This window comes from Streptosporangiales bacterium (assembly GCA_009379825.1).
Taxonomy (GTDB): Bacteria; Actinomycetota; Actinomycetes; order Streptosporangiales; family WHST01; genus WHST01.
In genome coordinates this window covers 1-56,585 of sequence record WHTA01000003.1, presented here as the reverse complement: position 1 = coordinate 56,585, position 56,585 = coordinate 1, and the positions used below count along the sequence as shown (strand labels likewise).

Annotated in this window: 54 protein-coding genes and 4 pseudogenes (1 of these 58 running past the window's edge); 21 read left to right on the top strand and 37 right to left on the bottom strand. The window is 71.4% G+C overall.

Going from position 1 to position 56,585, the window contains the following annotated elements:
• On the bottom strand, positions 1-180 hold the 5' portion of the coding sequence (locus tag GEV07_02470; GenBank protein ID MQA01628.1) for a GNAT family N-acetyltransferase. Its footprint begins 1,053 nt before the window's first position; 180 of the gene's 1,233 nt are visible here — the first part of the coding sequence; its start codon is at positions 178-180; the stop codon falls past the left edge of the window.
• Between the two features lie 161 nt (positions 181-341).
• Between GEV07_02470 and valS the strand changes: the two genes are divergently transcribed.
• Positions 342-2,900 carry a valine--tRNA ligase gene (gene valS / locus GEV07_02465; GenBank protein ID MQA01627.1) on the top strand — a complete coding sequence of 853 codons (2,559 nt, stop codon included), beginning with the start codon at positions 342-344 and terminating at the stop codon, positions 2,898-2,900.
• Positions 2,901-2,964: 64 nt separating this feature from the next.
• Here the strand turns inward: valS and GEV07_02460 are convergent, their stop codons facing one another.
• Positions 2,965-3,918, bottom strand: coding sequence for a hypothetical protein (locus GEV07_02460; protein MQA01626.1), 954 nt, complete (start codon positions 3,916-3,918; stop codon positions 2,965-2,967).
• Positions 3,919-4,272: 354 nt separating this feature from the next.
• On the opposite strand from GEV07_02460, the gene GEV07_02455 reads away from it, so the two are divergent.
• Genes GEV07_02455 through GEV07_02445 form a run of 3 tightly spaced genes read left to right on the top strand, consistent with a single transcriptional unit; the run spans position 4,273 to position 6,955 of the window.
• Positions 4,273-5,358: an S-(hydroxymethyl)mycothiol dehydrogenase gene (locus tag GEV07_02455; protein MQA01625.1), complete on the top strand. Its 1,086-nt coding sequence runs from the start codon at positions 4,273-4,275 to the stop codon at positions 5,356-5,358.
• 16 nt (positions 5,359-5,374) lie between these two features.
• Positions 5,375-6,040: an MBL fold metallo-hydrolase gene (locus GEV07_02450; protein MQA01624.1), complete on the top strand. Its 666-nt coding sequence runs from the start codon at positions 5,375-5,377 to the stop codon at positions 6,038-6,040.
• 60 nt (positions 6,041-6,100) lie between these two features.
• Complete coding sequence (locus GEV07_02445; protein ID MQA01623.1) at positions 6,101-6,955, top strand: recombinase RecB; 855 nt, start codon at positions 6,101-6,103, stop codon at positions 6,953-6,955.
• An 11-nt stretch (positions 6,956-6,966) separates the two neighbouring features.
• Here GEV07_02445 and GEV07_02440 read toward each other — a convergent pair whose 3' ends face one another.
• Positions 6,967-7,341 carry a DUF2203 family protein gene (locus GEV07_02440; protein ID MQA01622.1) on the bottom strand — a complete coding sequence of 125 codons (375 nt, stop codon included), beginning with the start codon at positions 7,339-7,341 and terminating at the stop codon, positions 6,967-6,969.
• A 39-nt stretch (positions 7,342-7,380) separates the two neighbouring features.
• Between GEV07_02440 and GEV07_02435 the strand changes: the two are divergent.
• Positions 7,381-7,924: pseudogene (locus tag GEV07_02435) on the top strand (GNAT family N-acetyltransferase).
• Here GEV07_02435 and recQ read toward each other — a convergent pair.
• Entirely contained in the window at positions 7,921-9,756 is a 1,836-nt protein-coding gene (gene recQ, locus GEV07_02430; GenBank protein ID MQA01621.1) for a DNA helicase RecQ, read from the bottom strand. The pseudogene GEV07_02435 and the gene recQ overlap by 4 nt on opposite strands.
• A gap of 160 nt (positions 9,757-9,916) precedes the next feature.
• Between recQ and GEV07_02425 the strand changes: the two are divergent.
• Positions 9,917-10,083 (top strand): annotated as a pseudogene (locus GEV07_02425) (SAM-dependent methyltransferase).
• Positions 10,084-10,098: 15 nt separating this feature from the next.
• Here the strand turns inward: GEV07_02425 and GEV07_02420 are convergent.
• The 3 genes from GEV07_02420 to GEV07_02410 are packed head-to-tail and all read right to left on the bottom strand — an operon-like array spanning position 10,099 to position 13,381.
• Positions 10,099-11,748 carry an ABC transporter permease gene (locus GEV07_02420; GenBank protein ID MQA01620.1) on the bottom strand — a complete coding sequence of 550 codons (1,650 nt, stop codon included), beginning with the start codon at positions 11,746-11,748 and terminating at the stop codon, positions 10,099-10,101.
• Positions 11,745-12,668, bottom strand: coding sequence for an ATP-binding cassette domain-containing protein (locus GEV07_02415; protein ID MQA01619.1), 924 nt, complete (start codon positions 12,666-12,668; stop codon positions 11,745-11,747). Before GEV07_02415 ends, GEV07_02420 begins: the two co-directional genes overlap by 4 nt.
• Positions 12,665-13,381 (bottom strand): TetR family transcriptional regulator, encoded by a 717-nt coding sequence (locus tag GEV07_02410; GenBank protein MQA01618.1) that lies wholly within the window; start codon positions 13,379-13,381, stop codon positions 12,665-12,667. The genes GEV07_02415 and GEV07_02410 overlap by 4 nt, the downstream gene beginning before the upstream one ends.
• A 216-nt stretch (positions 13,382-13,597) precedes the next feature.
• On the opposite strand from GEV07_02410, the pseudogene GEV07_02405 reads away from it, so the two are divergent.
• A pseudogene (locus tag GEV07_02405) lies at positions 13,598-15,206 on the top strand (amidohydrolase family protein).
• Positions 15,207-15,507: 301 nt separating this feature from the next.
• Here the strand turns inward: GEV07_02405 and GEV07_02400 are convergent.
• The 8 genes from GEV07_02400 to GEV07_02365 all read right to left on the bottom strand — a co-directional run bounded on the left by GEV07_02400 (position 15,508) and on the right by GEV07_02365 (position 23,083).
• Positions 15,508-16,515 carry an ABC transporter permease gene (locus tag GEV07_02400; GenBank protein MQA01617.1) on the bottom strand — a complete coding sequence of 336 codons (1,008 nt, stop codon included), beginning with the start codon at positions 16,513-16,515 and terminating at the stop codon, positions 15,508-15,510.
• On the bottom strand, positions 16,515-18,047 hold the full coding sequence (locus GEV07_02395) for an ATP-binding cassette domain-containing protein (GenBank protein ID MQA01616.1): 1,533 nt from the start codon (positions 18,045-18,047) through the stop codon (positions 16,515-16,517). Before GEV07_02395 ends, GEV07_02400 begins: the two co-directional genes overlap by 1 nt.
• Positions 18,048-18,053: 6 nt before the next feature.
• Complete coding sequence (locus GEV07_02390; GenBank protein MQA01615.1) at positions 18,054-19,019, bottom strand: substrate-binding domain-containing protein; 966 nt, start codon at positions 19,017-19,019, stop codon at positions 18,054-18,056.
• Positions 19,020-19,043: 24 nt separating this feature from the next.
• Positions 19,044-19,433, bottom strand: a complete 390-nt coding sequence (gene rbsD, locus GEV07_02385) for a D-ribose pyranase (GenBank protein MQA01614.1) — start codon at positions 19,431-19,433, stop codon at positions 19,044-19,046.
• Between the two features lie 2 nt (positions 19,434-19,435).
• Entirely contained in the window at positions 19,436-20,470 is a 1,035-nt protein-coding gene (locus GEV07_02380; protein ID MQA01613.1) for a substrate-binding domain-containing protein, read from the bottom strand.
• Positions 20,471-20,623: 153 nt separating this feature from the next.
• The gene (locus tag GEV07_02375) at positions 20,624-22,174 is read right to left on the bottom strand and encodes a PH domain-containing protein (GenBank protein MQA01612.1); all 1,551 of its coding nucleotides are present in this window, start codon (positions 22,172-22,174) and stop codon (positions 20,624-20,626) included.
• Positions 22,171-22,608: a PH domain-containing protein gene (locus GEV07_02370; GenBank protein ID MQA01611.1), complete on the bottom strand. Its 438-nt coding sequence runs from the start codon at positions 22,606-22,608 to the stop codon at positions 22,171-22,173. The genes GEV07_02375 and GEV07_02370 overlap by 4 nt, the downstream gene beginning before the upstream one ends.
• Positions 22,609-22,885: 277 nt before the next feature.
• Complete coding sequence (locus GEV07_02365) at positions 22,886-23,083, bottom strand: hypothetical protein (protein ID MQA01610.1); 198 nt, start codon at positions 23,081-23,083, stop codon at positions 22,886-22,888.
• Here GEV07_02365 and GEV07_02360 point away from each other — a divergent pair.
• The 3 genes from GEV07_02360 to GEV07_02350 all read left to right on the top strand — a co-directional run bounded on the left by GEV07_02360 (position 23,074) and on the right by GEV07_02350 (position 26,205).
• A complete protein-coding gene (locus GEV07_02360) occupies positions 23,074-24,114 on the top strand; it encodes a two-component sensor histidine kinase (GenBank protein MQA01609.1) in 1,041 nt (346 codons plus the stop codon). The genes GEV07_02365 and GEV07_02360 overlap by 10 nt on opposite strands.
• Positions 24,023-24,712, top strand: a complete 690-nt coding sequence (locus tag GEV07_02355) for a response regulator (GenBank protein MQA01608.1) — start codon at positions 24,023-24,025, stop codon at positions 24,710-24,712. Before GEV07_02360 ends, GEV07_02355 begins: the two co-directional genes overlap by 92 nt.
• An 869-nt stretch (positions 24,713-25,581) precedes the next feature.
• Positions 25,582-26,205, top strand: a complete 624-nt coding sequence (locus GEV07_02350; protein ID MQA01607.1) for a superoxide dismutase — start codon at positions 25,582-25,584, stop codon at positions 26,203-26,205.
• A gap of 167 nt (positions 26,206-26,372) precedes the next feature.
• On the opposite strand, the gene GEV07_02345 is transcribed toward GEV07_02350, so the two are convergent.
• The 13 genes from GEV07_02345 to GEV07_02285 form a co-directional block, all read right to left on the bottom strand.
• Positions 26,373-27,248, bottom strand: coding sequence for a sugar kinase (locus GEV07_02345; protein ID MQA01606.1), 876 nt, complete (start codon positions 27,246-27,248; stop codon positions 26,373-26,375).
• Positions 27,249-27,250: 2 nt separating this feature from the next.
• Complete coding sequence (locus GEV07_02340; GenBank protein MQA01605.1) at positions 27,251-28,156, bottom strand: pseudouridine-5-phosphate glycosidase; 906 nt, start codon at positions 28,154-28,156, stop codon at positions 27,251-27,253.
• Positions 28,156-29,142, bottom strand: coding sequence for a nucleoside hydrolase (locus GEV07_02335; GenBank protein ID MQA01604.1), 987 nt, complete (start codon positions 29,140-29,142; stop codon positions 28,156-28,158). The genes GEV07_02340 and GEV07_02335 overlap by 1 nt, the downstream gene beginning before the upstream one ends.
• A gap of 4 nt (positions 29,143-29,146) precedes the next feature.
• A complete protein-coding gene (locus GEV07_02330; protein ID MQA01603.1) occupies positions 29,147-29,905 on the bottom strand; it encodes a UTRA domain-containing protein in 759 nt (252 codons plus the stop codon).
• 7 nt (positions 29,906-29,912) lie between these two features.
• On the bottom strand, positions 29,913-30,188 hold the full coding sequence (locus GEV07_02325; GenBank protein MQA01602.1) for a hypothetical protein: 276 nt from the start codon (positions 30,186-30,188) through the stop codon (positions 29,913-29,915).
• Positions 30,189-30,212: 24 nt separating this feature from the next.
• On the bottom strand, positions 30,213-31,481 hold the full coding sequence (locus GEV07_02320) for a sulfatase-like hydrolase/transferase (GenBank protein MQA01601.1): 1,269 nt from the start codon (positions 31,479-31,481) through the stop codon (positions 30,213-30,215).
• Complete coding sequence (locus tag GEV07_02315) at positions 31,478-32,824, bottom strand: MFS transporter (protein MQA01600.1); 1,347 nt, start codon at positions 32,822-32,824, stop codon at positions 31,478-31,480. The genes GEV07_02320 and GEV07_02315 overlap by 4 nt, the downstream gene beginning before the upstream one ends.
• A gap of 84 nt (positions 32,825-32,908) precedes the next feature.
• The gene (locus GEV07_02310; protein ID MQA01599.1) at positions 32,909-33,877 is read right to left on the bottom strand and encodes an ATP-binding cassette domain-containing protein; all 969 of its coding nucleotides are present in this window, start codon (positions 33,875-33,877) and stop codon (positions 32,909-32,911) included.
• Between the two features lie 6 nt (positions 33,878-33,883).
• Entirely contained in the window at positions 33,884-34,648 is a 765-nt protein-coding gene (locus GEV07_02305; protein ID MQA01598.1) for a transporter, read from the bottom strand.
• Between the two features lie 43 nt (positions 34,649-34,691).
• On the bottom strand, positions 34,692-35,486 hold the full coding sequence (locus GEV07_02300; protein ID MQA01597.1) for an ABC transporter permease: 795 nt from the start codon (positions 35,484-35,486) through the stop codon (positions 34,692-34,694).
• 146 nt (positions 35,487-35,632) lie between these two features.
• The gene (locus tag GEV07_02295) at positions 35,633-36,658 is read right to left on the bottom strand and encodes a DUF21 domain-containing protein (GenBank protein ID MQA01596.1); all 1,026 of its coding nucleotides are present in this window, start codon (positions 36,656-36,658) and stop codon (positions 35,633-35,635) included.
• Complete coding sequence (locus GEV07_02290; GenBank protein ID MQA01595.1) at positions 36,655-37,992, bottom strand: DUF21 domain-containing protein; 1,338 nt, start codon at positions 37,990-37,992, stop codon at positions 36,655-36,657. Before GEV07_02290 ends, GEV07_02295 begins: the two co-directional genes overlap by 4 nt.
• Before the next feature lie 185 nt (positions 37,993-38,177).
• Positions 38,178-38,408 (bottom strand): DUF4287 domain-containing protein, encoded by a 231-nt coding sequence (locus GEV07_02285; protein MQA01594.1) that lies wholly within the window; start codon positions 38,406-38,408, stop codon positions 38,178-38,180.
• A 90-nt stretch (positions 38,409-38,498) separates the two neighbouring features.
• Between GEV07_02285 and GEV07_02280 the strand changes: the two genes are divergently transcribed.
• The gene (locus GEV07_02280) at positions 38,499-38,897 is read left to right on the top strand and encodes a hypothetical protein (protein MQA01593.1); all 399 of its coding nucleotides are present in this window, start codon (positions 38,499-38,501) and stop codon (positions 38,895-38,897) included.
• Positions 38,898-38,937: 40 nt separating this feature from the next.
• On the opposite strand, the gene GEV07_02275 is transcribed toward GEV07_02280, so the two are convergent.
• Positions 38,938-39,891 (bottom strand): SGNH/GDSL hydrolase family protein, encoded by a 954-nt coding sequence (locus GEV07_02275; protein ID MQA01592.1) that lies wholly within the window; start codon positions 39,889-39,891, stop codon positions 38,938-38,940.
• A 260-nt stretch (positions 39,892-40,151) separates the two neighbouring features.
• Here GEV07_02275 and GEV07_02270 point away from each other — a divergent pair, with 260 nt between their 5' ends.
• On the top strand, positions 40,152-41,519 hold the full coding sequence (locus GEV07_02270) for a cystathionine beta-synthase (GenBank protein MQA01591.1): 1,368 nt from the start codon (positions 40,152-40,154) through the stop codon (positions 41,517-41,519).
• Here GEV07_02270 and GEV07_02265 read toward each other — a convergent pair.
• Both GEV07_02265 and GEV07_02260 read right to left on the bottom strand, forming a co-directional pair.
• On the bottom strand, positions 41,509-42,078 hold the full coding sequence (locus tag GEV07_02265; protein ID MQA01590.1) for a hypothetical protein: 570 nt from the start codon (positions 42,076-42,078) through the stop codon (positions 41,509-41,511). The genes GEV07_02270 and GEV07_02265 overlap by 11 nt on opposite strands.
• A gap of 7 nt (positions 42,079-42,085) precedes the next feature.
• A complete protein-coding gene (locus GEV07_02260; protein ID MQA01589.1) occupies positions 42,086-42,724 on the bottom strand; it encodes a hypothetical protein in 639 nt (212 codons plus the stop codon).
• Positions 42,725-42,819: 95 nt separating this feature from the next.
• On the opposite strand from GEV07_02260, the gene GEV07_02255 reads away from it, so the two are divergent.
• The gene (locus GEV07_02255) at positions 42,820-43,965 is read left to right on the top strand and encodes a cystathionine gamma-synthase (GenBank protein ID MQA01588.1); all 1,146 of its coding nucleotides are present in this window, start codon (positions 42,820-42,822) and stop codon (positions 43,963-43,965) included.
• Positions 43,966-43,974: 9 nt separating this feature from the next.
• On the opposite strand, the gene GEV07_02250 is transcribed toward GEV07_02255, so the two are convergent.
• Positions 43,975-44,514, bottom strand: a complete 540-nt coding sequence (locus GEV07_02250) for a DUF2269 family protein (protein ID MQA01587.1) — start codon at positions 44,512-44,514, stop codon at positions 43,975-43,977.
• A 290-nt stretch (positions 44,515-44,804) separates the two neighbouring features.
• On the opposite strand from GEV07_02250, the gene GEV07_02245 reads away from it, so the two are divergent.
• A complete protein-coding gene (locus tag GEV07_02245; protein MQA01586.1) occupies positions 44,805-45,836 on the top strand; it encodes a carbohydrate kinase in 1,032 nt (343 codons plus the stop codon).
• Positions 45,829-46,788 (top strand): ROK family protein, encoded by a 960-nt coding sequence (locus GEV07_02240; protein MQA01585.1) that lies wholly within the window; start codon positions 45,829-45,831, stop codon positions 46,786-46,788. The genes GEV07_02245 and GEV07_02240 overlap by 8 nt, the downstream gene beginning before the upstream one ends.
• Positions 46,789-46,802: 14 nt before the next feature.
• Here GEV07_02240 and GEV07_02235 read toward each other — a convergent pair.
• Positions 46,803-47,290 (bottom strand): annotated as a pseudogene (locus GEV07_02235) (hypothetical protein).
• Between the two features lie 54 nt (positions 47,291-47,344).
• Positions 47,345-48,208 carry an acyl-CoA thioesterase II gene (locus GEV07_02230; GenBank protein MQA01584.1) on the bottom strand — a complete coding sequence of 288 codons (864 nt, stop codon included), beginning with the start codon at positions 48,206-48,208 and terminating at the stop codon, positions 47,345-47,347.
• A 123-nt stretch (positions 48,209-48,331) separates the two neighbouring features.
• Between GEV07_02230 and GEV07_02225 the strand changes: the two genes are divergently transcribed.
• Together GEV07_02225 and GEV07_02220 are read left to right on the top strand one after the other, a co-directional pair.
• Positions 48,332-48,697 (top strand): VOC family protein, encoded by a 366-nt coding sequence (locus GEV07_02225; GenBank protein MQA01583.1) that lies wholly within the window; start codon positions 48,332-48,334, stop codon positions 48,695-48,697.
• Positions 48,698-48,700: 3 nt separating this feature from the next.
• Positions 48,701-49,441: an SDR family oxidoreductase gene (locus GEV07_02220; GenBank protein ID MQA01582.1), complete on the top strand. Its 741-nt coding sequence runs from the start codon at positions 48,701-48,703 to the stop codon at positions 49,439-49,441.
• Positions 49,442-49,595: 154 nt separating this feature from the next.
• On the opposite strand, the gene GEV07_02215 is transcribed toward GEV07_02220, so the two are convergent.
• Positions 49,596-50,897 carry a DUF21 domain-containing protein gene (locus GEV07_02215; GenBank protein ID MQA01581.1) on the bottom strand — a complete coding sequence of 434 codons (1,302 nt, stop codon included), beginning with the start codon at positions 50,895-50,897 and terminating at the stop codon, positions 49,596-49,598.
• A 139-nt stretch (positions 50,898-51,036) separates the two neighbouring features.
• Between GEV07_02215 and GEV07_02210 the strand changes: the two genes are divergently transcribed.
• Complete coding sequence (locus GEV07_02210) at positions 51,037-52,044, top strand: pyridoxal-phosphate dependent enzyme (protein MQA01580.1); 1,008 nt, start codon at positions 51,037-51,039, stop codon at positions 52,042-52,044.
• Here the strand turns inward: GEV07_02210 and GEV07_02205 are convergent.
• Entirely contained in the window at positions 52,004-52,438 is a 435-nt protein-coding gene (locus tag GEV07_02205; GenBank protein ID MQA01579.1) for a VOC family protein, read from the bottom strand. The genes GEV07_02210 and GEV07_02205 overlap by 41 nt on opposite strands.
• A gap of 72 nt (positions 52,439-52,510) precedes the next feature.
• Here GEV07_02205 and GEV07_02200 point away from each other — a divergent pair, with 72 nt between their 5' ends.
• Positions 52,511-52,735 (top strand): hypothetical protein, encoded by a 225-nt coding sequence (locus GEV07_02200; GenBank protein MQA01578.1) that lies wholly within the window; start codon positions 52,511-52,513, stop codon positions 52,733-52,735.
• Between the two features lie 85 nt (positions 52,736-52,820).
• A complete protein-coding gene (locus GEV07_02195; GenBank protein MQA01577.1) occupies positions 52,821-54,224 on the top strand; it encodes an MFS transporter in 1,404 nt (467 codons plus the stop codon).
• 137 nt (positions 54,225-54,361) lie between these two features.
• On the opposite strand, the gene GEV07_02190 is transcribed toward GEV07_02195, so the two are convergent.
• Positions 54,362-55,333 carry an ArsR family transcriptional regulator gene (locus GEV07_02190; protein MQA01576.1) on the bottom strand — a complete coding sequence of 324 codons (972 nt, stop codon included), beginning with the start codon at positions 55,331-55,333 and terminating at the stop codon, positions 54,362-54,364.
• A 49-nt stretch (positions 55,334-55,382) separates the two neighbouring features.
• On the opposite strand from GEV07_02190, the gene GEV07_02185 reads away from it, so the two are divergent.
• The coding region (locus tag GEV07_02185; GenBank protein ID MQA01575.1) for an MFS transporter at positions 55,383-56,585 on the top strand (1,203 nt) is incomplete at its 3' end.

Genomic DNA, 56,585 nt, shown 5'->3' with positions numbered 1-56,585 from the left:
GCCCGCGGTGGCGACCGGCCGGTCACCGTCGAACGCGGCGAGGCCGCGGTCGAGCTCCAGGGTGCGCTGCAGCACCGCGATGTCTTCCTCGCGGTACGACTCGAGGAACGCGCCGGCGATGACCCGACCGACTCGTGGGAACTCGTCGGCGGTGAACGGGCGGATGGGGTATGGCGTCACTACGACGTTCTACCGCATCCGTGCGGGCAGCCGCGACCGAATTTCGCTACCATGGCCGACATGCTGCTCAAGGTGGGTCAGGCCCGGGCGCGAGTACGTTAGGCGCTTCTCGCGCCTGCTTCGCGTTCCTCGCACGCCTACCCACACTTTGAGGTTCCCCTATGGCCGTGCCTGATCGGCCGTCGCTTTCCGGTCTCGAAGAGAAGTGGTCCCGGATCTGGGACGAGCAACGTACGTACGCCTTCGACCGCACGCGCCACCGCGCCGAGGTCTACTCGATCGACACGCCGCCGCCGACGGTGAGCGGCACGCTGCACGTGGGCTCGATGTTCTCGTACACGCACACCGACCTCGTCGCGCGGTACAAGCGCATGCGCGGCTACCGGGTGTTCTACCCGATCGGTTGGGACGACAACGGGCTGCCGACCGAACGCCGCGTGCAGAACTACTTCGGCGTGCGCTGCGACCCGACGCTGCCGAAGGACCCCGACTTCACGCCGCCGGCGAACCCGCGGGGTGAACCCGTGGCCGTCAGCCGGCCGGACTTCATCGCGCTGTGCCTGACGCTGACCGCCGCGGACGAGCAGGAGTTCGAGCGCACCTTCCGTACGCTCGGGCTGTCCGTCGACTGGACGCACACCTACACCACCATCGGCGACCGCGCCCGTCGTGTCGCGCAGGCGTCGTTCCTGCGCGAGGTGCGGCGCGGCGACGCCTACCAGGCGGAGGGGCCGACGCTGTGGGACGTCGACTTCGGCACGGCGGTCGCCCAGGCGGAGGTGGAGGACCGCGAGATCGCCGGCGCGTACCACGCGCTGCCGTTCCACACGGCCGACGGCGGCGACGTGCTGGTGGAGACGACCAGACCCGAGCTGCTGCCGGCATGCGTGGCGCTCGTCTGCCATCCCGACGACGAGCGCTACGCCGGGCTGGTCGGCACCCGGGTCGATACGCCGCTGTTCGGCGCCTCGGTGCCGGTGTACGCACACCGGCTCGCGGATCCCGCCAAGGGCACGGGGATCGCCATGGTGTGCACGTTCGGCGACCTCACCGACGTGGTCTGGTGGCGGGAGCTCGACCTGCCGGTCCGTGCGGTCGTCGGGCGCGACGGCCGGTTCCTCGCCACCCCGCCGGCCGGCGTCGCGACCGCGCCGTACGCCGAGCTCGCTGGCCTGACCGTCCGCCGCGCGCGGGAGCGGCTGGTCGAGCTGTTACGCGATGCGGGGGAGCTGCGCGGCGAACCGCGGTCGGTCACGCACGCGGTCAACTTCTACGAGAAGGGCGACCGGCCGCTGGAGATCGTGTCGACCAGGCAGTGGTACCTCCGCAACGGCGGCCGCGACGAGTCGTTGCGTTCGGCGCTGCTCGCCCGTGGTCGCCAGCTGCGGTGGCACCCCGCGCACATGGCGGCGCGCTACGAGGATTGGGTGCGCGGCCTGGCCGGCGACTGGCTGGTGAGCCGGCAGCGGTACTTCGGCGTGCCCATCCCGGCCTGGTACCCGGTCGGCGACGACGGCGTCGTCGACCACCAGCGGCCCCTGCTGCCCGCCGAGGACACCCTGCCGGTCGACCCGAGCACCGACCCCGCCCCCGGCTACCGGGAGGAGCAGCGGGGCCGGCCGGGTGGCTTCGTCGCCGACCCGGACGTGTTCGACACCTGGGCGACGTCGTCGCTGAGCCCGCAGATCGTCGGTGGCTGGCTCGACGACGCCGATCTCCACGGCCGCGTGTTCCCGTTCGACCTGCGCCCGCAGGCGCACGACATCATCCGCACCTGGCTGTTCGGCACCGTCGTCCGTGCCCAGCTGGAGCACGGGTCGCTGCCGTGGCGGCACGCGGCGATCTCCGGGTTCATCTACGACCCGGACCGGAAGAAGATGTCGAAGTCCAAGGGCAACGCGGTGACCCCGGCGGCGGTGCTCGAGAAGTACGGCGCCGACGCCTTCAGGTACTGGGCGGCGCACGGCCGGCTCGGGGTCGACGCCACCTACGACGACGCCATGATGCGGGTCGGCCGCCGGCTGGCGATCAAGCTGCTGAACGTCAGCAAGTTCGTGTTGACCATGGCCGGCGACGCCGACCCGACCGCGGTGCGGGAGCCGCTGGACCTGGCGATGCTCGGCCGGCTCGCCGACGTGGTGGCCGACGCCACCGACGCGCTCGACGACTACGAGCACGCCAGGGCACTGCAGCTCGTCGAGGACGCCTTCTGGGCGTTCTGCGACGACCACGTGGAGCTGGTGAAGGCGCGCGCGTACGGCGAGCGCGGCGCGGCGGCGCAGGCGTCGGCGGTCTTCCACCGGCTGCTGGCACCGTTCCTGCCGTACGTCGCGGAGGAGGTGTGGTCGTGGTGGCAGGACGGCTCCGTCCACCGGGCCGAGTGGCCGTCCGCGACGCAGGTGCGCGAGCTGGGTGCCGGTGACCCGGAGCTGGTGGACCTCGCCGGCGCGGCTATCGCCGCGGTGCGGCGCGCCAAGTCGCAGGCGCAGCTGTCGATGCGCGCGGACGTGTCGCAGCTGCGGATCGTCGCGGCCGAGGAGGTGCTGGCCCGGCTGCGGCCGGCGCTCGACGACGTCGCCGCGGCCGGGCGGGTCGCCGAGACCAGCTGCGTGGCCGGCGGTGACGAGCAGCCGATCTACACCGTCGAGCTGGCCGAGCAGCCGATCGACGCTAGCCTCGATCTTCCACGGGCGGTCACGCCACCGCACGGTTCGTGTTGATCACCGGCCTCGTGCGGCTGACCTACGACTCACCCGGCCAGGCGCTGGTGATGAAGGATCGAGGCTACGAGACGGTGAGCGCGGACTCGATGACGCCCGCGCGCATGACCTGCGTGCCGTTGAGGAACAGCGACGGCTTCGCGTAGCCGAGCTCGACGTACCTGCCGTGGTGCTGCCCACCGCCGATGCCACCGTTCGGGCCGAACGCGAGGTGACCGGTGCCCGCGACCGCCGTGTGCTCGTACGCGGGGCCCTGCAGGCTGGCCGCGGGGTTCATGCCGAAGCCGACCATGCCCACCCGGTTGGCCGCGGCGATGTCGGCAGCGACGAGATCCGCGAGCGCGGTGCCCGCCGCGCCGCCGGTGACCAGGCCGCGTTCGATGGTGAGCGTGGTGGGCGCGGCGCCGACGCCGGGGCCGGCGTCGATCACGACGGTGCCGTGTACGGACTCCTCGACCGGCGCGATGACGACACCGGCGTACGGGAACCGGTACACCCCTGGCTGCGGCCGGCTCGGCGGGTTCAGGATGCCGCGCCGGCCGGCCAGCGACATGGTGAGCCTGGTGCCGGCCGGCGTGTAGAGCTCCGCATGGGTGGCGTCGCTCAGCCGTTCGGCGAGGAAGTTGCCCGCCGTCGCCAGCGCGCCGAAGTCGGCTTCGAGCGGGCCCTGGGTGAGCGTACGTTCGCTGGCGCCGGCCATCGCGTACACCCGGGCGCCGTGCGAGACGGCGGTGACGGCGGCTGCGCTCGGCACCACCGTGCCGCGGGTGAAGGCGATGACGACGTCGAGGTCGACCAGCTCGTCCACGATGGCGTCGAGGGCGTCACCGCCGTCGTCGCGGCTGCCGCGGTCGAGGTAGCGCACGTGCGCGTTGGCGCCGCCAGCCGTCGCCGCGCGCCGCAGTGCCCACGCAGGCCCCGCGTTGGACACGTCGTCGTAGAGAACGAGCACGCGCTCGTCGGCGCGTATCCCCGTGTACGAGACGGTGCGCTGTGCACCTTCTTCCAGCGTCAGCACGCTTTCTTTCCCCCTTGTAAGACGCCCCGTACGACCCACCCCCACCGTGGTCGCCCAGAGGAACCGCCTTCGATCGGCCGGTCGCCGTCGCCCCCTGCGGTCCGGACCGGTACCGATCGGCCACGATACCCGCGCCGCTGCCGGGCTGTCGCATCGACGCAGGTCCGATGCGGCGGAGCGTAGTTGCCGCGTGTGCCAGATGTTGTCGCTGTTGGCGTGCGCTCGGTGGAGCGGCATATGTCCGGTTGGCCGGCGGGCATGACACACGGTGAGGCGAGCCGTTCAGCGCGTTGGTCCGCCCCGTACCATGTGACGGTCGCGTGGAGAGCTAGGCGAATGGCAAAGGGGTCGATCATGCCGGAGCGAGTACGTGCAGTCGTGGCGACGGGGGAGAAGCAGCCGGTTTCCGTGGAGACCATCGTGGTCCCAGAGCCGGGGCCGGGGGAGGCCCGGGTGAAGGTACAGGCGTGCGGCGTCTGCCACACCGACTTGCACTACCGCGAGGGCGCGATCGAGGACAAGTTCCCGTTCCTGCTCGGGCACGAGGCCGCCGGCGTGGTCGAGTCCGTCGGGCCGGACGTCACCAGCGTCGAGCCGGGCGACTTCGTGATCCTGAACTGGCGGGCGGTGTGCGGTGACTGCCGTGCCTGCAAGCGCGGCCGGCCCTGGTACTGCTTCGCGACGCACAACGCCAGCCAGCCGATGACGCTGGCCGACGGTACGGAGCTCGCGCCCGCGCTCGGCATCGGCGCGTTCGCGGAGCTGACCCTGGTCGCCGCCGGCCAGTGCACGAAGGTCGACCCGGACGCGCCTGCCACCGTCGCCGGCCTGCTCGGCTGCGGCGTGATGGCCGGCATCGGCGCGGCGATCAACACCGGCGGCGTCGGGCGCGGCGACTCGGTCGCGGTGATCGGCTGCGGCGGCGTCGGCGACGCCGCCATCGCGGGCGCCCGCCTGGCCGGTGCCCGCCGGATCATCGCCGTGGACGTGGACGACCGCAAGCTGGAGTGGGCGAAGCAGTTCGGCGCCACGCACACCGTCAACTCGAAGGCCGCCGACCCGGTCGAGGAGATCAGGGGGCTGACCGGAGGCAACGGCGCCGACGTGGTGATCGAGGCGGTCGGCCGGCCGGAGACGTTCACCCAGGCGTTCTACGCCCGCGACCTCGCCGGCGTGGTCGTGCTGGTCGGCGTCCCCGACCCGAAGATGACCATCGAGCTGTCGATGATCGACGTGTTCGGCCGCGGTGGCGCGGTGAAGTCGTCCTGGTACGGCGACTGCCTGCCGTCCCGTGACTTCCCGATGCTGATCGACCTGTTCCAGCAGGGCAGGCTGCCGCTGCAGGACTTCGTGACGGAGACCATCCCGCTCGACGGGGTGGAGGATGCGTTCGCGCGCATGGAGCACGGTAATGTGCTCCGCTCAGTGGTTACGTTCTGAGAGGTAGCCGGTCGACATGGCCAGGGGCAAGGGCAAGGACAAAGAGAAGAAGACCAAGGTCCGCATCGAGAAGATCGAGACCTCGGGCGTCTTCTCCCTCGACGGTGAAGACCACGAGGTCGAGAACAACGTGTACGTCATCGGTGACAACGACGAGGTCATCGTCGTCGATGCTGCACACCACGCCGAGGCGATCCTGGAGCAGGTCGGTGACAGGGAGATCCTCGCCGTCATCTGCACCCACGGGCACAACGACCACGTGAACGTGGCCCTCGAGCTCGCGGAACGCGACGAGGCGCCGGTGGCCATGCACCGCGGTGACCGGCGGCTGTGGGAGATGACGCACGAGGACCAGCGCCCGGACATCAGCATCGAGCCCGGCGGGACGTTCGAGGTCGCCGACATCGTGTTGACCGTGCTGCACACCCCGGGGCACTCGCCGGGCTCGATCTGCCTGTACGCCGAGGACCTCGGCGTCGTGTTCACCGGCGACACCCTGTTCAAGGGTGGCCCTGGCGCGACCGGCCGCTCGTTCTCGGACTTCCCCACCATCCTCACGTCGATCTCCGACGAGCTGCTGAGCCTGCCCGCCAAGACCCGGGTGCTGCCCGGCCACGGCGAGGAGACCACCATCGGCACCGAGGAGAAGGACTACGCGGACTGGGTGGAACGCGGCCACTAGGGCGTGTCCGCGAAGGTGCGCCCTGGCACGTTGTCGGTGGCGTCCGACAGAGTGGACGTGATGGGGCAACTGGGTTTCGAGGGCATGCCGCAGCGGCTGTACACGTGCACGCCGTCGCGGCTCGCCTCCTGGGTCGACTGTCCGCGCCGTTACCGGATGACCTACCTGGACCGGCCGCAGCCGCCGAAGGGTCCGCCGTGGGGGCACAACTCCCTCGGCGCGAGCGTGCACGGCGCGCTGGCCGCGTGGTGGCGGCTGCCGCCCGAGCAGCGCACCACGTACGCCGCGCAGCGCCTGGTCGACCAGGGCTGGATCTCGCTGGGTTTCCGCGACGACCAGCAGGCGGAGCAGGTACGCGCGCGGGCGCGGGAGATGGTCGCCGACTACGTCGCCGAGCTCGACCCGTACGACGAGCCGGTCGGCATCGAGCGGGTGGTGGCCACCCGCACCCAGGTGCTTGCGCTGTCCGGTCGGGTCGACCGGCTGGACGACCGCGACGGCGAGCTGGTGGTGGTCGACTACAAGACCGGCAGGCACGCGCTCACCGTCGACGACGCACGCGGGTCGATGGCGCTGGCGCTGTACGCGATCTGCACCCGGCAGGTGCTGCGGCGCCCCTGTTACCGGGTCGAGCTGCACCACCTGCCGACCGGTGAGGTGCTCGGCTGGGAGCACGACGACCACGCCCTGCAGCGCCAGCTGCGGCGCGCGGAGCAGATCGGCGCAGAGGCCGCAGCCGCCGACGCCAAGTTCCGCGCCGGCCTGTCCGACGCAGAGGTCGACGAGGTCTTCCCACCCCAGCCCGGGCCCCAGTGCCGGTACTGCGACTTCGCCCAGCACTGCCCGGAAGGCTCCACCCCGTACCCGACCAACCACCCCTGGGCCGGCCTGGCAGAGGCCGTACCCGCCGACTGACGGGTTCGGGGTCAGGCGTCCGCGGGGAGGCGGCGGCGGCCGGCGAAGCCGGCGTCCAGGCGGTGGTACCAGGCCAGCTCGGTGTCGCCTTCCAGCCAGCACAGCAGCACCTGCTCGCCGTCCAGTTCGGCGGGGAAGTCCAGCAGTAGGGGGGCGATCCCCTTCACCTGCAGCTCCTCGGCGGTGACCTGGGAGAGCAGCTCGTCCAGGTGGGCCTGGTACGCCTTCAGCTCGGGGAGGCCGCCGAGCGGCGAGTTGACGCCGCGCTGCAACGCCGCGCCGAGCTCCGCGGTGTCCGCGCGCACGGTGATGACGTCCTCGATGATCGGTCGCAGCCCGTCGAGCACCGCCTGCGCCTCGCGCACCGTGTAGAGCTTCTGCACCACCTCACGGTAACGCGCGCCCCCTAGGCTGGCGCCGTGGAGCTGCGAACCGAACGACTACTGCTACGCCGCTGGCGTCCCGCCGACCGGCTGCCGTTCGCCGCGTTGAACGCGGACCCGGACGTGACCGAGTACCTCGCCGGGCCGATGACCGCCGCACAGAGCGACGACCTGGTCGACCGGATCGAACAGGGCTTCGCCGAGCGCGGCTTCGGGCTGTGGGCGGTCGAGGTCACGGCGACCGGCGCGTTGGTCGGCTTCACCGGGCTCTCCGTGCCGTCGTTCGAGGCGCACTTCACGCCCGCCGTGGAGGTCGGCTGGCGGCTGGCCAGGTCCGCGTGGGGGTACGGCTACGCGACCGAGGCCGCCCGCGCCGCCCTGCGGTACGGCTTCACCGACGCGGGCATGCCGGAGATCGTGTCGTTCACCACCGTGGCCAACGTCCGCTCCCGGGGCGGTGATGGAGCGCCTCGGCATGACCAGGGACCCGGCCGACGACTTCGACCATCCCAGCCTTCCGGCCGACCACCCGATACGCAGGCACGTGCTTTACCGCCTCACCGGGTCCAGCTGGCGCGGGCGCTAGGCCCCGCCGGCGAGCGCGTCGAGCACCTGCTGGCCGTACTTGTCCAGCTTGCTCTCGCCGACGCCGTTGACGGTGGCGAGCTCGGCCAGCGACGTGGGCAGCGTGGTGGCGATCTGTCGCAGCGCCGCGTCGTGGAAGATGACGTACGCGGGTACGCCCTGCTCCTTCGCCGCCTGCGCCCGCCAGGCCCGCAGCCGCTCGAAGACGCCGGCGGCCGCCTCGGACAGCTCGGCGTCGACGGTCTTCGGTTGCTTGGCGGCCTTGACCGGACGGGCCGGCTCTTTGCGCAGCAGCACCGTACGTTCGCCGCGGAGCACGCCGCCGGAGCTCTCGGTGAGCGCGAACGTGCCGTACTCGCCGGTCACCGCGAGCAGCTGTTGGGCGAGCAGCTGCCTGAGCACGCCACGCCAGTCGGCCTCGCCGATATCGGTGCCGACACCGAACACCGTGAGCTCGTCGTGCCTGTGCTGCTCCACCTTCGGCGTACGCCGGCCGAGCAGGATGTCGACGATCTGGCCGGCGCCGAACCGCTGCCCGCGCTCCCGCTCCAGCCGCAACACCGTGGACAGCACCTTCTGCGCGGCGACCGTGCCGTCCCACGACTCCGGCGGCGACAGGCAGCTGTCACAGTTCCCGCAGTCGGCGTCGCGGTACTCGCCGAAGTACGCGAGCAGCTGGGTACGACGGCACTGCACGGTCTCGCACAGCGCGAGCATCGCGTCCAGATGCGCCGACAGCCGGCGCCGGTGCGCGGCGTCCCCCTCCGACCCGTCGATCAGCTTGCGCTGCTGCACCACGTCCTGCAGCCCGTACGCCAGCCACGCGGTGGACGGCAGCCCGTCGCGCCCGGCGCGGCCGGTCTCCTGGTAGTAGCCCTCGACCGACTTCGGCAGGTCGAGGTGCGCGACGAAGCGCACGTCCGGCTTGTCGATGCCCATGCCGAACGCGATCGTCGCGACGACCACCAGCCCGTCCTCGCGCAGGAACCTGGCCTGGTTCGCCGCGCGGGTGCCGGCGTCCAGGCCGGCGTGGTACGGGAGTGCCTCGACGCCGTTGGCGGTGAGGAACTCCGCGGTCTTCTCCGCGGACGCGCGTGACAGCGTGTAGACGATACCCGCGTCGCCTGGGTGCTCCGTGCGCAGCAGCTGGAGCAGCTGCTTCTTCGCGTCCTTCTTCGGCGCGATCCGGTACTGGATGTTCGGTCGGTCGAAGCTAGCCACGAACTGCTTCGCGTCCGCCAGCTCCAGCCGGCTGGCGATCTCCTCCCTCGTCGCCTGGGTCGCGGTCGCCGTCAACGCGATCCGCGGCACGTCCGGCCAGCGTTCGTGCAGTACGGAGAGCGCGAGGTAGTCGGGGCGGAAGTCGTGCCCCCACTGCGCGACGCAGTGCGCCTCGTCGATGGCGAACAGCGCCACCTTGCCCTCGTCGAGCAGCCGCAGCGTGGGTTTGGCCTGCATCCGCTCCGGCGCCAGGTACAGCAGGTCGAGCTCGCCCTGCCGGAACGCGGCGGCGACGGTGCGCTGCTCGTCGAGGTCCTGCGTGGAGTTCAGGAAGCCGGCGCGTACTCCCGCGGTGGCCAGCGCGTCGACCTGGTCTTTCATCAACGCGATCAGCGGCGAGATCACCACGCCCACGCCGTCGCGGACGAGCGCCGGCACCTGGTAGCACAGCGACTTGCCGCCGCCGGTGGGCATCAGGACGAGCGCGTCGCCACCGCCGACCACGTGCTCGACGACCTGCTCCTGGTCGCCGCGGAACGAGTCGTACCCGAACACCCGCCGCAGCACGTCGTGCGCAGCCGGCTGTGCCGGGCGTTGCGGGGCAGATGTCACCCAGCGATCCTAAGCCGAACCGAAGCCGCCGAGGAGCGTGGTCACCATGTTGTGTACGGCCGCCGGCTCTGCGGCGCCTACTTGTAGTGGGCGCATGCCCACGCCACCCGGGCAGCCGCACCGCCACCGGCAGGTCGCCGAGACGTACCGGCGAGTGCCGCAGTGGCAGTTCGGCTGGCAGCGCCCGTACACCAGGGACCAGTGGCTGGAGTTCCTGCCCACTACCGGCGGGCTCACCCGGCCGCCGTCGACGCGATCGGTGGCAGCTTCACTATGTCCTACCGCACGGTGGTGGTCACCGCGGCGCGCGCCTCTGCGCCGCGGTGACCGGACCGCCTGGTGCTACTTGGTCTCCAAGTCGCGCCGGCGGAACCCGTACATGCCTACGGCGATCAGCGCGGCGGCGGTCCCCGTGAGCACGAGCAATGGTGTCCATTCGAAGTCGTCGACCGGTAGCCGTGGGATGTGCCCGAACGGCGACAGGTCGTGCATCCAGTCGGGGAACTGCAGGATGGCGCCGAAGTAGCCGACCACCCCGCCGTACACCACGACCAGCCAGGCCGCCGCGGCCGCGCGTGGCAGCCAGCCGACGAGCGCGACCGCGAGCGCGGCCGTCACCCAGAGCGCGGGGATGTACGCGGCACTGGCGACCACGATGTCCACGAACAGACCTTCGTTCTCGTCGACCGTGGGAGTCCCCGTCGCGGCGAGCGTCAACCCGCCGAGCAGCAGGACGGCGGGTGAGCCGAGCAGCGCCACGGTGAGGTGGCTGCCGAGCCACCTGGTGCGCGACAGCCCGGTGGCGAGCACCGGCTCGGCCCGGCCGCTGCTCTCCTCCGAACGGGTGCGCAACGTCGCGATCACCGCGTAGATCGCTGCCACGATCGCCAGCACTAGCATGATCATGCCGAGGAACGTGTCCACGAACGTGGTGCCGCCGGTCTGCATCTGCTGGAACACCTCGATGTCCTTGAACATCTCCTCGACGTCGCCGAGGAACGGCCCGTAGGACATGCCGAGCACCGCCATGCCGATCGCGAACCCGATCAGCATGCCCCGGTGCAGCCGCAGCGCGAACCCGAACGGCGTGGTGAGCGCACGCGTCGCCGCCGGCCGGCCACGTCTGGCCGCCCGCAGCCCCGCGCCGACGTCCCTGCGGACGCTGAGCGCGAACCCGATGCCGGCGAGCACGATGGCCGCGCCGAGGTTGAGCAGCAGCGGCCACCAGCGGTTGTCGAGATATGGGAACGTCTGCTGTGCCCAGCCGATCGGCGAGGCCCACGACAGGTCGCTGCCCGCCGAGTCGCCCGCCGCGCGGACCAGGTACGCCGCCCCGACGATGGCGAGGCCCATCCCGGACGCACCCCTTGAGTGCGGGGTGATCTGTACGGTCAGCGCGGCGACTCCCGCGAACGTGATGCCGGCCCCGGCGTGGGCCGCTCCGTAGAGCAGCGACCCCTCCCACGTGACCCCGTCGAGGTCGAGCGCGCCGAGGCTACCGGCGAGCAGGAGCGCGAGCGCGACGTTCACCGCGACGGCGAGGATCAGCGCGGCCGCGAGCTGTGCGTGGCGGCCCACGACGCCGCCCCGGACGAGCTCCGCGCGCCCGGTCTCCTCCTCGGTGCGGGTGTGCCTGGTGATCATGAGCACGCTCATGATCCCGACGAGGATCGCCACGAAGCCGAGCATCTGGTGCCCCAGCATGGCCCCGTAGTGGTAGTCGCTGAGGTAGTGCTCCGGCCCGGTGAACGCCAGCCCGGCCGGGGTGGCCATGGTGTCGCCTGCGGTCTGCCGTTCGGCCGCGGTCTCGTACAGCTGCGGGAACGCGGCCGCCGGCCACAGGGTGCCGAGCGTCAGGGCACCGAGCCACACCGGGATGCGGACGCGGTCGCGCCGCAGCGCGAACCGCAGCAGCGTGCCCGTCCCGGTGAGGACGCTGCCACCTGCTCGGTGCGTGGTGTGCCCGAGGGTGGGTGTGGCGGTTGCGGTCATCTCGGCTCTCCGTTGGTGCTGCTCCCGTTGGCGGCGAGCTCGTCGCCGTAGTGCCGGAGCATGAGCTCCTCGAGTGTGGGCGGGTGGCTGGTGAGTGCACGGATGCCGAACCCGCTGAGGTGCTTGATCGCGCTGTCGAGGTGGTTGCCGTCCACCGCGAACCTGGCACGGCCGTCGCTCACCTCGGCGTCGTGTACGCCGGGCAGCTGCTCGAGGCCGGTCACCGGGCTCGAGGTGTTCGCCTCGACGGTCGTGCGCGTCAGGTGGCGCATCTCCACCAGCGTCCCCGACTGGACGATCTTGCCCTGCCGGATGATGCTGATCCGGTCGGCGAGCTTCTCCACCTGCGCGAGGATGTGGCTGGACAGCAGCACTGTCCGGCCGGCGGCCTTAACGTCGTGGATGACGTCCTGGAAGACGACCTCCATCAGCGGGTCGAGTCCGGCGGTCGGCTCGTCCAGCAGCAGCAGCTCGGCGTCGGACGCGAGCGCCGCGACGATGGCGACCTTCTGCCGGTTGCCCTTCGAGTACGTACGCCCCTTCTTCGACGGGTCCAGGTCGAACCGTTCGACGAGCTCGTCGCGCTTGCGCTTGTCCAACCGGCCGCGCAGCCGGCCGAGCAGGTCGATCGCCTCGCCGCCGGTGAGGTTCGGCCACAGCTCCACGTCGCCGGGCACGTACGCCAACCGCCGATGCAGCGACACCGCGTCCGACCACGGATCGCCACCCAGCATGCGCACGGTGCCGGTGTCGGCGCGCAGGATGCCGAGCAGCACCCGAATGGTGGTGGACTTCCCGGCCCCGTTCGGGCCGAGGAAGCCGTGGATCTCACCGGTGTCGACGGTCAGGTCCAGCCCGTCAAGTGCCCGGGTCGACCCGAAGGTCTTCACCAGTCCGGAGGTGGTGATGGCAGTGGTCATGTCGCTTCCTGGTCTGTGCCTGTGGGTGTGGTCGCTTCGTGTTCAGCGGTCTGTACGGCGTCCGCCATGGTTTCTTGGACGGTTGCGTAGAAGTCCTCGGTGATGACGCCCTTGGCGAGGAGCTCCGCGTTGAGTGCGCCCCATCTGAGGGCGTCTTCTGGGCGGCCGCTGGCGAGGTCGACCCCGAGCAGCCGCTTGGCATGCTCGTGCAGGACGAGCGCGCCGAACTGCCAGAGGGCCAGCACGATGGCCCGCTCCCGCGGCTTGTCGGTCGGCGTGAGGATGCCGTTCTCGACGCCCTCGGCCATGTACTCGATGGAGTCCTCGATCATCTCGTCGATGAACTCGTCCACGTGTGGCGAACCGTCCGCGAGCGTCGTGGCGAGGTACTTGATCACCGACGTGCCCTCGTACGCGTCGCGGATGGCCTGGAACGGGTCGAGGTTCTTGCCTTCCACCATCGCCGCCCGCTTCTGCGTCCTGATCACGGACGCGACGTGCTCGTCGCAGGCGACGCGCAGTCCCTCCTTCGAGCCGAAGTGGTGGAGGACGAGCGGCGTCGACACCCCCGCGTCCGCGGCGATGTCCTTGAGGTTGGCGGCCGCCACGCCCTCGGCGGCGAAGCGCTCGATCGCGGCGTCCCTGATCCGGGCGCGCGCCGTGCGGTCCGGGTCGTCGAGCCGCCGCTTCCTCGGCTGCTTCGCTGCGCTCATGCCACCACTCCTGGACTTCAATACAGCATGCTGAACTGAATTCAGACTGAACCGCGTTCAGTCCTTCGTCAAGGGGATTCCGTGGGAATCGCCGGGCCTCGCGGACGGCGCGGCACGACCGCTGATTCCGTCACGCTGGGTGCGTCCCGCTTCGGATAGCGGGGTTTCGTCCGGGACAATGCGCGGAAGCACACCGAGGAGGTCGTCATTTCGAACATCACGGTATTCACCGGCGGCAGCGTGTGGACCGGGCTCGACGCGCCCCCGGCGGCGTCCGCCCTCGCCGTCGCGGACGGCGAGGTGGTGGCCGTCGGCGACGCGGCGAGCCGGCTGGCCGACCGGGCCGGCGAGGTGGTGGAGCTCGACGGCGGGTGCGTGCTGCCGTCGTTTGGCGACGGGCACGCGCACCCGGTCTTCGGTGGCCTGGAGGACCAGGGGCCGCAGATCAAGGAGCAGCGCAGCGTCGCCGACATCGTCGCGGAGGTGAAGCGGTGGGCGGCCGAGCACCCGGAGGCGGGCTGGATCGTCGCCGGCAGCTACGACCCGTCGCTGGCGACGGACGGCGAGTTCGACGCGCGCTGGCTGGACGAGGCCGTACCGGACCGGCCGGTGGTGTTGCGTGCGTACGACTGTCTACCACACCGTGTGGTGCAACTCGGCCGCGTTGCGTGCCGCGGGCGTCGACGAGACCACGCCGGACCCGCCGCTCGGCGTGATCGTCCGGCGGCCGGACGGTTCGCCGATGGGCACGCTGCGCGAGTGGCACGCCTGCGACCTGGTGCTCGACCGCAGCCCCGCGGTCACGCAGGAGAAGTTCGCCGAGAGCCTCGCGTCGGCGACCCGCCGCTACGCCGACGTCGGAGTGACCTGGGTGCAGGACGCCTGGGTGGACGGCGCCGTCGTGGAGCCGTACCTGGCGGCGGCGCGTGGTGACGCGCTCGGGCTGCGGTTCAACATGGGGTTGCGCGCGGACCCGGAGACCTGGCGTACGCAGCGGCAGGAGTTCGCCGACATCCGCCGTTCCGTCGAGCGGGTGGCGAACCCGTTGCTGACGGCGCGCACGGTGAAGTTCTTCGCCGACGGCGTCATCGAGGGCGGCACGGCCGCGCTGCTCGAGCCGTACGTGGACGCGCCGCACTCGTGCGGCATGCCGGTGTGGCCGGCGACCGAGCTCGCCGCTGCGGTCACCGCGTTCGACGCCGACGGCTTCCAGGTGCACATCCACGCCATCGGCGACGCCGCCATCAGGTCGGCGCTCGACGCCATCGCGACGGCCGCCCGGGTGAACCCGTACTGGGACCGGCGGCCGGTCATCGCGCACACCCAGCTGGTCGACCCGGACGACCTGCGGCGCTTCGCGGACCTGGGTGTGGTCGCCAACTTCGAGCCGCTGTGGGCACAGCTCGACCCGTTGATGACCGACCTCACCGCGCCGCGCCTCGGGCCGGAACGCACTGCACTGCAGTACCCGATGGCGGAGCTGCGCGACCTGGGCGTCGCGCTGTCGTTCGGCAGCGACTGGCCGGTCAGCTCGCTGCACCCGCTCGAGGGCATCCAGATCGCCGTCACCCGACGCACCTTCGACGGCGTGCCAGACGAGGGATGGACGCCGCACCAACGGCTCGCACTCGACGAGGCCCTGCGTACCTACTCCGCAGGGGTCGCGTACCAGGCATTCGGCGAGGACGCGTGGGGCACCCTGGCCGCAGGCAAGTCCGCCGACCTGGTGTGGCTGCAGGACAACCCGTTCGACACGGACCCCCTGCGGCTGAAGGACATCCCGATCCGCGGCACCTGGCTACGCGGCCACCGCGTCGCCGGATAGCTGCTGCCGGGCCCGGCCTGCGCGATGCCGCGTACCGTCTGCGGTCAGCGTGGGCGGCTCTCCTGGCCGTCGTGTTGCCGTTGGCGCGTCCGGTCGCCGGCTCGTTCGGCGCCGCGGTCCGGACTGCCGCTGCTGGCGACGGACACGGCGCTCCCGCTGCGGTTGACGGCCACGGAGCCGTTGCCGATGTTGATTGCGCTGCCGGAGATGTTCCCGAACGTGGGGCCATCGCCACCCCCGATCGAGCTGCCGGACGATACGCCGGTGCGTGCTTCGGTTCGCACTACCCGGCAGCCGCGGGTCAGGTGGCGGAGAGGCGTAGCGAGAGGTTGCGGCGGTAGGCGTCCAGGACTACCGCGAGGATGATGACGCCGCCGGTGATCATTGTGCGTTGGAAGTCGGAGACGCCCATCAGCAGGAGGCCGTTGGTCAGTACGCCTATCAGGCTGGCGCCGAGCAGGGTGCCTACGGCGGAGCCGCGGCCGCCGGTGAGGCTCGCGCCGCCGATGACGACGGCCGCGATGGCGTTCAGCTCGTAGCCCTGGCCGAGGATGGGGCTCGCCACGCCGAGCCTGGCCTGGTAGATGACGCCGGCGACGCCCACGGCCGCGCCGCCGATCACGTAGCAGGTCACCTTCACGACGCTCGTGCGGTGCCCGGACAGGCGTACGGCTTCCTCGTTGTTGCCGATGGCGTACACCATCCGGCCGAAGACCGTACGGCTGAGGACGAACCAGGCCGCGACGACCAGCACCAGGGCCACCACGAAGACCGCGGGCAGGCCGAGGAACGTGGTGATGCCGAACCTGGTGAAGCCGGCCGGCAGGTTGTAGATGGTCTCGCCGTCGGTGAACTCCTGTGCGGCGCCGCGGGCGACGTGCAGCATGCCGAGCGTGATGATGAACGCAGGCACCTTCCAGAACTCCGTGACGAACCCGTTGCAGAAGCCGACGAGTCCGCCGATGAGGATGCTGACGACGACGCCGAGTACGATCGCCGTCGGCACCGGGAGACCGGAGGTGATCACCGTGCCCGACACCACCGCGCACAGCGCGATCACCGAGCCGACGGACAGGTCGATGCCGCCGACCAGGATGATGAACGTCATCCCCACCGCGAGGATGGTGTTCAGGGTGATCTGCGTCATGATCGCGCGCAGGTTCTGCGAGGTGACGAAGTTCGGCGCGAAGAGCATGAAGAAGACGATGAGGACGACGAGCGCGACGCCGATGCCCGCCTCTCCCAACACCTGACTGACGGCACGGTTGGTCGGCAGTTGTGCACGCGGCGGTGGGGTAGTGGCGCTCATCACGGGTTACCGTTTCTCGGGTCCGAGGTGTCCTTCAGGTATTCGGTATAGGCGAGGCCGAGCACCCGTTCTTCGTCGAACTCCGCGCGGGTCAGCTCCCCGCTGATCTTCCCGCGCGACAGCACCAGCAGCCGGTCGCAGATGCCGAGCAGCTCCGGCAGGTCGGAGGAGACGACGAGCACCCCCTTGCCGGCCTCTGCGAGGTCGAGCAGCAGCTGGTGGATCTCGTACCTGGCGCCGACGTCGATACCGCGGGTGGGCTCGTCGACGATCAGCAGCTCGGTGTCCGCGGCCAGCCAGCGGCCGAGTACGACCTTCTGCTGGTTCCCGCCGGACAGTGCACGCGGGTGTTGCCGCACGCTGTTCGCCTTGATCTGCAACCGTTCGCTGAGCTCGTTCGCGGTCGCCGTCTCGGCGCGGCGGGAGAGCAGGCCGGTGCGGCTCACCTTGTGCAGGCTCGCCAGGCTGACGTTCGCGGCGATCGGCAGGTCGAGCACCAGGCCCTGGCTCTTCCTGTCCTCGGTGAGGAAGCTGACGCCGCGCGCGACGGCGACGCCCGGGTGCGTCACCTTCGCCGACCGGCCGCGGATGGCGATCTCCCCGGCCGCCGCCTTGTCGGCGCCGAAGACCGCGCGCATGATCTCCGTACGCCCGGAGCCGACCAGGCCGGCGACGCCGACGACCTCGCCGGCCCGTACGGCGAACGAGACCGGAGGTGCGGTCGGCGTCACCTGTAGGTCGCGGACGTCGAGCAGGACGTCGCCGACCGGCCTGGAATGCACTGGTGGGTACTCGTAGGCGATGTCGCGGCCGACCATCGACCGCACCAGGTCGGTCGACGTCATGCCCGCGAGCGGTGCCGTGGTGACGTGTGCGCCGTTGCGCAGAACCGTTACCCGGTCGCAGATCTCGAAGATCTCCTCCAGGTGGTGGGAGATGTAGATGACCGCGACTCCGGAGGTGGAGAGCTGGCGCAGAATGTCGAACAGGGTGGCCGTCTCCCGCGACGTCAACGTCGCGGTCGGTTCGTCCATGACGAGCAGCTTGCAGCCGGTCGAGAGCGCCTTCGCGATCTCGACCAGCTGCATCTGGGCGATGCCGAGCCGCTCCACCCTCGTACGCGGCGAGATGTCCAGACCCACACGGTGCAGCAGCTCGCGCGTCCGTTGGTCCAGGGTGCGCCTGTCGACCATGCCGAAGCGGCGTGGCAGCCGTTGCAGGAACACGTTCTCGGCCACCGACAGGTACGGCAGCAACGCGAGCTCCTGGTGCACCACCTGGATGCCTGCGCCGAGGGCGTCCGCCACGGTTGCCGGCGCGTGCGGCATACCGTCGAACGTCATCGCGCCGGCGTCCGCCTGCTCCACACCAGACAGACACTTCGCCAGCGTCGACTTGCCGGCCCCGTTCTCGCCTACGAGGGCGTGGATCTCACCCGCGCGCACCTCCAGGTCGACGTCGTCGAGCGCGGTGACGCCGGGATAGTGCTTGGTGAGACCTGCTACGGACAGCAGCGGTTGCGCGTCGGACACCGGCGATCAGTCGGACTCGTCGACGTTCGACTTCGTGACGAGCTTGATGTCCGTCTTTTGCCAGCCGGTGACCTTCTCGCCGTCGATCATCTTCATCGCGTAGTCGATGCCGTCCGACGCCTGCGTCGAGCCGTACTGGTCGAGCGTCGACACGACCTGGCCCTTCTCTATGTACGACCGGATCGCGGGGATGTTGTCGAACGAGGCGACCTTGATACTCGGCTTGCGCTCCTCGATCACCTTGAGCGCGCCGAGTGCCATCGAGTCGTTCGACGCCAGCACGCCTTCGATGTCGCGGTCGGCGGTGAGCATGTTGCCGAACACGGTGTTCGCCTCGTCGGTCTCCCAGTGCGCGGTCTTCACCGAGACCAGGTCGAGCTTGCCTTCCTCGGCCGCCGCCCGGAACCCTTCCTCACGCTGCTTCGCGTTGTCCGCACCCGGGTTGCCGGTAAGAAGTACTACCTTGCTGCCCGGGTCGAGCTCCTTGGCCAACACGGTGCCGGACTTCTTCGCGCCGAGCTCGTTGTCCGGCCCGACGTAGGGGACCTGGAGATTGGCTTCCTCGAGTGCCTTCTGGTCCAGGCGCACGTCGATGTTGACGATCTCGATGCCCTCGCGCGCCGCCCGCTTCAGCGGCTGGACGAGTGCCTTGGAGTCGGCAGGCGCGATGACGATCGCCTGCACCTGCCTGGTGATGCACTTGTCGATCAGCGCCACCTGGCCGTCGACGTCGGTCTCGTTCTGGATTCCCGAGACGTCGAGCTTCACGTCCCCGCGCTTCTTCACGTGCGCGTTGGCGCCTTTCTTCATGTCCTGGAAGAACTCGTTCGCCAACGACTTCATCACCAGGCAGACCGTTGGCTTCCCCTCGGCCTTCGGCGGTTCGTCCGCGGTGTCCTCCGTACCGCAGGCGGCCAGCGATACCAGCAGTGCGCTGACGAGTATTGTGGCTGCGACTCTGCCCTTCACCATGTGCTCCTTCCGCCGATGTCTCGTTCAGAACGCGACACCGCACCTGAGCACGACGTTCGCGTACGGCGTGGTGGCGCCCGTACGTACGACGACGCGTGCCCGTCGGGACATCGCCTTCAGTTCTTCGTGTGGGACATGTTCTACCGCGATGTTGTCCAGCAGCTTCGTCAGACCGCTGCGGGTCGCAGAATCGGTCAGCTCGCTGGCGAGGGTGGCGTGCTCGACGACGCACTCGTCGAGCACCGCTTCGAGTACCGGGAGGAACGGCGGTTCGCCGGTACGCCACAGCAGGTCGACGGTCTCGACTTCCGCAGGCACGGGCAGGCCCGCGTCTGCGACGGTTACGAGGTCCCCGTGGCCAGCGGCGGTGAGGATCGCCATCAACCGTGGGTGCCACAGACCGCTGCGCCGCATGGTCAGTCCTTCTCGTCGACCAGCTGGCCGCCGGCGGGATCCGGGCAGCCACACGATCCCCGAGTGACCAGGGCGGTGTCGAGCACCAGCCGGCGTGCCTCCTCCTTCGGGCTCGACACCTGGCTGACCAACCACTCCACGGCATGCCTGCCGATCGCCTCGACCGGTTGCCTGACGGTGGTCAGCGCCGGGACGGTGTAGCCGCTGGCCTCGATGCCGTCGAACGAGCAGATCGCGACGTCGTCGGGCACCTTCAGGCCGAGCTCGGCCGCGGCCCGCATCACGCCGATCGCCTGCTCGTCGCTGGCCACGAACAGCGCGTCCGGCCGGCACCCGGCGAGGAGCTCGCGGCCGCCCCGGTAACCGTGCAGCCGGCCGAACGGCAGGTGCGCCGTCGGCATGGCGGCGGCGTCGACGCCGGCCTCGGTGAGCGCGCGCTGCCAGCCGGCGACCCGGTCGACCGTCGGGTGTGCGCCGGCGAACCCGGCGAGGCAGCCGATCCGCCTCCTGCCGTGCTCGAGCAGGTGCTTCGTCGCGAGGTAGCCGCCGGCCTCGTTGTCGACGAGGATGTGCGTCGCGTTCGGGATGGGCAGCTCGCGGTCGAGGATCAGCCGCGGGACCGACGCCTCCTCGAGCTCGGCCGCCCAGGTGTTCGCGCCGTGTGCCGGGGCGACCATCAGCCCGTCGACCTGGCGGTCGAGGAGCGCCCGGACGTACGTCGTCTCCCGCTGCATGTCGTCGGTCGCGTTGCCGAGCAGCATCGTGTAGCCGTACTCGAAGCCGACCTCTTCGATCGAACGAGCCAGCTCGGCGAAGAACGGGTTGGAGTTGTCCGGCACGACCAGGCCGAAGGTCATGGTGCGCTGCATGCGCAGCGAGCGGGCAACTGCGTTGGGGCGGTACCCGAGCTCGGCGATGGCAGCGAGCACGCGTTCTCTGGTTGCCGGCGCGACACCGCGGGGGCCGTCGTTGAGCACGTAGCTCACCACCGCCTCCGAGGTGCCGGCGAGTCGAGCGACGTCGCGGCGAGTGACCATCGGTGACCACCCTCGGTTCAAGATCAACTCGTGTTGATCACGGCAGTATTCCGGTTTGTCTCAGTCGTGGCAAGCTCGGCGCCCGATCGTGGCGTGCGTCGGCCCACCGGCGAATGTACCGGCCGGCAGGCCGCAATAGGCAACTTATCGGTATCAACCGTGCGGCGTGTCCCGCACGACGAACGGCGTGAGCAGCTCGGGCACCGCCTCTTCGGCGAACGTCAGCCCGGCCGTCTCAGCAACATCCCGGACTTTGTACGCGCCGCCGCCGGCGCCGGTGGTCGCGGCGACCGTCATCAGCCCGGCGCGGCGTTGGAAGTATGACCGGCTGATGGTCCAGCCGATCACGCCGGTGCGCCGCAGCGCGACCGTACGCCTGAAGATGGTGCCGTACCTGGTCACCAGGTACCGCTGGGTCAGCGCGTGCCCGAGGTTGCGGTAGGCGTCGAACGCCAGCGGGATGGTCACCGCGAGTAGTGCGAGCGCGATCGGTGCGAGCCACCAGGGCAGCCACTGGCCGAGGCCGAGTAGCAGTGCCGCGAGCGCGACCGGCGGCACCACGGCACGGACGATCCTGCGGCGCAACGCCCGGCGCGGGTGCGCGTGCAGCTCGGTGACCGCCACGGGGGTCTCGTCCTCGGCCAGGACGGCCGCGGTGACCCGGTGCGAGACGGTCAGCGGCGCGGGCGGGAGCAGCCGGTCCTTCTGCCGTTGCTGTTCCTTGTGCGAGGTGGCGAAACCGGTCGCCACCGCCTTGGTGTCTGCGCCGCCGGCCCACCGCATGGCGATCGGCTCGATCACCTCGACGCCGCGCAGCCGTCGCTCCTCCAGCGAGACCGAGCGCGTGGTCAGCAGGCCGCGTCGGACCCGGAACACGCCGCCGGGTTCGCGGACCAGGCGGAAGTTCCACCACGCCTCGACGTAGATCACCAGGGCGCCGACGACACCGACGACCAACAGCACGGCTGCGCCTGCCACGATGACCAGGAGGAGCGAGAACTGGTGCAGCCAGCGGACGATGTCGGTGACCAGGCCCGTCTCGAACGGGTTGCGCCCGACCGCCTCGAGCACGCGCTGCGCGCCAGCGAGCAGGATGAGCGCCACCACCAACGTCCAGCCGGTCAACGGCGCGAAGCGCAGCCAGGACCAGTTCAACGCGGCGAGGGTGACGTCCGTGCGCTCGCCGTCCGCCGTCGTGGGCCTGCGCGCCTCGGCCGGCTCGTCGCGTGTCACGGTGTTGTCGGGCTTGGTGAGCAGCTGCGTGCGTAGCTGGTCGCCGTGCGCGGCGGTCACCGCGTCCAGGGCGAGCTCGGTGTTCTCCGTGGCGCTGCCGGTCTGGCCGGTGCCGACCTTGACCACGGTGAGGCCGAAGATCCGGTGCAGCGGGTTCGCGGTGACGTCGACGCTGCGGATGCGGTCGCGCGGGATCGACCGGTAGCGGCGGAAGAGCAACCCGGAGCGGAGCTCGACGCGTTCATCGGTGATCCGGTAGCGGGTCGTCGTGTAACGGATCAGTCCGGCGGCGACCATCACGAGGAACACCGCGCCGACCGAGCCGATCGTCCAGAACGCCGCGCTGGGGATGTCGCCGCCGGTGCCGATGGCCGTCGCCGCGAAGCCGGCGAGCGGCGCGGCGAGCACGCTCAGGTTCAGCGCGAGCATCCGGGGGTCGAGCCGGTGCCAGCCGTCCTCCGGCGTGTTCACGTGGCGTCCCCCGGGGTGGCCTGGGTGACCTCGGTGAGCTGTTCGACGACGTCCTTCGCCAGGGTGTAGTCGAGGCCGTCGATCTGCAGTGCGCCGGCCGCCGACGCGGTGGTGACGGTCACCGTCGCCAGGCCGAGCAGCCGCTGCAGCGGGCCGCGTACGGAGTCGACGGTCTGGATGCGCGACATCGGCGCGACCCGCCACTCCTGGAAGAACCAGCCGGACGCCGTGTAGACGGCCTCGTCCGTCGTCTCCCACCGGTGCACGCGGTACCGCCAGCGCGGCATCACCACGATGTACGGCACGCCGAACAGCAGCACGAGGCCGAGCGACAGGCCGAGCCACAGCCGCGCCGGTTCGATGAGTACGGCGAGGACGGCCAGGGCGATCGCCGCGGGCGCGACGAGAATGATCGCCTGCAGCGTCCACAGCATGACGGCGCGGGAGTCGACGCGGTGCCGCGGCGGGCGCAGCTGGACGGTTTCGTTGGTCACCCGTCCATCTAATCGCGCGTGCGGGGGCGTTGCGAGCACGCATGGTCGTGAGTCGCGCCGGGCGGTATCGACTTTCGTTGCATCGGGTAGCACCGCACGGAGCTACGTCGCCGCCGTGCCGGCGAGTAGTTTGATGGTGTGACCGCGCGCCTGTGGACGTCGAGACGTGAGCTCGTGTTCGACCTGTTGCCGGTCGGCGTGCTGCTCGCCCTGTCGGTCACGTTCGCTGCCGCCCGCGGCTTCCCCCACGGTGCTGCCGGGTGGATCGACTGGGGGATCGACCTCGCGCTGATCGCCGCGCTCCTGGTCCGGCGGCGCTGGCCGGTGTTGCTGCTCGCCGCGGGGACGGCGGTTTCTGTGGCGATCCTGGTCGCGACGTACCTGGCGCCCGGCGTGGTGTTCCCGGTGTTCTCACCGAACGATCCCTGGCTTCCGTTCGCCGCCGTGGTGGCGGCGTACACGGCCGCCGCGCACGCGCCGTACCGGCCGCTCACGTGGGTGCTGCTCGTGGTGCTCACCGGCGTCGTCACCCGGGCGTGGCAGCCGCACGTCGACGTGATCACCGGTGGCCTGCTGCTGACCGTGATGCCGGCACTGCTCGGCCTCTACTTCGGCGCGCGGCGCCGGCTGGAGGACGCGCTGCGGGAGCGGGTGGAACGTGCGGAGCGTGAGCAGCACCTGATGGCCGAGCGTGCCCGTGCGGACGAGCGCGCGCGGCTGGCCGCCGAGATGCACGACGTGGTGACGCACCGGGTCAGCCTGATGGTGCTGCAGGCCGGTGCACTGACGGTGTCGACCCGGGACGAGGGGACCAGGGCCGCCGCGGACGAGCTGCGCGTGACCGGCTGCCAGGCCCTGGACGAGCTGCGCGACCTGGTCGGCGTGCTGCAGGCGACGCCGGGGGAGGCGGAGGGGGAAGGGACGGTCGGTGCGGGGGGCCGACCGTCCGCCCTCGACCTGCGTGCGCTCGCGGTCGAGGCGGACTCGGTGGGTGGGGAGGTGGAGCTCGTCGAGGAGGGGCACGCCGGGTCGCTGTCCCCGGCGGTCGCGCGCACGGCGTACCGGATCGTGCAGGAGGCGCTGACCAACGTGCGCAAGCACGCGCCGGGCGCGGCGGCGCAGGTGCGGGTGAGGTACGGCAGCGACCGGATGCGGCTGGTGGTGCACAACGGGCCGACGGCGCAGCGGCCGGACGAGGCGCTGGTCGTACGCGGCTCGCATCGTGGACTGGCCGGGCTGCGGCAGCGGGTGGAGCTGGTCGGCGGTACCTTCGAGGCGTCCGCCGACGGTGCGGAGGGTTCGTGGTCAAGGCGGTGCTGCCTTCGTACGTACCGACTCGTGAGGTGCGCGAGCGATGAACGAGAGCCGGCTGGTGCGGGTGGTCGTCGTCGACGACGAGCCGATGGTGTGCGCGCACCTGAAGGTGATCCTGAACTCGGCGCCTGACGTGACGGTCGTCGACGAGGCGCACGACGGTGCGGCGGGGCTCGAGGCCGTGGTGCGGCACCGGCCGGACGTCGTGCTGATGGACCTGCGGATGCCCGGCGTCGACGGGATGACGGCGATCGAGCGGATCAGGGAGCTGGCCGATGCGCCGGCCGTCGTCGCGCTGACCACGTTCGACGCCGACCAGTACGTGGTGCGTGCGCTGCGTGCCGGTGCGGCGGGCTTCCTGGTGAAGTCGACCCCGCCCGAGGACCTGATCGGCCTGGTGCGGGTGGCCGCGGACGGGCACACGGTGCTGTCGCCGGAGGCGGCGCGACGGCTCGTCGGGCTCCGTTCGGAGGAGGAGTCGAGCAGAGAGCAGGCGATTGCCTTGGTCGCCCAGCTCACCGAGCGGGAGACCGAGGTGCTCGCGCTGGTCGGGGAGGGCCTGTCCAACGCCCAGATCGCCGGCCGCCTCTACCTCTCCGAGGCCACCGTGAAGAGCTACGTGTCCCGCCTCCTGGTCAAGCTCGGCTGCGACAACCGGACCCAGGCAAGCCTCCTGGCCCACGCTGCCAACCTCCCAACAAACCCGGCCCCACCAGCCCCGCCGGCTTGACCGCACCCGCGGCGCCGACGGCGGCGGCCAACGCAAGGAGCCGAGCGCTGCCACCCGGTCCCGCCCGAGAGCGCGGCAAGCAGCCGCCGCCGAGCCGGTGACGCCCAGGCCCGGCGTCGGAGTCCTGCCGGTATCGGGGCGAGCCGGTGGGGATGGACTCCAGGCAGTGCCGAGCCAAGCGAACGCGGCCCGGGGATGAGGAACTCCGGGCAGGTGCCGGGGAGGCCGGTGGTGCCCGGCCTCAGGTTGGAACCCGGCGTACAGAGCGGAGCAGTAGCGGCCAGGCCAATGCGTGGGCTCCAGGCAGTGCCGAGCGAAGCGAAGGCGTGGCCGGCCGATGCGTAGGGCTCCAGGTTGCTGCCGAGCGAAGCGAAGGCCCAGCTACTGCACCTTCCACCAGGCCCAGGGAACGTGGGGGGTTCGGGGGGCTCGGCCCCCCGATGGGCAGAAGGGCCAGGGAAGGTGTCCCGGGAGGGACAACGAACATGGTCGGCGAGGTCGGCGCTGGTATCGGGGCGTCACAGCGCCGACCTCGCCCGCATTGGGGGGTATCCGGTGCTGGTCCTGATACGACCAGCTCGGACGCCTGCTGCGCATACTTGCGTATGTCGCGCGGCGTGTGACCTGCGGTCCGACGATGCGTACAAGGGCGACCACATGGCGAGACGAATCGGTTACGGTTCTGTCGGCTGGTTACGCGGCGCCACGTCGTGTGGGCGGGCTCGGGCGGTGCCGGTGCAGGTGGTGATGTGTGTCACGGCCTGGTGGCCGGCAGTGGCCGCGACGGCGGTGGCCGGGTGGTCGCGGTAAGTTGTGAGGCGGTTGCCTCGCACACATGCTCGTTTCCGAATGTAAGGAGTGGAGTCCAGATGGCTCAGTACTCGCTGCCGGACCTGCCGTACGACTACGGTGCGCTGGAGCCGCACATCTCCGGCCAAATCATGGAGTTGCACCACTCCAAGCACCATCAGACGTACGTCACCGGCACCAACACCGCTCTCGAGCAGATGGAAGAGGCGCGCGCGACCGAGAAGCTGCAGACCGTCAACCTGCTGCAGAAGAACCTGGCGTTCAACCTCGCCGGCCACGTGAACCACTCGGTGTTCTGGCCGAACATGTCGCCGGACGGCGGGGACAAGCCGGACGGTGACCTGGCGGGGGCGATCGACGAGTTCTTCGGGTCGTTCGAGGGCTTCCAGGCGCACTTCACCCAGACTGCGCTCGGCATCCAGGGCTCCGGCTGGTCGATCCTGGCGTGGGAGTCGCTCGGCCAGAAGCTGGTCATCGAGCAGCTGTACGACCACCAGGGCAACATGGCCGTCGGTACGGTGCCGTTGCTGATGCTCGACATGTGGGAGCACGCGTTCTACCTGCAGTACAAGAACGTGAAGCCGGACTACGTCAAGGCGTGGTGGAACGTGGTGAACTGGGCCGACGTGGCCCGTCGCTTCGCCGACGCCAAGACGAAGACGCAGGGTCTCATCACCCCCTGACCCCCACTTTCGCGACCGAGACGGCCGCTCGCCTACCGATGGCGGGCGGCCGTTCCGTGTCCCCGGCGACACGCGCAGCATGTGGGGGTGTGTGGCGCGGTTGCGCCCAAGATGTAGCGTGCTGCGAGTGAACTGCCTGGTGCCCCGCGCCCCTGGGTGCCAGGTGGTCAGCTGTCGGCCGTCGCGCCCGGGTGGGCGAGCACGGTGGCCGCGCAGGCGTGACCCTGCGCGCACGCCGCCGGTAGGCCGGCACGGGACAGGTACGCGGTGAGGAAGCCGGCCGCGAAGGCGTCACCCGCGCCGGTGAGGTCGCGGACGCCGCTGACCGGCGGTACGTCGACCCGTACAGGCGGCGCGCCGGGCGCCAGCACGGTGGTCGGACGGCTGCCGTCCTTCACCACGACGACGGTGTGCGGCAGGGCGGCGAGCCCCTGACCGGGCGCACCGTCCGCCGTCAGGTCGAGGAACGCCGCCTCCTCCGCGTTCGCGAACAGCAGGTTCGGGCGCAGGTCCGCGAGCCGGTCGCGGAACGCGTCCCTGCCGTACCGCCGCATGAGACCGGTGGACGACACGTCGACGGACGTCGTCGCGCCGCGGTCGCGCAAGGTGGCGAGAGCGTCCGCCGCGGTGCCGGCGACCGGCTCCGCGGTCAGCGAGTACGCGGTGACGTGCAGGTGCGCCAGGCCGTCGAGCCAGCTGGGGTCCAGGTCCGCGAGCAGCGCGCCCGCGGCCTGGTGGGGGAGCATGGTGCGCTCGCCGTGCTCGTCGACGAGCACCACCACGGTGCCCGTGCTGCCGCGCCGCTGCACCTTGACGTCGACGCCGTGCGCGGCGAGGTCGGCCACCACCCCCGTGCCGACGTGGTCGTCGCCGACGCAGCCGATGAACCGGGTCGGGTAGTGGCGGGCGGCGAACATCGCGACGTTCGCCGCGCTGCCGCCGCGGGTGCGGTGCATCTCGACGTCGGTGTCGGTCGCCTGCTGCAGTGGCTCGGCTAGCCACACCACGATGTCCTCGAGCAGGTCACCGAGTACGCCGAGCACGGCTACCCGGCTCGCAGCGCGGCGGCGATGGCGCCGCCGACGGCGACGTTGTTGCGGTAGACGGCGACGTTCACGTCCAGGCTCGCGCCCGCGGTCGCGCGCTGGATGTGGTCGAGCAGGAACGGGGTGATGTCGTGGCCGACCACCTGCTCCCGCTCGGCGGCCTGCCAGGCCTCGGCGACGAGCTGTTGGTGCCAGGCAGGGTCGAGCTGGTCGTCGGCCGGCACCGGGTTCGCCACCAGCACGGCGGCGTCCAGGCCGAGCGCGTCGCGCGCCGTGACCAGGTCGGCCGCCTCCGCCGGACCGTCGACGGAGTACTCGACCCGGTGACCGGAGTCGGCGACGTAGAACCCCGGGTAGCTGGTCGTGCGGTAACCGACGACGGGGATGTTCAGCGTCTCCATCCGCTCGAGCGTCGCCTGGATGTCGAGGATCGACTTGACGCCGGCGCTGACCACGAGGACCGGGGTGTGCGCGAGCGCCACCAGGTCCGCGGACTCGTCGAACGTCGTGCTCGCCCCGTGGTGCACGCCGCCGAGGCCGCCGGTGGCGAAGACCTTGATGCCGGCGCGGTGGGCGAGGAACGACGTCGCGGCGACGGTGGTGCCGCCGTTGTGCTTCCGCGCGGCCGCGATCGGCAGGTCGCGGGTGCTGACCTTCACCGCGTCGTCGCCGCCCGCGAGCCGTTCGATCTGGGCGTCGGTCAGCCCCACCGTGGGGGTGCCGTCGACGACGCCGATGGTCGCCGGCACCACACCCGCGTCGCGCAGCTGCTGCTCGGCCGCCCGCGCCACCTCGAGGTTGCGCGGCCTGGGCAGGCCGTGGGTGAAGATCGTGGACTCCAGTGCGACGGCGGGCGCGCCGGCAGCCACTGCCTCGCGCACCTCCTCCGACACGGTGATGGGCATCAGCTGGTTACCTCCGTTGCGGGACGTTGGACGGTACTGAGGAACAGCTCGCGGTAGCGGTCCCTGTCCACCGCTGTCGCCACGTCGATGGTGGCAGCCTCGCCGGCGTCGCCGTGCACCTCCCGCTCGCCAGGCAGGTTGCGCAGGTCGACGAGCGTCTGCCCCCGGCTGCGGCCGGGGGCGAGCTCCACCTCGACCGGGCAGTGCCTGGTGGTCAGGCCCGTGGGATCCGCGACGGCGCACACCGCGCCGGCGTCGCCGAGCAGGCCGCCACCGCCGTCCGGCACCCGCTCGTCTCGGCCGCCGCCGCGGCTGGCCTGGTGCAGCAGCAGGCCGCCGGCGAGCCGGACGCCCGGGTCGGTCGCCGCCTGCAGCTGCTCGGCGACCGCGACGGGCACGGCGACCTGGTAGAAGACGTCCAGCCCGTACATGGTCGTCGGCACGCCGGCGTCGAGTACGATCGCCGCCGCCTCCGGGTCGTGCCAGACGTTGAACTCCGCCGCCGGCGTGGCGTTGCCGTGCCCGACCGAGCCGCCCATGAACACCACCCGCTCGATGTTCGCCGTGACCTCAGGGTGGGTTCGTAGCAGCAGCGCCGCGTTGGTCATCGGGGCCAGCAGCACAAGCGTCACCGGGTTCGGCGCGCCGAGGATCGTACGGCGCAGCAGCTCGACGGCGGTCCCGTCCACCGGCCGGCGCTCGGTCGGCGCGCCGCCGAGGTCGGCCAGGCCGTCCGCGCCGTGCACGTACCTGGCGTCGCGGGCCGGCTGGACCAGCGGCTGCGTCGCGCCCGCGGCCACCGGGACGTCGCCCGCCCCGGCCGCGTCGAGGGTCACCAGCGTGTTGCGTACGACGGCGTCCAGCCCCGCGTTGCCCGCGACGCAGCTGACGGCGAGGAGCCGTAGTTCCGGGTGCCGCACGGCGAAGAGGAGCGCGAGCGCGTCGTCCACCCCGGTGTCCACGTCCAGGATGATGTCGGTCTTCATACGCTCACTCCGGGATGGTTCTGATGACGCGCAGCGCGAAGTTGTCGGTGCGGTAGAACCCCTCGGTGGTGAGCACCAGCGCGCCGGTGTCGGCGAAGCTGTCCTGGTTCGCGTGCAGCAGTGGGTGGCCGCGCCGCACCTCGAGCAGCTTGGCGATGTGGGCATCCGCCGTGGTGACGTCGTAGCGCGCGTCCATCCGTACGAGCCGCATCCCGGCGGTGCGGAACATGCCTGGCAGGTGCGCGTCGAGGGAACGCAGCGGCGCCGGGTCGAACGGGCGGCCGTGCAGCGTGACCGGCAGGTAGTCGTGCAGCACGACGGTGGGCACGGCGTCGATGGCGATGCAGCGCTCCACCAGCCACACCGGCACACCGGCCTCGACCCCGAGCTTCACCGTCACCGCCCCGGTCGCCTCGACCTCGGCGATGGCGACGTGCGCCAGCGAGGGCTTGTGCCCGGAGTCGCGGATGTGCTGCGGCAGCGAGCCGATGTCCGTGAGGTTCATGGCCTGCTCGGTGAACGCCCCTGCGGTGTCGTCGCCGGCGTCGGCCACGAACGTGCCTACGCCCCAGCGGCGGATGACCACGCCCTCCACCCAGAGCCGGCGCAGCGCCTCGCGTACGGTCACCCGGCTCACGCCGAGCGTGGTGGCCAGCTCCACCTCGGCCGGCAGTCGGTCGCCGACGGCGAACTCGTCGTCGATCAGCCGGCGCAGCTCCGTCACGGTCGCCGTGATCCTGCTGGTCTGCTTGCTGGGCGCCATCGACGGGTTACCAGGTACCGATGCCACACGCCTGCCGCGGCGTGTTCGGGTATCCGTCGAGCACGATGGCCTCCGTCAGGGCGTCGCGTAGTTCGCCACGCAGTGTTGCGTGCGCCGGGTCGGTCGCCAGGTTGTGCTGCTCGCCGGGGTCGGCGACGAGGTCGAACAGCTGCTCGCCACCGCCGCCGAGGAACACGCTGTACCTGTGCTGCCTGGTTCGGATCGTACGACACCAGCTGCGCGGTGACGCCTCCCAATGGTTGTTGTCACTGCGGACGTACACGGCGTCCCGCCACTTCGTTGGCTGCTAACCGCGGCACAGCGGCAGCAGTGACTGTCCCGGCAGCATCCCGATCCGCTCGGGCACGAGCGGCCGGCCGAGGTCCGGCCGCGGCAGTTCGGGCTCGGGCAGCCCGGCGAGTGCGTAGATGGTCGGCGCGACGTCGGTGAGGTCGACGAGCTCGGTCCTCGTGGTGCCCGCCATCGTGCCCGGGCCGCACACGACGAACGGGATCCTGATGCAGGAGTCGTAGTGGCGCTCCCACTTGCCGAGCAGCCCGTGGTCGTGCAGCAGCTCGCCGTGGTCGGAGGTGAAGACGATGTGGGCGTTCTCCAGCCGGCCGGCCTGCGCCAGGCCGTCGAGCAGCCGGCCGAGCTCGGCGTCGAGGTGCGCGAGGTCGGCGAAGTACATCCGCCTGTCGTGCCGCCAGCTGCGGTCCGCCCAGCTCGGCTCCGGGTAGCGGTCGAAGTACGCGGGTGTGTGGTCCGGCAGCCACTCGGCGCCGAGCGGTTCCGGGATGCGGTCGGTGGCGACCCGTGGCACGTACTCCGCGGGCGGCGCGAACGGGTTGTGCGGCTGTACGTAGCTGACGTGCGCGAACAGCGGTGTCTGCGCCGGCACCCCGGCGATGAACTCGAGTGCCCGGTCGGTGATCCAGGCGGACTGTGACACCTCGGCGGGGAACGGCAGCGGGTACGCCTCGCTGTCGGCCTCCGGGCAGTCGGCCGTCGCCCAGCGCACCGACTTGCGCGCGCGCTCGATCTCCGCACGTAGGTCGCGGTGGTCGGGCCCGTAGTCGTCGAGGCCGCGCAGCATGGTCATCCACACGGTGGCCTGCGCCGCCTGGTAGTGCTCCGGGTGCGTGCGCTCCACCCAGTCCAGCCACTCGCCGGTGCGCTGGTCCTCCGAGACGTGCACGACGTCGAAGCCGTACGCCGTGTAGTCGACGGGCTCGCCGGTGACCTGCGGCACGAGGTGCAGTTTGCCGAACGCACCCGTGCGCCAGCCGGCCTGCTGCAGCGCCCGCATGAACGTCGGCACCTGCGGGTCGAGTGCGTAGCCGCACTCGGTGACCCCGTGCCCGTGCGAGCTGAGCCCGGTGGCCACGGTCGCCCTGGCCGGGCTGCAGACCGGGTTGTTGGTGTACGCGTTGGCGAAGGTGACGCCGCGCTCCTGCAACCGGCGCAGGTTCGGTAGGTCGACGACGCCCTCGTGGGCGGCCTCCAGCCAGCGCGCGCCGAGCTGGTCGACCATCATCAGCAGGATGTCGGGTGCGGTGGGACTCCCCGTGCTCATGTTCTCCGTTCCGGGTCGGCTACCGGCAGGACCGCCTCGTCGGCTTGCGTCCAGCCGGTGATCTTCGCGGCGGCGGTGCAGATCAGGGTGATCACCGTCAGCCCGGCGATGTACGCGGAGATGGACCAGGTGGCACCGCCGCTGGCGGCGAGCAGCAGCGTGGCGACGGTAGGCATCAGTGCGCCGCCGAGTACGGTCGCGAACTGGAAGCCGATGGAGATGCCGCTGTACCTGTTGTTCGTCGCGAACAGCTCGGAGAAGAACGCGGCCTGGATGCCGTAGATCGCGCCGCCGACCGCACCCGCGATCGCGTTGCCGAGGAAGACCAGCGGGATCTCCTTGGTCTCGACGAGTGCGAAGAACACGAAGACCGCGGGGATGATCAACGCCGCGCACCAGCCGTACGCGCGTTTGCGTCCGATGCGGTCCGACAGCCAGCCACCGATCGGGGTCATCAGCAGGTACGTGATGCCGTTCGTCAGGTTCGCGGCGACCGCGATGGACCGCGGCAGGCCCAGCTGCGTCGAGGTGTACGAGATGGCGAAGACGCCGAGCATGAAACCGAACGCGGCGTCCGCGACGTGCAGGCCGGTCGCGACGGCGACGTTGCGCGGGTAGCGGCGGAGCGTGGCCAACAGCGGCATCCGGCTGCGGACGCCCTGGTGGCGTACGCGTTCGAACGCCGGCGACTCGGCGAGCCGCAGCCGGACGACCATGCCGACGCCGACGAGCGTGATGCTGAGCAGGAACGGGATGCGCCAGCCCCACGCGAGGAGCTGCTCCGTGCTGAGCACGCTGAGCAGGATCGTGACGGTGAGGCTGGCCATGATGATGCCGAAGCCGCTGCCGAGCTGCACCAGGCTGCCGTAGAAGCCGCGTTTGCGCGCGGGCGCGCTCTCCACCACCAGCGACACGGCACCGCCCCACTCGCCGCCGATGCCGAACCCCTGCGCGAACCTGAGGACGGTCAGCAGCAACGGCGCCCAGAATCCGATGGTCGCGTAGCTCGGCAGCAGCCCCATGAGGAACGTGGCCGTGCCCATGATGCCGAGCGTCAGCGCGAGCATCGGTTTGCGGCCAACCCGGTCACCGAAGTGCCCGAACACCAGCCCGCCGAGCGGCCGGGAGAAGAATCCGACCGCGAACGCGCCGAAGGTGAGCAGCGTGCCGACGGCGGGCGAGGAGGACGGGAAGAAGACCTGGTTGAAGGCGACCGCGGTCATCGTGCCGTAGATGATGAAGTCGTAGAACTCGATCGTGTTACCGACGACGGTGGCGACGACGAGCTTGGCAGTGGGGCGTTGCTCGTCCAGCGCGGCGGGCAGCTCCGAGGCGGCGGTCATGACAATCTCCCTGAAGGATCAGTCGTCTAGACCTCTGGTGTGAGCATGCGTGCCCGGTTGTCAACCCCGCCGTCGGTGTGTGGGTCAGGCGGTGCGGGCGGCGCCTAGGTAGAGCTGGGTGATGACGTCCTCGATGTCGGGTTCGGCTACGGAGAGGTCCACCAGGGGGTAGCGGGCGGCTATCTGCGCCACCAGGGGAGCGGCGCTCTCCGCTGCCGGGAACCGTAGCCATTGGCGTACGCCGTCCACGCGGGTTACCTGGGCGCCTACCACCTCGATCGGTGGTGCGGCTTCGGCCAGGTCGACGATCAGGGTGCGGTGCGTCTCGCCGATGTCGTGTAGGCCCGCCAGGTCACCGTCGTAGACCAGGCTGCCGTGGTCGACGACCATCACCCGCGAGCAGAGCTGCTCGATGTCGGTGAGGTCGTGCGTGGTCAGCACGATGGTGGTGCCGCGCTCGGTGTTGAGGTCGCGCAGGAACTCGCGCACCTTCACCTTGCTCACCACGTCCAGGCCGATGGTGGGCTCGTCCAGGTACAGCACCTCGGGGTCGTGCAGCAGCGCCGCGGTGATGTCACCGCGCATCCGCTGGCCGAGCGAGAGCTGGCGTACCGGTACGTCGAGCAACGGACCGAGCTCGAGCGCGTCGACGTACTTGCGCAGGTTGGCGTGGAACCTCTCGTCCGGCACCCGGTAGATCCGACGGAGCAGGCCGAAGCTGTCCCGCAGCGGTAGGTCCCACCACAGGGTGGTGCGCTGCCCGAAGACGACGCCGATCCGCCTGGTGAGCTGCACCCGCTGCTTCGCCGGGTCGATGCCGGCGACGGTCACCGTGCCGGTGCTTGGGACGAGGATGCCGGTGAGCATCTTGATGGTCGTCGACTTCCCCGCGCCGTTCGGCCCGATGTAGCCGACCACCTCGCCGCGGTCGATGGTGAACGACAGGCGGTCGACCGCGCGCACCACCTGCCTGCTGCGCCGCAGCCGGCCGACCTTGCGCCGTACGACGAAGCTGCGTTCCACCCCGTCGAGCCGGATCAGGGCATCGGACATGTCGCATCAACTCCCCGTGCTTCGGTAACTGCGGATGGCGGACCTCCAGGCGACCGCCGCGACCGCGGCGAGCGCGGCGGCGGCGACCGGCGAGGCGAACCTGAGCGCGTCCGGCAGGCCTGCCGGTGCCGGTCGGTCGAGCAGGTAGAGCACCGGCAGCCAGTTGACGAACGCCAGCGGCACGGTGAACGTGACCGCGCGCACCAGCTCCTTCCCGAAGATGGTCGGCGGGTACTGGGTCAGCGTGTTCCCGCCGTACGTGAACGCGTTCGACACCTCCGCGGCGTCCATGGCGACGAACTGGAACGCGGCGCCGAGGGTGAAGATGCCGCAGAAGATGACCGTGCCGCAGATCAGCATCATCGGCAGCAGCAGGACCTTGCCCGGCGTCCAGTCGATGTCCACGGCGACCATCGCCCAGCCGAAGACGGCAGCGGCCTGCGTGATGCGGCCGAGCCGGCGCAGCGCGAACCGGTCCGCCGCCACCTGTACGTACGGGGGGACCGGACGTACGAGCATCGCGTCGAGCGAGCCGTCCCTGATCCGGTGCCCGATCCGTTCGATGCCGCCGATGAGCAGGTCGGCGAGGCCGATCGCCATGCCGGACGCGCCGTACAACAGCGCCACCTCGGACAGCGCGAAGCCGCCGAGCTGCGGTGTGTGGCTGAACATGATCCAGATGGCGACGAAGTCCAGCCCGGTCGCCAGGAACTGGCCGGACGACATCAACAGGAAGCTCGTCCGGTACGCCATCGTCGACCTGACCCACATGCCGGCGATCAGGCCGTACGCCCGCAGCGCCAGGACGGGCGAGCTAGCCACCCTGCACCACCACCTTCCTGGTCGCCCGGGCGAGCGCGAGGCGTCCCGCGGCGAGCAGCAGCACCGCCCACACCGTCTGGAAGCCGAGTGCGGCGAGCACGTCGAGGCCGGTGTGGCGTTCCAGGAAGATGTCCGCGGGCACCTGGAGCAGCGCCGCCCACGGCAGTAGCTGGGCGACGTCGCCGAGCCAGCCGGGGAAGACGGTCAGCGGCAGCAGCATCCCGGAGAGGAAGATGCCGAGCGTGGCAGACAGCGCCTCCACGCCCTGCGAGTCCACCAGCCAGAAGCCGCTGAGCGCGACCAGGAACCTGATCGCGTAGCTCACCACCACCGCGAGCACGAGCGACAGCGCGAACGCCGGCCACACGACGGCTTCGACCGGCAGCCGGAACCCGAACACCATGGCGCCGAACAAGGCGGGCAGCAGGCCGCGGCCGAGCAGGCTGAACACGGCACGGCCGAGGTCGCCGGCGAGGAACCACAGCTGCAGGTCGACCGGCCGGTACAGGTCGATGGCGATGTCGCCGGTGCGTACCCGTTCGGCCAGCTCGCGCTGGAACGGGCCACCGAAGATCTCCGTGATCGCGAGCATGCCCTGGCCGAGCCAGACGTACGTGACGACGGCGGCGACGTCGTAGCCGCCGACGCCGGGACGCGCCTGCCAGAGCGCGAGGTAGGTGTAGGCGAGGATCACGCCGAACACCGTGTTGGTGAACACGCCTGCCGCGGTGGCAGCGCGGTAGGTCGCGTAACGCCGGAAGCTGCGCCAGGCGATGGCGGCGTACACCGGTCTCCTTCCTGCGTCCGGGCACGCACGTCGGTCCCCCTGGTCGCCGACCAGGGGGTGCTCGTGCGACGTATGGCCCCGACCCTGGGAAGGGGCGGGGGATGTGGCGACGACGTTACCGGAGAACGGGGCGTGCGGCCACCGGATCAGCTGCGGTGGCTGGCGTCGTGCACCTCGCCGACGAGCTCCTCCAGGATGTCCTCGAGCGCGACGACCCCCACGGTGCGGTCGCCCACGACGACCCGGCCGAGATGCGCTCCCTCCGCCTGCAGCGCTGCACACGCCTGCAGCAGCGGGGTGTCCCTGTCCACGGTGACCAGGCGGCGGATCATCGTCGACGGCAGCGGGGCGTCCATCTCCGCGACGTCGAGCATGTCCTTCACGTGGAAGAACCCGATCAGCTGGTCAGGGGCGCTCGCGCTGCTTACGGGGAACCTGGAGAAGCCGGTCTCCGCGGCTACCTTCTCCAGGTCGCGCCTCGTGGTGCCCTCCGGCACCGTCACCAGGCGGGTCATCGGCACGGTCACCTCGAGGCTGGTGCGCCGCTCGAGCGCGAGCGCCCGCTCGAGCAGCCGTTCCTCGTCCGGCTGGATGAACCCGTGAGCGACCGACTCGGTGATCACGTGGCGCAGCTCGGTGGTGGTGTACGCGGTGGAGATCTCCTCTTTCGGCTCCACCCGGAACAGCCGCAGGATGAGGTTCGCGACGCCGTTCACGAACCGCACCACCGGGCCGGTGAGGCGCACCCAGGCCGCCATCGGCGGGCCGAGGGTGAGCGCCGCCCGTACGGGACCGGCCAGCGAGAGGTTCTTCGGCACCATCTCGCCGAGCACCATGTGTGCGTACGACACCAGGGCGAGCGCGGTGACTAGCGCGATCGGGTGCACGGCGGCCTCCGGCAGGCCGACGGCGTGCACGACGCGTTCGAGCTGGTGCGCGATAGCCGGCTCGGCCGCGGCGCCGAGAGCGAGCGAGCACAGCGCGATGCCCAGCTGGGAGGCGGCGAGCATGGTGGGCAGCTGCCGGATCTGCTGCTGTGCCATCCGGGCCGTCCTGCTCCCTGCATCGGCCATCGGCTGGAGCTGATCGGCGCGCACGGAGATCAGCGCGAACTGCCCGGCGACGAAGAACGCGTTCGCCGCGAGCAGCAGGATGGTCACCAGGATCATCATGGCGCGGGCTCCGCGGCGTCGCCGTCCTCGTCACCGGCACGGGCCGGCGGGTGCACGCTGAGCCGGTCGATTCGGCGGCCGTCCATCTCCGTCACGGTGAGCGTCCAGCCCGCGGTCGTGACGGTGTCGCCGACCGACGGCAGCTGCCCGACGGCGGCGAGCACCAGCCCGGCGACCGTGTCGTACGAGCCGTCCGGCGGCCGGGGGCCGATCCGCTCGGCGAGCTCGTCCGGGCGGAGCAGGCCGGAGACCGACCAGCTCCCGTCCGGCTGCCGCACGGCCTCCGGCTGCTCCTTCTCGTCGTACTCGTCGCGGACCGCGCCGACCAGCTCCTCGAGCAGGTCCTCCAGCGTGACGATCCCCGCGGTGCCCGAGTACTCGTCGATCACGATGGCCAGCTGCAGGCCGCGGCGGCGCAGGGTGAGCAGCAGGTCGTCACAGGGCAGCGACTCTGGCACCCGAACGGGCGGGCGCATCAGCAGCCGGACGGGGGTCTCCGCACGCCGTTCCGGCTTCACGCCGAACGCGTGCTTGACGTGCACGGCGCCGATGATCTCGTCCTGGTTGCCGGCGTGCACGGGGAACCTGGAGTGCCCGGTGGTACGTGCCAGCTCGAGCAGGTCGGCGACGGTGTCGTCGGCGCGCAGCGAGGACATCCGCACCCGCGGGGTGAGCACGTCGCCCGCCGTCAGCGAGCCGAACCCGAGCGAGCGGCGCAGCAGCGTGGCGACGTCGGCGGGCAGGGCGCCCTGCTGCGCCGAGCTGGCGATCAGCGAGCTGAGCTCGGCCGGGGTGCGCGCGGAGCGTAGCTCCTGCTGCGGCTCCGCGCCGACCAGCCGGACGATCGAGTTCGCCGTCCCGTTGAACAGCGCGATCGCGGGCCGGCCGACGGCGGTGAACGCGCTCTGCAGCGGTGCGATGGCCAGCGCCGTCCCCATCGGCCTGGCGATGGCGAGGTTCTGCGGCACCAGCTCGCCGAGCAGCATCTGCAGGAACGTCGCGACGAACAGCGCGAACACGACGCCGATGCCCGTGGTGACGGCCGTTGGTACGGGGAGTGGGTGGAGCAGCGGGTCGAGGACGCTGCGGAACAGCGGCTCGGCGACGAAGCCGACCAGCAGCGAGGCGATGGTGATGCCGAACTGGGCACCGGAGAGTTGGAGCGCGAGCTTACGTACCGCGGCGAGCGTGACGCGGGCCCGTCGGCCGCCTCCGGCGGCGACCTGTTCCAGCCGCGCCCGATCCACCGAGGTGAGCGAGAACTCCGCTGCGACGAAGAGCGCGTTGGCGGCGAGCAGCGCGACGAAGACGAGCCAGCCGAGAGGTCCGGTCATTGCCGTTCGTCACTCCCGGGCAATGGCTGGACCCAGCGGGGTCTTCGGCGGCGGGGACGTTTTCGGCCACGGCGGTCCATGCCGTGACAGTGTTCCACTTCCCCCGCCCGGGTGTCGTGCGGACCCCGGTGACTGGCGTAGCGGTCACGGTACGGCGACGTACCGTGCGGTGTTGCGGGGGAGGGTCAGGCGGTGCGGGTGCAGCGGCGGCGGCGGTGGTGCTCGTGCGCGAGGGCGGCCGCGTAACCGTGGTGCAGCCCGTGCTCGTCGCGCAGCCAGTTGGCCTGTTCTTCGAGTCGCAGGAAGGTCGGTCCTTCGTCTATCGCGTCCAACCACTCTCGGAGTTCTTTACCCGTTGTCCGTGGAATCCGCTCAAGTAGATTCTGGTGGGTCTCCGGCGAGTGGTTCAGGGACATGGCAGCCTCCCGATGCGCGGCTCTTTTGGAGAGGGTGCCTCACCAGACGGCCGGAGGCAAGACTTTGTCACATGTAGATAACCTTCCGGCGTGGTCGAGAGCGAGCGGGCCGGCGTGTCGGCGTTGGCGGCGGAGATCGACCGGGTGGCTCGCCGGTTGCGCGGCCTGAGCCAGGCCCGGTTGCGGCAGCCGCTGCCGCCGTACGGCACCGTCGCGGACGCCGGTCACCGGCTGGCGCAGCTGCTCGCCGACGCCGCCCTCGGGGTGGAGCACCGCGCCGACGCCCACCCGGCGTCCCGTCCCGTGCCGCGGCTACGCGACACCGCGGTCGCCGACCAGGTCGCGGTCACCGGCCACGACCTGCTCGCGGCCCTGGCCGACCTGCCCGCGGACACCCAGGTGTGGCACGAGGAACGCCAGCTGCCGGCAGCGGACCTGGTGGCCGCCACGCACGCCACCACCCGCGCGATCAAGCTCGCGATCGACTAGCCGGTGCTCAGCGGCGGTGGCGCAGGGCGGCGCCTGTGGCTCAGCGGCGGAGCAGGCGGCGGTGGCGCAGGGCGGCGAACCGGCCGCGGGGGCCGCGGTCCTTGCCGGCCACCTCGCCGCGCATGACCTCTGCGCCCGGGTTGCGGGCTGCCTCGAAGGCGGCGTCGCGCAGCGGGAGGACGCCGACCGGGAGGTCGCGGCCGTCGTCGAGGTCGAGGGCGGCTGCCGCGGACGGCAGCAGGGCGGCCGCCGCGGCGGCGTAGCCGATCGAGGACGGGTGGAACCGGTCCGGCCCGAACATCTCCGACGGGCGCTCGGCGAACTGCGGGCCGAGCAGGTCGCCGAGCGACACGGTACGGGCGCCGACCTCGACCGTCGCCACGGTCTGTGCCTCCGCCAGCCGCCGGCCCATCGCTGCCGCTACCGCACGTAGCGGCTGCGGGAACGGGCGGATGGTGCCGAGGTCCGGGCAGGTGCCGACGACGACCGCCGTGCCGAGCCCGCGCAGCCGCTCGACCGCCGCCCGCAGGTACGGGACGGCCTGGTTCGGGCTGCGCAGGTGCGTGACGTCGTTGACGCCGATGATGATCATCGCGATGTCCGGCCGCGGCAGCTCTTCGAACGCCACGTCGAGCTGGCCGTCGAGGTGCTCGGAACGCGCACCGACGGCCGCGGCGTTGTGCAGCCGCACCGGGCGTCGCGCGAGCGCGGACAGCCCGACGGCGAGCTGGGCGCCCGGCGTCTCCGCCGGCACCGTCGCCCCCAGGCCGGCAGCCGCGGAGTCGCCGAGCACGAGCAGGGAGAGGGCGCGCGTGTCCGCGGGGACGTCAGGCGCGGCGTAGACGCCGCCGGCCTCGGGCGGCTCGGACCGCGGCGGTCCCACCGTCCGGCGCGCGAGGAGCCCCTCGAGCGCGAGGACGCCCAACGTCGACAACCCGAGGATGCCGACGCCGCTTCCACCGTAGGCCACCGCGGTGGCCAACCTCCTTGCCATGCTCACCTCAGACTCCCCGAGCCCTCTGCTCCCTGTCGGCACGCGTTGCTTCACCTGCAAACGTAGTTCGGTAGCTGCGCACCTTGTTACGGCACGCGCAAACTGCGGCTGTTGCACCCGAAATGCTGCCGTCCGTTCACGTCGCGTACGCCCCGCAGTACACGCGTGGTGGCGGCTGCTGCTCACGGTAGTGAGCGGGCGGGCCAGCGACAGTGGGGCTGCTACCCGACCGGGGGTGGGGCGCGCCCTACCCTTCTCTGATGGACACGTACGAGAACGTGGCTGATCTGGTCGGAAACACTCCGCTGGTGCGCCTGAACACTGTGACAGCCGGCCTGCCCTGCCGGGTCTACGCCAAGGTCGAGTACTTCAACCCCGGTGGGTCGGTGAAGGACCGCATCGCGCTGCGGATGGTCGAGGAGGCCGAGCTCAGCGGCGAGCTGAAGCCCGGCGGCACCATCGTGGAGCCGACGTCGGGTAACACCGGGGTCGGCCTCGCCATCGTCGCGCAGGCGCGCGGCTACGAGTGCGTGTTCGTCTGCCCGGACAAGGTCTCCAACGACAAGATCGACGTGCTGCGCGCCTACGGCGCGGAGGTCGTCGTCTGCCCCACCGCGGTGGAGCCGGACCACCCGGACTCGTACTACAGCGTCTCCGACCGGCTGACGCGCGAGCGCTCGGGCGCCTGGAAGCCCGACCAGTACTCCAACCCGGCGAACCCGCTCTCGCACTACGAGTCCACCGGCCCAGAACTGTGGCGGCAGACCGACGGCGGCATCACCCACTTCGTCGCGGGCATCGGCACCGGCGGCACGATCAGCGGCACCGGCAAGTACCTGAAGGAGGTGTCGGTCGGCGCGGTGCAGGTGGTCGGCGCGGACCCCGAGGGCTCGGTCTACTCCGGCGGCTCGGGCCGGCCGTACCTCGTCGAGGGCGTCGGTGAGGACTTCTGGCCCACCACGTACGACCGGGAGGTCTGCGACCGCATCGTCGCGGTGACCGACAAGGACTCGTTCACCATGACCCGCAGGCTCGCCAAGGAGGAGGCGTTGCTGGTCGGCGGTTCGTGCGGCATGGCGGTGTCGGCCGCGCTGACCGTCGCACGCGACTGCCGGCCCGAGGACATCGTGGTCGTCCTGCTCCCCGACGGTGGCCGCGGCTACCTGTCGAAGGTCTTCAACGACGAGTGGATGGCGCGGTACGGCTTCGCCGAGGCCGGCGACGACACCACGGTAGGCGCCGTGCTGCGGGGCAAGGGCGGCAGGCTGCCCGAGCTGGTGCACGCCCACCCCAACGACACCGTACGGGAGGCGGTGGACATCCTCCGCGAGTACGCGGTGTCGCAGATGCCGGTGGTGAAGGCCGAACCACCGGTGATGGCGGCCGAGATCGTCGGCTCGGTGCTCGAGCGGCAGCTGCTCGAGGAGCTGTTCAACGGCCGCGCCCGGCTGGCCGACCGGGTCGAGGACCACATGGCCGCGCCGCTGCCCATCCTCGGGGCCCGGCAGCCGGTCTCGGCGGCGCTTTCCGCGCTGGAGAGCTCGGACGCCGTAGTCGTGATCGAGGACGGCAAGCCGGTGGGCGTGGTGACCCGCCAGGACGTGCTCGGGTTCCTCGCTACCGGGTGACCGTACGGCGGTACGCGCGGTGCGCCGCCGCCGCGCTGAACCAGCCGCTGGTCGGCCGCAGCCACAGCAGGACGACGGCCACCGCGTCCAGCACCGCCGTGGCGACGGTGAGCAGGAGCGCCAGCATGCCCAACACGTCGTAGAACGTCGGGGCGAGCGCGAACCGCAGGACGATCCGGCCGCCGCCGAGGTTCGCGACGGTCTTCACGGCGAGCACCACGGTCAGTGTGATGCGCGCCCAGTCCCAGCCGTGGAGCGTCATGACGGCGAACGGCAGGCAGCCGGCCGTCCAGAACACCGTCCATACGACGGCCGCGTACACGACGCCGAGCTGGAGCAGGTCGCGGAACGGTTCATCGACGCCGGTCAACAGGTGGTCCATCCGCATCGCGAGCAGGACGACGCCGGCGGCGCTGACCGCCAGGCTGCCGAACACGAGGACGATGGCGATTACCAGGCTGCGCGGTCGCCGACCCGGCGAGCCCGTCGGCGGCACGGGTGCCGGCTGCGCGGCGACGTGCGGCACCACGTAGATCGGCTGGTACCTGGGCGGCTCCACAGCCGGCCTAGCCGAAGTACTGCGGAGGAGGCGGTGGCGTGGCCACCGGCGGCCGGGCGCGCTGTGCCTTGCGGTACGCGGTCTTGTCGGCGTACCAGGCCCGTGCGGGGCCGACCCAGAGCAGGACGATCACCACCAGGCCGAGTGCCTGCCCGGGGAGGGTGAAGACCAGCTGGGCCGTCGCCAGCACACCGCGGACGTACTGGACGACGATCAGCGGCAGCTGGATGACGTCGAACCCGAGGAAGAAGGTCAGGACGATGCGCGCCCAGTTCCTGCCCTGGGCGGCCTTCACGATGAACAGGATCCACACCGCGCCCCAGACCAGCGAGATGCCGATGCCGACGGTGAGCACGATGCTCTTCAGCCGGTTGATCGTGGCCGGGTCGAACTGGGCGAGCTCCGGACGCGCGAGCATCCGGTCGATCCCCTCGGAGAGGAACAGCAGCGACGTGGCGGCGAGTGCTACCCGGGCGAACAGCATGGCGATCGCGATGCCCACCGGCAGCGGTGCCGGGCCGGGGTCGGGCACCGGCGAAGGCACGCTCGCGGCAGGGAAGTAGGGGCCGGATCCCGAGCCCGACCCGGGCCGCGGGCCGGACGGGTTGTCGCTCGGGTGCCACGGTGGCTGCGGTGGATACGTCATCCAACCCCCAACGGTGAACCGGCGAAGCCGCAGTCTGACACAGCTCTACGCTACTGCCGCCGCGGCGTTGTGGCCCTGCGCGTAGGCTCGGTGAGGTGAGCCACTACGGATTCCAGACCCGAGCCATCCACGCCGGCCAGCAGGCCGATCCGCAGACCGGGGCGGTGGTGCCGCCGATCTACCAGGTGTCTACGTACAAGCAGGACACCGTCGGTGACACCCGGGCCGGCTACGACTACAGCCGTGCCGGCAACCCGACCCGTACCGCGCTCGAGGAGTGCCTCGCGTCGCTGGAGGGCGGCGCGCGCGGCCTGGCGTTCGCGTCCGGGCTCGCCGCCGAGGACACCCTGCTGCGAACGGTCTGCAAGCCCGGCGACCATGTGGTGATCCCCGACGACGCGTACGGCGGCACGTACCGGTTGTTCGCGAACGTGCTGGAGCGCTGGGGGCTGGCGGCCACGCCGGCCAGCCTGACCGACCTCGCGGCGGTACGCGACGCGGTGCGGCCGGGCAGCACAAAGGTGATCTGGGTGGAGACCCCGACCAACCCGCTGCTCGGCATCGCGGACATCGCCGCTCTTGGCGGTGTCGCGCGCGAGGCCGGCGCGCTGCTCGTCGTGGACAACACGTTCGCGTCGCCGTACCTGCAGACGCCGCTCGGCCTCGGTGCCGACGTGGTGGTGCACTCGACGACGAAGTACCTCGGCGGGCACTCCGACGTGGTGGGCGGCGCGCTCGTCTGCGCCGACGCCGACCTGGGGGAGCGGTTGGCGTTCCACCAGAAGTCGATGGGCGCCGTGGCCGGGCCGTTCGACGCCTGGCTGGCGCTGCGCGGCGTGCGGACGCTCGGCGTGCGGATGGACAGGCACTGCGACAACGCCGAGCGCGTCGTCGACCTGCTCGCCGCGCACCCGAAGGTCGCGGACGTGCTCTACCCGGGGCTGCCCGACCACCCGGGCCACGAGGTCGCCGCGAAGCAGATGCAGCGGTTCGGCGGCATGGTGTCGTTCCGGCTCGCCGGCGGCATGGCGGAGGCGGTACGGGTGTGCGAGCGGGCCGAGGTGTTCACCCTCGCCGAGTCGCTCGGCGGGGTGGAGTCGCTGATCGAGCACCCGGGCAAGATGACGCACGCGTCCGCGGCCGGGTCCGCCCTCGAGGTGCCGGACGACCTGGTGCGGCTGTCCGTCGGCATCGAGACCGTCGACGACCTGCTCGCCGACCTGACCGCCGCGCTCGGCTGAGCCGCCGGGTCAGGCGCCCGGCTGCCAGACCATGAAGACCAGGATCACCAGCCACAGCAGCGCGATGACCCCGGAGAAGGCGGCGATCCGCGCGGGCTGCACGCCGCTGTCCGCCGTGCGCTCGACGGCGGTCTTGCCGCTTTCCGTCGTGCGCTCGACGGCCGTCTTGCCGTCCTCCGCCTCGTCGGTGGTGGCCTCGCCTGCCGCCGGCTCGACGGCGGGTGCCTCGGCGGCGGTGAGCACCTTGAGGGCGGTGGACTGGTCGCGCTGGACCATGGCGAAGAGCAACGCGAACGCGACGATGAACAGGGTCATCGAGACGGTCAGCCAGGGCTCGGCGAGCCGGTCCCTGCCCAGCGCGAGCCCGGTGATGAACACGAGCAGCGTGAGGATGCCGAAGATCCTCGTGGTCCGTAGCAGGAAGCGTACGACGGCAGGCTCACCCTGCCTGATGTAGCGCGGCGTGAACGAGGTAGCGACGGTCACCGGCCCGACACAGAAGATCGCCGCCGCGACGTGCAGCCAGAGCAACAGGTTGTCCACAAACACCCGGGTCGCCTCCAAGTGACCGCGTCGTCCACGATGAGACACACACGGTAGCGACCTCGGGCGTCTTGTTGGTGGACGCCCCGCGGGTCGGCCGCGTCTCAGCGCGGGCGGTTCCCGGTGTCGCGGCTCGCCTCGCCGCGGTCGTCGCGCCGCTGCTGCCGGGACGGATGATCTTGGTGCCGGTGTTCGAGGCGCCCTCGTTGTAGTTGTCGCGGGCGGCGGCCATCAGCTTGGCGAGCGCGTTCGCGCCCCGCTGCTCGTCCGGGGACGGCGGTTGGCGGTCCGTTGTCATGGCCGGAGTCCACGTGCCGGACGCGGCCCGCGGGGCGTGTTGCGCGGTGCGGAAGAATCCTCCTGACAGGGAGGTCCGCATGATCATCGTCGGTGGTGAGGCACTCATCGACCTGGTACCCGAGCCGCAGCCGCGGAGCTGGCAGGCGCTACCTGGCGGCGGCCCGTGCAACACGGCCGTCGCGCTCGCCCGTCTCGGCCATCCGGCCAGCTTCCTCGGCCGGCTCTCGCGGGACGCGTTCGGCGCGGAGATCCGCGGTCAGCTCGCCGACTCCGGCGTGGCCCTCGACCAGGTGGTCTGGGCGGACGAGCCGGCCACGCTCGCGGTGGTATCGATGGCCGACGACGGGTCCGCGACGTACGGCTTCTACGTCGTAGGCACCAGTGACTTCAGCTGGCGGCCGGCGGAGCAACCGGTGCTGCCGGCGGCCTGCCAGGCGGTACACGTCGGTTCGCTGGCCGCGGTGCTCGAGCCGGCGGCGACCGTGTTCCGGTACCTGGTCGACTCCGCCGGGTCCGGTGTCGTGCGGTCGTTCGACCCGAACGTGCGCCCCGCACTCGACGTGCCGCGCGAGGAGTACCGTGCGCACGTCGAGCGGTGGGTGGCGAACAGCGACGTCGTACGTACCAGCGACGAGGACCTGACCTGGCTCTACCCGGACGAGCCGCCGCTGGCCGCCGCACACCGGTGGCGGCAGGCCGGGCCCGCGGTCGTGGTGGTCAGCCGCGGCGCCGCGGGCGTCACCGGCGTCGTGGCGGACGCTGAGGTCGAGGTGCCCGCAGGCGACGTGGTCGTCGCGGACACCGTCGGCGCAGGCGACTCGTTCACCGCCGGTCTGCTCGCCGCGTTCGCCGAGCGCGGGGTGCTCGAGCGCGACGCGCTGGCCGCGCTCGGTGAGGCGGAGCTGGCCCGCTGCCTGCGGTTCGCCGCGGACGTCGCGGCGGTGACCTGCAGCCGGCCGGGCGCCGACCCGCCGTGGCGCACGGAGCTGGCGGCGACCGTCGCGGAGCTGGAGGCCGACCGTGGGTGACAACCGACCGGTACTCGCCATCGACGTCGGTGGCACGAAGCTCGCCGCGGGCGTGGTCGACAGGCGCGGCCGGCTGGTGGTCTCCGCCAGGAAGCCGACGCCGCAGGGCCGGCGCGTCACGGCGGACACCATCTGGCGCACCCTCGGCACGCTCGTCGAAGAGGTGCTCGACGAGTACGGGCGGCGGCCGAACTTCGCCGGGGTCGGCGTCGGGTGCAGCGGGCCGATGACCTGGCCGGCGGGTGAGGTGTCGCCGCTGAACATCCCGGCCTGGCGCGACTTCCCGTTGCGCAAGCTGATCGCGGAGCGGTTCCCCCGCGCCGCCGTGCGGCTGCACAACGACGCCGTGACGATGGCCGTCGGCGAGCACTGGCGCGGTGCCGGGCAAGGCGTCACCGAAATGCTGGGCATCGTCGTCTCCACCGGCGTCGGTGGCGGCATGATCCTCGGCGGCGAGCTGGTCGACGGTGCAAGTGGCAACGCCGGCCACGTCGGGCACATCGTCGTCGACCCGCAGGGGCCCGACTGCCCGTGCGGTGGCCGCGGCTGCCTGGAGGCGGTCGCCGCCGGACCCGCGCTGGTGCGGTGGGCGCAGGAACGCGACTGGCGTGCCGGGCAGCGACGGCGCCCGACGGCACGCGACCTCTCCACCGACGCCGCCCGCGGCCACGAGGTGGCCACGGCGGCGCTACGCCGCGGCGGCGAGGCGCTCGGCGTCGCCGTCGCGTCGGCGACCGCGCTCTGCGACTTCGAGGTCGTGGCCGTCGGCGGCGGGCTCGCCCAGGCCGGGCCGCTGCTCTTCGGCCCCGCGGAGGAGGCCTTCCGCAGCCATGCCGGGATGGACTTCACCCAGAAGGTGCGCATCGTGCCCGCGGCGCTCGGCCAGCAGGCCGGGCTCGTCGGCGCCGCCGGCCTGGTACTGGCCGGCAACACGTACTGGAACTCGGGCTGACACGCGTCAGCTCGTCAGCCGATCAGGAAGTCTTCGAGCACGGGTGCGAGGACGTCTGGCGGCACGGCATGCTCCTCGCCCTCGAGCACGCGGAGCTCGCCCTGCGGCACGCCGTCCGCGATGTGTCTGCTCACATCGAGCATCCAGTCGTACCCCGTGCCGCAGAGCACGAGGGTGGGGCCGACACGTCACCGAGCAGCTCGGCCGGAACCGTGCCCTCTCGGCTGGCGTCGCCCATCACCGCGGCGGCGGCTCCGGCCTCGTCGAGAAGCGCGTGTAGATGCTCGATCTCACGTTCGACCGCATAGGGCAGGGTGTCCTCGCTTTCACCGCGGCCCCGGCGGTCGTAGTTGAGGACCGTGCAGCTCTGTGCCAGCCGTTCGGCGGTCGGGCCGGTCACCGACCGGTCGCACAGCTGTCCGCCCACCACGACCAACGGCATCCCCTCGCCCAGCCGGTCGAAGGCGATACGGGTCCCATCTGCTGACGTCACGCTGTTCATCGGCCACCCCCTTCCGTCAGTAGTACTGACCCGCGTGGGTGGCGGAACTGATCGCTAGCCGTCGACCTGGCGGATGAGGCCCTCCTGGGCGACGGTGGCCACCAGGGTGCCGTCCAGGTGGAACAGCCGGCCGAGGGAGAGCCCGCGCGCGCTGCCGGCCGACGGCGAGTGCTGGTCGTACAGCAGCCACTCGTCCGCGCGGAACGGCCGGTGGAACCAGATCGCGTGGTCAAGCGACGCGGTCTGCAGGCCCTCGCTGCCGATGATCAGCTGGTGCGGGACGAGCGACGCCGCGAGCAGCGAGAGGTCACTGGCGTACGTCAGCACGCACGCGTGCAGCCGCGGGTCGTCCGGCAGCCGGCCCGCGGCCTTCATCCATACCCGGGCAAGCGCCGGCTGGTCGGGATCGTGCAGCGCGCCGCCCGGCCGGGAGTCGCCGGCGTACCGCACGTCGAGTGCCGCCCAGTCGCGTTCGTACCGCGCGGCGGAGCGACCGGTGAACTTGGCCACCACCTCGCTCAGCTGCGGCGCGGTCTCCGGCGGGTCGACGTCCGGCATCACGTCCTGGTGGTCCAGGCCGCTCTCCGGCCGCTGGAACGACGCAGTGAGGTAGAAGATCACCCGGCCGTGCTGCCTGGCCACCACCCGCCGCGAGCTGAACGAGCCGCCGTCCCTGATCCGCTCCACGTCGTACACGATCGGCACCTGGGTGTCGCCGGGGCGGAGGAAGTAGCAGTGCAGGGAGTGCACGTGCCGGTCGTCGGCCACGGTCCTGATGCCGGCGGCGAGCGCCTGCCCGGCCACCTGCCCGCCGAAGACCCGCTGCAGGTCCGTCTCCGGCTGCATGCCCCGGTACAGGCCCTCCTCGATCTCCTCCAGGTCGAGCAGACCCACGAGCTCTTCCACCGAACGCGGCATCCGCATCCTCCTATTGGGACAGTTGCGCGGGTCCAAGGTACCGGGCGGCACTGCCTGCTGCGGTCGGCTGTCGGCGGCGGGGCGTAACCTGCGGTCGACGTACACGCCGAAGGAGGTCTCCCTGTGGCCGGTATCGCCCGCTTCAGTCTGGTTGCGCTCGACACCACGGATCCCGACGGGCTCGCGCGGTTCTACGCCGACATCACCGGGTGGCAGGTCGACCCGGAGTCGAAGGCGGACTGGGTGGAGCTGCAGTCGGACGCCGGCGCCACCATCGCTTTCCAGCTGGCCCCCGACCATGTCCCGCCGCAGTGGCCGAGCGGTAAGCACCCGCAGCAGCTGCACCTCGACTTCGACGTCGACGACCTGGACGCGGGGGAGACGGCGGTGCTCGCCGTCGGCGCGCGCAAGACCGACGTCCAGCCCGGCACGACGTTCCGGGTGTACCTCGACCCGGCGGGGCACCCCTTCTGCCTCGTCCAGGCCTGACCCGTGGCCACCTCCACCCCGGACCGCGCCGCTCTCGTCACCGGCGGCTCAGGCGGTATCGGCCGGGCCGTGGCGCAGCGGCTCGCGGCGGACGGGCTGGCCGTCGCCGTGCACTACGCCGGCAACGAGGCCAGCGCCGCCGAGACGGTCGCGACGATCACCGCGGCCGGCGGCAGCGCCATCGCCGTCTGCGGCGACGTCGCCGACGAAGGTGACATGAGTGCGGCGTTCGACGCGGTCGAGTCCGCGTTCGGCGGCGTCGACGTGGTCGTGAACACGGCCGGGCTCATGATCCTCGCGCCGATCGCGACGCTGGACCTCGACGACCTCGACCGGATGCACCGCACGAACATCCGCGGCACGTTCGTCGTCGCGCAGCAGGCGGCCAGGCGGGTGCGCGCGGGCGGGGCGATCGTGAACTTCTCCACCTCGGTCACCCGCACGCAGTTCCCGACGTACGGCGGCTACGTCGCGAGCAAGGCGGCCGTGGACGGCATGACGCTCATCCTCGCCCGCGAGCTGCGGGGCAAGGACATCACCGTGAACGCGGTCGCGCCGGGGCCCACCGCTACCCGGTTGTTCCTCGACGGCAAGGATCAGCAGACCGTCGACAACCTGGCGAACGCCGTGCCGCTCGAGCGCCTCGGCCGGCCCGAGGACATCGCCGCGGCGGTGTCGTTCCTCGCCGGTCCGGCCCGGTGGGTCAACGGTCAGGTGATCTACGCCAACGGCGGCCTCGCCTGACGTCGACGAGCCGGTCGCGGGAGTACGGGTCGGCCAGTACTGGGCGCTGCTGTGCCCGGCGGGAGCAGCCGGCGAACACCTCGCCGCGGCGTGGAGACGGCTCGGCGAGCCGCTGCTGCACGGCCGGCGTGACCACGGCACCGGGGGCTCGCCGTCACCGTCCCTGCTGCCGCGCTGCCGGGGTCGCGGTGACGACGCGGAGCTTGGCGATCCGGCGGCCCTGCACTGCGCTGACGACCAGCCGCGCGTGGTCCACCTGGACGGACTCGCCCACCTGCGGGAGGTAGCCGAGCTGGGCGATGACGAAGCCGGCGACCGTCTCGTACGGCCCGTCCGGGATGCGGATGCCGGTGGTGTCGGAGAAGTCCTCGAGGTTCAGCAGGCCGTCGACCTCGATGTCGCCGCCGGCGAGCTGGGTCGCCGCGTCCTCCTCCCGGTCGTACTCGTCGCGGATGTCCCCGACGAGGACCTCGATCAGGTCCTCCAGGGTGACGATGCCGGCCGTGCCGCCGTACTCGTCGACGACCACGGCGACGTGTGCGCCCCCACGGCGCATCCGCGACAGGGTGGGGAGGACCTTCGCGCTCCACGGCAGCAACACGATCTCGCGGACCAGGTCGCCGACGGTCGTCGCCCGGGTGTTCGCATCCCGGTCGAAGAGGTCGCGTACGTGCACGAAGCCGGCGACGTCGTCGGCGGAGCCGCGGATGACGGGGTAGCGCGACCGCTGGCGGCCGCGGGCGAACGCGACCGCGTCGGGCAGCGGGTCGTCGGCGTCCAGGAAGTCGACCTCGGTGCGCGGCACCATCACCTCACGCACCTGGCGGTCGACCGCGCGGAACACTTCCGTCACGATGTGGCGTTCCTCCGTGCCGAGCGTCTCGTGCCCGGACACCACCTCGCGCAGCTCCTGCTCGGACATCTCCTCGCGCTGCGCGTTCGGGTCGCCGCCGAGCACGCGGACGACCACGTCGGTGGACTTGGACAGCAGCCAGATCACCGGGCGCAGCACCACCGCGATCCGGTCGACGAGCGGCGCGAGGGCGAGCGCGAAGCCCTCGGCGCGCTGCAGGGCGAGGCGCTTCGCGGCGAGCTCGCCGAGCACGATCGAGACGTACGAGATGGCGATGGTGACCAGCACCAGGGCGGCGGTGTTGGCGACGGCCTCGGTGAGGCCGACGCCGGTGAACAGCGGCGCGACCCTGGACGCGATGGTGGCGCCGCCGAACGCGGCGGACAGGAACCCCATCACCGTCACGCCGATCTGCACTGCGGACAGGAACCTGTTGGGGTCGGCGGCGAGCCTGGCGACCCGTGCCCCGCGGCGGCCGCGGAGTGCGAGCCGGCTGAGCTGACCGTCCCGCAGCGAGACGAGCGCGATCTCCGCCGCGGCGAACACCCCGCCGATCAGCACGAAGAGCAGGATGAGCCCGACCTCGCGGAGTACCGCGATCACGGTGCGGCCACCGCCAAGGAACTACCGTCGGCTGCCATGGCCGAATTCTAGTCGGCCCGGTAGAACGGCGAGTCGAGCACCGTTCGATCTATCAGGAGTTCCTCCACCTACCGGCGCCGACAGACTACGCTGCTCTGTCGTGCAGGAAACGCGCCTCGACATTGCTCGGATCCGGGCGGCTCGGCGGGTGATCGACCCGATCTTTCTGGACACTCCGCTGTACCGCTGCGAGGCGCTGGAGCCCGAACTCGGGTGCACGGTGAGCATCAAGCTGGAAACGGCGAACCCGGTCCGCAGCTTCAAGGCCCGCGGCACCGAGGTGATCGCGAGCCGCCTCGTCGACAGCGGCTCGCGAGCCGTGGTGTGCGCCAGCGCGGGCAACCTTGGCCAAGCCCTCGCCTGGTCCGGCCGCGGCCGGGGGCTCGACGTCGCTGTCGTGGCATCCCGCGCTGCGCCTACGGCCAAGCTGGATCGCATCCGCGCACTGGACGCCAGCTTGGAGCTGGTGGACGGCGACTTCGACCTGGCTCGCGAGCGGGCGGCGGCCGTCGCGCAGGGCCACGGCATCCGGCTGGTCGAAGACAGCCTGGACATCGAGACCTGCGAGGGCGCGGCGACCATCGGCCTGGAACTGGTGGACACCGTGCCGGCGTACGACACCGTCCTGATTGCCCTCGGCGGCGGGGCGCTGGCCACCGGTGTGGGTCATGTGGTGAAGGCCCAGGCGCCCGAAGTCGAGGTGATCTGCGTCCAGCCGCTTGGCGCACCGGCGATGACGCGCTCCTGGCACGAACGGCGCGTCGTCACCACCGACTCGACCGATACCATCGCCGACGGCGTCGCCGGCCGGCGTCCCATCCCGGCCGTCCTCGACGACCTCCTGCTGGTCGCAGACGACGCCGTCCTGGTCCAGGAGGCGTCGATCATCACCGGTATGCGGATGCTCCACGACCACGCCGGCCTCGTCGTCGAACCGTCGGCCGCGCTCGGCATCGCGGCGATCCTCGAAGACCGTGACCGCTTCGCCGACCGGCACGTGGTCACCATCGTGTGCGGCAGCAACGTGGACGTGGACGCCTATCACCGCTGGGTCGGCGCGGCCCGCACTAGTCCACGCAGAACTCGTTGCCGTCCGGATCCTGCATGACGACGCAGTACTGGCCCATCTCCTCGACCGGGCGGACGAGGGTGGCGCCGAGGCCGACGAGCCGGTCCGCCTCGGCATCGATGGCCGCCTTGCGTTGGTCCATCGGCGTGCCAGGACCACCGCCCACCTTGAGGTCGAGGTGCACCCGGTTCTTCGCGATCTTCGGTTCCGGCACCTGCTGGATGAAGATGCGCGGCCCATTGCCGTCCGGGTCGATGACGGCCGAAGCACTGTTGAACCGTTCCTCGGGCACGCCCATCTGTCGCAGCCAGGCCTCCCAGGAGTCGAAGCCGGGCGGCGGTGGCTGCACGACGTAGCCGAGCGCGGCCGCCCAGAACGCGGCGATGCGCGCCGGGTCGGGACTGTCGAAGGTGATCTGCAGGTCGGTAGCCATGGCGTCCAACGTAGCGGCCGGCACCGACAGCCGGCCGCGGCCGTACGGGTGGATGCCTCGTAGGCTGGCGGCATGAAGATCGGTCGCAAGCTCGCCGGGTTCCTGCTCGCGGTCGCGGCGTGGAACGTCGTCACGTACGTGACGTTCATCCGTAACCTCGCCGGCACCGAAGGCCGCCCGACCGGTTATTACGTTGCGCACACCGTGCTGATCGTTGTGAACTTGGCGATCGCCGTCGTGTTCGCCGTCATCGGCTGGCGGGCCTGGCGCGCGGCGAAGCGCGACGACGTGGGCTGACCGCCGGCCTAGGACCGGAGACGTAGGCGGTCTCGGTCGATCAGCGCGTTGACGTCAGGTCCGGTTGAGCTTGCACGCTTGGGACATGACGATCACGGTCGACGCGAACCAGCAGCAGGACGTACCCACGCCGGCGCAGGGGGAGGCGATGACCGGCACGCGGCCGTCGCTTCGCCTCGTCACCATCGGCATGCTCACCCTCGTGACGCTCATCGCGTTCGAGGCGATGGCCGTCGCGACGGCGATGCCCGCGGTGGCCAAGGCGATGGACGCGGTGGGCGCGTACGGCCTCGCGGTGTCGGCGTTCCTCGCGATGAGCCTGTTCGGCACGGTGATCAGCGGCTACGTCAGCGACCGGGTGGGTCCGCGGTTGCCGCTGCTGATCGGCCTGGCGAGCTTCACCGCCGGCCTGCTGGCGAGCGGGTTCGCGCCGGTTTTCGCGGTGTTCGTGTTCGGGCGGGCGCTGGCCGGGGTGAGCGCCGGGCTGATCTCCGTCGCCATCTACGTGCTGATCGGGCACGCCTACCCGGCGGACTACCGGCCGAAGATCTTCGCCTGGTTCTCCGCGGCATGGGTGCTGCCCGCGCTGATCGGTCCCGCCGTCGCCGGCTGGCTGACCGACGCGGTGAGCTGGCGGGTGATCTTCCTCGGGGTGCCGCCGATCGCGATACCGGCGGCGTTGGCGCTGCTGCCGGCACTGCGTAGCACCTCGCAGCAGGCCCGGTGGACGTCGGTGCGGCCGTGGCGCAGAATCCTGGCGGGCGCAGGCGTCGCGCTGGCGGCGACCGCCCTGCAGTGGGGCGCGGAACGCCTCGGCAGCGGTACCGGCATCGCGGCGACGGCCGTCGGTGTGGTCGCGCTCGGCGGGACCCTCGCCGTGCTGCTGCCGGCAGGCACCGCGCGGTTGCGGCGCGGCCTGCCCGCGCTGATCGCCACGCGCGGTCTGCTCACCATGAGCTTCTTCGGCGCGGACGTCTTCATCCCGCTGATGCTCGTCACCCACCGCGGGCTGTCGCCGGCGATCGCGGGGATCGCGCTGACCAGCGGCGCGCTCGGGTGGAGCCTCGGCGCGTGGGTGCAGGCCCGGGTGCATACCGACGCCGGGCACAGCAGGATGCTGCAGTTCGGCTCGTACGTGGTCGCCATCGGCTCGCTGCTGCTTGCAGTGGTGGTGCTCGGCCTGCCCAGCTGGGTGATCCTGGCGGTCTGGATCGTCGCGGGCGTCGGCATGGGCGCGGCGATGTCCAGCGGCTCGGTGCTGCTGCTGAACCTGTCCGACCCGGCCGAGCAGGGCACGAACTCCTCGCACCTGCAGCTGGCGGACTCGCTCGGCGGCGTCCTCGGGGTGGGCGTCGGCGGTGCGATCTTCGCGGCCGCGCACGCGCAGGGGCCGGTCAGCTCGACCATCTTCGCCGGGATCTGGATCGTGCTCGCGGTGGCGGGCGTCGGCGCGGGACTGTCCGCCAGGCGCACGCTGCGCGCGACCTAGCCGTGTCTCTCGATGGTGTTCGAGCCGAGCGCCGCGCAGGCCGGACGGTCATCGAGAGACACCCCTAGCCGTCGGGGCCGAAGGGGCAACCCCCCGACGACGTCGGCCTCCCGGGTCACCCGGGAGGCCGACGTTCGCTAGCTGAGCGCGGTGACGAGTGCGTCGCCGAGCGGGGTGCGGGAGTGCAGCACCCGGCGTCCCTGCCGGGAGCTGGCGACCAGGCCCGCATCGCGCAACACGGTGAGGTGCTCGCTGGCGCTGCCGACGGACAGTCCGAGCGAGCGTGCCACCCTGGACGTGGAGGCCGTACTGCTGAGCTCGAACAGCACCGCCGCACGCGTCGCGCCGAACAGCCGTTGCGCGTGCGCGGTGTCCTGCGTCGTCGGCTTCGACCACAGGTCGCCTACGCCGCGCGCCGGGTAGTACAGCGTCGGCTGCCACGGCGGGTCGATCATCGCGTTCACCCGGTCGGTGATGAACACGCTCGGTGTGAGGATCACGCCGGACTCGCGGCAGTCGACGTGTGCCGTATGCCTGGAACGCACGCGCAGGGCGTCCCCGACGAGCCGGATGTTGCGGTGCAGGTCCGCGGCCACCAGGTCGATGCCGCCCGCGGCGAGCTGGCGACCGCGGTAGAGCACGTCCGCCTCGAGGGTGGCGTGCAGCGCCGGCCAGTGCGGCTCGACCAGCGCCCGCCAGACGTCGTGCAGCAGGTCGAGCAACAGGTCTCTGCTGTGCCCCGGCCGGCGGAGCAGCCGGGCCGCGGTCGGGGTCATCGGCTGTTGCTCGAGCGCCCACCGCAGCTCCTTGCCGACCTGGCGCGGCGGCGTGGCGCGTGCCCGTTCGAGTGCGTCGGCGAACGTCGCGACCGGGCTGTCCGGCGGCGGGTCGAGGAAGTCGGGGATGTAGCCGTCCGGTGGCAGCACCTCGAACAGCGGGGCCAGGTCGAGCCGCTCGGACGCGCTGCGCGCCCACCGCAGCCAGCCTGCGTGCAGCGGGAACCTGGCCGGCGAGCGCAGCACCCGGACGGCGCCTGTGGCCTCGTGGACGGGCGCGATGGCGAACCGCACCCGGGCGAGGCCGAGCTCGCCGAGCCGTAGTTCGATCACCGTGAACCCGTCAACCTTTCGGCCAGAGCCAAAAGGTTAGCGGCTGTCGGTGGACTCTGCCAGCCTGCCGTACATGGGCTTGCGCAACTACCGTGACCTGCTCGCCACGCGGGGCGTGCCGGTGCTGTTGGCCGCGTCGCTCGCGGCCAGGCTGCCGAGCACGATGGCGATCATCGCGCTGTCGTTCTGGGCACGCGACCTGACCGGCACGTTCGCCTGGTCCGGTGTCATGGTCGGTGCGTACACCGCGATGATCGCGGTCGTCGGGCCGTGGCTGGGCCGGGCGGCGGACCGCTTCGGTGCGCGCCGGGTGCTGACACCCCTGGGCATCGCGTACGCGGCCGGGTTCGGCGTGATCGCCGTGCTGCCGGGTTCTGTGTGGTGGCTGGGGCTGGTCTTCGCCATGCTCACCGGTGCCGTGCTGCCACCGGTGTCGGCGACCGTGCGCGCCGCCTGGCCGCGGGTCGTGGACGGCGCGCGGCTGCGGTTGATCTACACGGTGGAGGCCACCGTGCAGGAGCTGATGTTCGCCCTCGGGCCGTTGCTCGCGGCGCTGCTCGTCGCGTTCGCCGGCTCCCGGGTGGCCGTCGCCGGGTGCGGAGTGGTGGCACTGGCGGGCACCACGTGGTTCGCGAGCAGGCCCGCGTTGCGTACGGACCCCGCCGCGGCCGCGGGCGACGAGCTGACGGGCCCGCGCGAGGCGGTGCTGCGTAGCCCGGGCCGGTTCGGCCTGATCACCGGGATGGCGTTGCTCGTCGGGTCATTCTCTGCACTGCAGCTGGGCATCGTCGCGTTCGCCGAGCACGCGGGGCAGCGGGCGCTCAGCGGCGTGCTGGAGATGGTGTGGAGCCTGGGCAGCTTCGTCGGCGGCATCGCCGCCGGGGTGCTGGTGGCGCAGCGGCGCGCGGTGCCGTGGCGGCGGGTCGCCCTGGTCGCCGTCGGGTTCGTCTGCTGCGTGCTCGCCGGCAACGTCTGGTGGCTGGCCGGCACTCGCCGGCGCGATGATCGCCCCGTCGATGGCCGCGATGTACGAGCGGATGGGCGAGCTCGCACCGGCAGGCGCCCGCACCGAGGCGTTCGCCTGGCTCTCCACCGCCGGCATGGGCGGCGCCGGCCTAGTACTGCAACGGCACATGGGGTGGGTGGCCGCGGGTGCGATAGTGGCTGGTTCGGGCTTGGTGTTGGCGTCGTCGACGCCAGGTTGACCATGCCCAGACGTGGTCGGGTTCGGACACGTGTCGCAGGATCAAAT

Coding starts and splice junctions, on each gene's coding strand:
- GEV07_02295 (MQA01596.1), bottom strand. CDS start 36,658: ATGATGATCCTGGTGACCATCCTGCTGCTCGCGGCGAACGCGTTCTTC.
- GEV07_02200 (MQA01578.1), top strand. CDS start 52,511: ATGAAGATCGGTCGCAAGCTCGCCGGGTTCCTGCTCGCGGTCGCGGCG.
- GEV07_02305 (MQA01598.1), bottom strand. CDS start 34,648: ATGTGGGTCAGGTCGACGATGGCGTACCGGACGAGCTTCCTGTTGATG.
- GEV07_02350 (MQA01607.1), top strand. CDS start 25,582: ATGGCTCAGTACTCGCTGCCGGACCTGCCGTACGACTACGGTGCGCTG.
- GEV07_02410 (MQA01618.1), bottom strand. CDS start 13,381: ATGAGCGCAGCGAAGCAGCCGAGGAAGCGGCGGCTCGACGACCCGGAC.
- GEV07_02310 (MQA01599.1), bottom strand. CDS start 33,877: ATGTCCGATGCCCTGATCCGGCTCGACGGGGTGGAACGCAGCTTCGTC.
- GEV07_02315 (MQA01600.1), bottom strand. CDS start 32,824: ATGACCGCCGCCTCGGAGCTGCCCGCCGCGCTGGACGAGCAACGCCCC.
- GEV07_02290 (MQA01595.1), bottom strand. CDS start 37,992: ATGACCGGACCTCTCGGCTGGCTCGTCTTCGTCGCGCTGCTCGCCGCC.
- GEV07_02205 (MQA01579.1), bottom strand. CDS start 52,438: ATGGCTACCGACCTGCAGATCACCTTCGACAGTCCCGACCCGGCGCGC.
- GEV07_02330 (MQA01603.1), bottom strand. CDS start 29,905: ATGGCGCCCAGCAAGCAGACCAGCAGGATCACGGCGACCGTGACGGAG.
- GEV07_02455 (MQA01625.1), top strand. CDS start 4,273: ATGCCGGAGCGAGTACGTGCAGTCGTGGCGACGGGGGAGAAGCAGCCG.
- GEV07_02270 (MQA01591.1), top strand. CDS start 40,152: ATGGACACGTACGAGAACGTGGCTGATCTGGTCGGAAACACTCCGCTG.
- GEV07_02195 (MQA01577.1), top strand. CDS start 52,821: ATGACGATCACGGTCGACGCGAACCAGCAGCAGGACGTACCCACGCCG.
- GEV07_02415 (MQA01619.1), bottom strand. CDS start 12,668: ATGACCACTGCCATCACCACCTCCGGACTGGTGAAGACCTTCGGGTCG.
- GEV07_02275 (MQA01592.1), bottom strand. CDS start 39,891: ATGGCAAGGAGGTTGGCCACCGCGGTGGCCTACGGTGGAAGCGGCGTC.
- GEV07_02230 (MQA01584.1), bottom strand. CDS start 48,208: ATGCCGCGTTCGGTGGAAGAGCTCGTGGGTCTGCTCGACCTGGAGGAG.
- GEV07_02370 (MQA01611.1), bottom strand. CDS start 22,608: ATGCTGTGGACGCTGCAGGCGATCATTCTCGTCGCGCCCGCGGCGATC.
- GEV07_02245 (MQA01586.1), top strand. CDS start 44,805: ATGGCCGGAGTCCACGTGCCGGACGCGGCCCGCGGGGCGTGTTGCGCG.
- GEV07_02420 (MQA01620.1), bottom strand. CDS start 11,748: ATGACCGCAACCGCCACACCCACCCTCGGGCACACCACGCACCGAGCA.
- GEV07_02355 (MQA01608.1), top strand. CDS start 24,023: ATGAACGAGAGCCGGCTGGTGCGGGTGGTCGTCGTCGACGACGAGCCG.
- GEV07_02260 (MQA01589.1), bottom strand. CDS start 42,724: ATGACGTATCCACCGCAGCCACCGTGGCACCCGAGCGACAACCCGTCC.
- GEV07_02320 (MQA01601.1), bottom strand. CDS start 31,481: ATGAGCACGGGGAGTCCCACCGCACCCGACATCCTGCTGATGATGGTC.
- GEV07_02450 (MQA01624.1), top strand. CDS start 5,375: ATGGCCAGGGGCAAGGGCAAGGACAAAGAGAAGAAGACCAAGGTCCGC.
- GEV07_02445 (MQA01623.1), top strand. CDS start 6,101: ATGGGGCAACTGGGTTTCGAGGGCATGCCGCAGCGGCTGTACACGTGC.
- GEV07_02400 (MQA01617.1), bottom strand. CDS start 16,515: ATGAGCGCCACTACCCCACCGCCGCGTGCACAACTGCCGACCAACCGT.
- GEV07_02285 (MQA01594.1), bottom strand. CDS start 38,408: ATGTCCCTGAACCACTCGCCGGAGACCCACCAGAATCTACTTGAGCGG.
- GEV07_02390 (MQA01615.1), bottom strand. CDS start 19,019: ATGGTGAAGGGCAGAGTCGCAGCCACAATACTCGTCAGCGCACTGCTG.
- GEV07_02380 (MQA01613.1), bottom strand. CDS start 20,470: ATGGTCACTCGCCGCGACGTCGCTCGACTCGCCGGCACCTCGGAGGCG.
- GEV07_02340 (MQA01605.1), bottom strand. CDS start 28,156: ATGCCCATCACCGTGTCGGAGGAGGTGCGCGAGGCAGTGGCTGCCGGC.
- GEV07_02335 (MQA01604.1), bottom strand. CDS start 29,142: ATGAAGACCGACATCATCCTGGACGTGGACACCGGGGTGGACGACGCG.
- rbsD (MQA01614.1), bottom strand. CDS start 19,433: ATGCGGCGCAGCGGTCTGTGGCACCCACGGTTGATGGCGATCCTCACC.
- valS (MQA01627.1), top strand. CDS start 342: ATGGCCGTGCCTGATCGGCCGTCGCTTTCCGGTCTCGAAGAGAAGTGG.